Annotated in this window: 55 protein-coding genes and 1 pseudogene; 31 read left to right on the forward strand and 25 right to left on the reverse strand. The window is 72.5% G+C overall.

The window, feature by feature from the left end; translation table 11 throughout:
- Positions 1-898 (forward strand): metallophosphoesterase (locus ACFWUQ_RS08360; RefSeq protein WP_384534617.1); only part of this gene is annotated, 898 nt, incomplete at its 5' end.
- 48 nt (positions 899-946) lie between these two features.
- Here the strand turns inward: ACFWUQ_RS08360 and ACFWUQ_RS08365 are convergent.
- The 8 genes from ACFWUQ_RS08365 to ACFWUQ_RS08400 all read right to left on the reverse strand — a co-directional run bounded on the left by ACFWUQ_RS08365 (position 947) and on the right by ACFWUQ_RS08400 (position 6,862).
- Positions 947-1,669, reverse strand: a complete 723-nt coding sequence (locus tag ACFWUQ_RS08365) for a TetR family transcriptional regulator (protein WP_384534619.1) — start codon at positions 1,667-1,669, stop codon at positions 947-949.
- Between the two features lie 11 nt (positions 1,670-1,680).
- Positions 1,681-2,100 carry a thiol-disulfide oxidoreductase DCC family protein gene (locus ACFWUQ_RS08370; protein ID WP_384534622.1) on the reverse strand — a complete coding sequence of 140 codons (420 nt, stop codon included), beginning with the start codon at positions 2,098-2,100 and terminating at the stop codon, positions 1,681-1,683.
- Between the two features lie 3 nt (positions 2,101-2,103).
- Complete coding sequence (locus tag ACFWUQ_RS08375; RefSeq protein ID WP_384534625.1) at positions 2,104-2,508, reverse strand: hypothetical protein; 405 nt, start codon at positions 2,506-2,508, stop codon at positions 2,104-2,106.
- A 191-nt stretch (positions 2,509-2,699) separates the two neighbouring features.
- On the reverse strand, positions 2,700-3,458 hold the full coding sequence (locus ACFWUQ_RS08380; RefSeq protein WP_384534627.1) for a succinate dehydrogenase iron-sulfur subunit: 759 nt from the start codon (positions 3,456-3,458) through the stop codon (positions 2,700-2,702).
- Positions 3,458-5,212 (reverse strand): succinate dehydrogenase flavoprotein subunit, encoded by a 1,755-nt coding sequence (gene sdhA, locus ACFWUQ_RS08385; protein ID WP_384534630.1) that lies wholly within the window; start codon positions 5,210-5,212, stop codon positions 3,458-3,460. The genes ACFWUQ_RS08380 and sdhA overlap by 1 nt, the downstream gene beginning before the upstream one ends.
- A gap of 23 nt (positions 5,213-5,235) precedes the next feature.
- Positions 5,236-5,718 (reverse strand): succinate dehydrogenase hydrophobic membrane anchor subunit, encoded by a 483-nt coding sequence (locus ACFWUQ_RS08390; protein WP_384534633.1) that lies wholly within the window; start codon positions 5,716-5,718, stop codon positions 5,236-5,238.
- Positions 5,719-5,723: 5 nt separating this feature from the next.
- Complete coding sequence (sdhC, locus tag ACFWUQ_RS08395) at positions 5,724-6,104, reverse strand: succinate dehydrogenase, cytochrome b556 subunit (RefSeq protein WP_384534635.1); 381 nt, start codon at positions 6,102-6,104, stop codon at positions 5,724-5,726.
- Between the two features lie 152 nt (positions 6,105-6,256).
- Complete coding sequence (locus ACFWUQ_RS08400; RefSeq protein WP_384534638.1) at positions 6,257-6,862, reverse strand: 2-oxo-4-hydroxy-4-carboxy-5-ureidoimidazoline decarboxylase; 606 nt, start codon at positions 6,860-6,862, stop codon at positions 6,257-6,259.
- A gap of 487 nt (positions 6,863-7,349) precedes the next feature.
- Between ACFWUQ_RS08400 and ACFWUQ_RS08405 the strand changes: the two genes are divergently transcribed.
- Both ACFWUQ_RS08405 and ACFWUQ_RS08410 read left to right on the forward strand, forming a co-directional pair.
- Positions 7,350-8,102 carry an RNA polymerase sigma factor gene (locus tag ACFWUQ_RS08405; protein ID WP_384534819.1) on the forward strand — a complete coding sequence of 251 codons (753 nt, stop codon included), beginning with the start codon at positions 7,350-7,352 and terminating at the stop codon, positions 8,100-8,102.
- Positions 8,102-9,121 carry a hypothetical protein gene (locus ACFWUQ_RS08410; RefSeq protein ID WP_384534640.1) on the forward strand — a complete coding sequence of 340 codons (1,020 nt, stop codon included), beginning with the start codon at positions 8,102-8,104 and terminating at the stop codon, positions 9,119-9,121. Before ACFWUQ_RS08405 ends, ACFWUQ_RS08410 begins: the two co-directional genes overlap by 1 nt.
- A 238-nt stretch (positions 9,122-9,359) precedes the next feature.
- Here the strand turns inward: ACFWUQ_RS08410 and ACFWUQ_RS08415 are convergent, their stop codons facing one another.
- Positions 9,360-10,244, reverse strand: a complete 885-nt coding sequence (locus tag ACFWUQ_RS08415; protein ID WP_384534642.1) for a peptidoglycan-binding protein — start codon at positions 10,242-10,244, stop codon at positions 9,360-9,362.
- 177 nt (positions 10,245-10,421) lie between these two features.
- Here ACFWUQ_RS08415 and ACFWUQ_RS08420 point away from each other — a divergent pair, with 177 nt between their 5' ends.
- Both ACFWUQ_RS08420 and leuE read left to right on the forward strand, forming a co-directional pair.
- Positions 10,422-12,002 carry a methylmalonyl-CoA mutase gene (locus ACFWUQ_RS08420; protein ID WP_384534644.1) on the forward strand — a complete coding sequence of 527 codons (1,581 nt, stop codon included), beginning with the start codon at positions 10,422-10,424 and terminating at the stop codon, positions 12,000-12,002.
- Between the two features lie 45 nt (positions 12,003-12,047).
- The gene (leuE, locus tag ACFWUQ_RS08425; protein WP_384534647.1) at positions 12,048-12,701 is read left to right on the forward strand and encodes a leucine efflux protein LeuE; all 654 of its coding nucleotides are present in this window, start codon (positions 12,048-12,050) and stop codon (positions 12,699-12,701) included.
- Here leuE and ACFWUQ_RS08430 read toward each other — a convergent pair.
- Positions 12,694-14,115, reverse strand: coding sequence for a polysialyltransferase family glycosyltransferase (locus ACFWUQ_RS08430; RefSeq protein WP_384534650.1), 1,422 nt, complete (start codon positions 14,113-14,115; stop codon positions 12,694-12,696). The two genes, leuE and ACFWUQ_RS08430, sit on opposite strands and share 8 nt — an antisense overlap.
- Complete coding sequence (locus ACFWUQ_RS08435; RefSeq protein WP_384534653.1) at positions 14,115-15,125, reverse strand: glycosyltransferase family 2 protein; 1,011 nt, start codon at positions 15,123-15,125, stop codon at positions 14,115-14,117. The genes ACFWUQ_RS08430 and ACFWUQ_RS08435 overlap by 1 nt, the downstream gene beginning before the upstream one ends.
- 176 nt (positions 15,126-15,301) lie before the next feature.
- On the opposite strand from ACFWUQ_RS08435, the gene ACFWUQ_RS08440 reads away from it, so the two are divergent.
- From ACFWUQ_RS08440 to ACFWUQ_RS08495, 12 genes and pseudogenes are all read left to right on the forward strand, one after another.
- A complete protein-coding gene (locus tag ACFWUQ_RS08440) occupies positions 15,302-16,669 on the forward strand; it encodes a DUF6716 putative glycosyltransferase (protein ID WP_384534656.1) in 1,368 nt (455 codons plus the stop codon).
- A 2-nt stretch (positions 16,670-16,671) separates the two neighbouring features.
- Positions 16,672-17,385: pseudogene (locus ACFWUQ_RS08445) on the forward strand (cytidylyltransferase domain-containing protein); the annotation flags it as partial.
- A gap of 161 nt (positions 17,386-17,546) precedes the next feature.
- Positions 17,547-18,461: an N-acetylneuraminate synthase family protein gene (locus ACFWUQ_RS08450; protein ID WP_384534659.1), complete on the forward strand. Its 915-nt coding sequence runs from the start codon at positions 17,547-17,549 to the stop codon at positions 18,459-18,461.
- A 49-nt stretch (positions 18,462-18,510) separates the two neighbouring features.
- The gene (locus tag ACFWUQ_RS08455) at positions 18,511-19,683 is read left to right on the forward strand and encodes a hypothetical protein (RefSeq protein WP_384534661.1); all 1,173 of its coding nucleotides are present in this window, start codon (positions 18,511-18,513) and stop codon (positions 19,681-19,683) included.
- Positions 19,684-19,820: 137 nt separating this feature from the next.
- Positions 19,821-21,065 carry an amidohydrolase gene (locus tag ACFWUQ_RS08460; RefSeq protein WP_384534822.1) on the forward strand — a complete coding sequence of 415 codons (1,245 nt, stop codon included), beginning with the start codon at positions 19,821-19,823 and terminating at the stop codon, positions 21,063-21,065.
- Between the two features lie 229 nt (positions 21,066-21,294).
- The gene (locus ACFWUQ_RS08465; protein ID WP_384534663.1) at positions 21,295-22,341 is read left to right on the forward strand and encodes a BMP family protein; all 1,047 of its coding nucleotides are present in this window, start codon (positions 21,295-21,297) and stop codon (positions 22,339-22,341) included.
- 283 nt (positions 22,342-22,624) lie between these two features.
- Entirely contained in the window at positions 22,625-24,193 is a 1,569-nt protein-coding gene (locus ACFWUQ_RS08470; RefSeq protein ID WP_384534824.1) for an ABC transporter ATP-binding protein, read from the forward strand.
- Positions 24,190-25,305 carry an ABC transporter permease gene (locus ACFWUQ_RS08475; protein WP_384534666.1) on the forward strand — a complete coding sequence of 372 codons (1,116 nt, stop codon included), beginning with the start codon at positions 24,190-24,192 and terminating at the stop codon, positions 25,303-25,305. Before ACFWUQ_RS08470 ends, ACFWUQ_RS08475 begins: the two co-directional genes overlap by 4 nt.
- Positions 25,302-26,567 (forward strand): ABC transporter permease, encoded by a 1,266-nt coding sequence (locus tag ACFWUQ_RS08480; RefSeq protein ID WP_384534667.1) that lies wholly within the window; start codon positions 25,302-25,304, stop codon positions 26,565-26,567. The genes ACFWUQ_RS08475 and ACFWUQ_RS08480 overlap by 4 nt, the downstream gene beginning before the upstream one ends.
- Entirely contained in the window at positions 26,564-26,971 is a 408-nt protein-coding gene (locus ACFWUQ_RS08485; protein ID WP_384534670.1) for a cytidine deaminase, read from the forward strand. Before ACFWUQ_RS08480 ends, ACFWUQ_RS08485 begins: the two co-directional genes overlap by 4 nt.
- A gap of 119 nt (positions 26,972-27,090) precedes the next feature.
- Complete coding sequence (locus ACFWUQ_RS08490; protein ID WP_384534673.1) at positions 27,091-28,368, forward strand: thymidine phosphorylase; 1,278 nt, start codon at positions 27,091-27,093, stop codon at positions 28,366-28,368.
- 166 nt (positions 28,369-28,534) lie between these two features.
- Positions 28,535-28,873, forward strand: coding sequence for an STAS domain-containing protein (locus tag ACFWUQ_RS08495; RefSeq protein WP_384534676.1), 339 nt, complete (start codon positions 28,535-28,537; stop codon positions 28,871-28,873).
- Here the strand turns inward: ACFWUQ_RS08495 and ACFWUQ_RS08500 are convergent.
- The 3 genes from ACFWUQ_RS08500 to ACFWUQ_RS08510 all read right to left on the reverse strand — a co-directional run bounded on the left by ACFWUQ_RS08500 (position 28,787) and on the right by ACFWUQ_RS08510 (position 31,928).
- Complete coding sequence (locus ACFWUQ_RS08500; RefSeq protein ID WP_384534678.1) at positions 28,787-29,767, reverse strand: sigma-70 family RNA polymerase sigma factor; 981 nt, start codon at positions 29,765-29,767, stop codon at positions 28,787-28,789. The genes ACFWUQ_RS08495 and ACFWUQ_RS08500 overlap by 87 nt on opposite strands.
- Positions 29,768-29,841: 74 nt before the next feature.
- Positions 29,842-30,492, reverse strand: coding sequence for a L,D-transpeptidase family protein (locus ACFWUQ_RS08505; RefSeq protein WP_384534826.1), 651 nt, complete (start codon positions 30,490-30,492; stop codon positions 29,842-29,844).
- Between the two features lie 143 nt (positions 30,493-30,635).
- Positions 30,636-31,928 (reverse strand): MFS transporter, encoded by a 1,293-nt coding sequence (locus ACFWUQ_RS08510; protein WP_384534681.1) that lies wholly within the window; start codon positions 31,926-31,928, stop codon positions 30,636-30,638.
- Positions 31,929-32,026: 98 nt separating this feature from the next.
- On the opposite strand from ACFWUQ_RS08510, the gene ACFWUQ_RS08515 reads away from it, so the two are divergent.
- Positions 32,027-32,965 (forward strand): LysR family transcriptional regulator, encoded by a 939-nt coding sequence (locus ACFWUQ_RS08515; RefSeq protein WP_384534683.1) that lies wholly within the window; start codon positions 32,027-32,029, stop codon positions 32,963-32,965.
- A gap of 25 nt (positions 32,966-32,990) precedes the next feature.
- On the opposite strand, the gene ACFWUQ_RS08520 is transcribed toward ACFWUQ_RS08515, so the two are convergent.
- Positions 32,991-34,076 (reverse strand): LuxR C-terminal-related transcriptional regulator, encoded by a 1,086-nt coding sequence (locus ACFWUQ_RS08520; RefSeq protein ID WP_384534685.1) that lies wholly within the window; start codon positions 34,074-34,076, stop codon positions 32,991-32,993.
- Positions 34,077-34,213: 137 nt separating this feature from the next.
- Here ACFWUQ_RS08520 and ACFWUQ_RS08525 point away from each other — a divergent pair, with 137 nt between their 5' ends.
- Positions 34,214-35,464, forward strand: a complete 1,251-nt coding sequence (locus tag ACFWUQ_RS08525; protein ID WP_384534688.1) for an ATP-grasp domain-containing protein — start codon at positions 34,214-34,216, stop codon at positions 35,462-35,464.
- Here ACFWUQ_RS08525 and ACFWUQ_RS08530 read toward each other — a convergent pair.
- Both ACFWUQ_RS08530 and ACFWUQ_RS08535 read right to left on the reverse strand, forming a co-directional pair.
- Positions 35,440-35,811, reverse strand: a complete 372-nt coding sequence (locus ACFWUQ_RS08530) for a cupin domain-containing protein (protein WP_384534829.1) — start codon at positions 35,809-35,811, stop codon at positions 35,440-35,442. The two genes, ACFWUQ_RS08525 and ACFWUQ_RS08530, sit on opposite strands and share 25 nt — an antisense overlap.
- Positions 35,812-35,892: 81 nt before the next feature.
- Complete coding sequence (locus ACFWUQ_RS08535; RefSeq protein WP_384534691.1) at positions 35,893-36,615, reverse strand: alpha/beta hydrolase; 723 nt, start codon at positions 36,613-36,615, stop codon at positions 35,893-35,895.
- A 114-nt stretch (positions 36,616-36,729) separates the two neighbouring features.
- Here ACFWUQ_RS08535 and ACFWUQ_RS08540 point away from each other — a divergent pair, with 114 nt between their 5' ends.
- The 3 genes from ACFWUQ_RS08540 to ACFWUQ_RS08550 all read left to right on the forward strand — a co-directional run bounded on the left by ACFWUQ_RS08540 (position 36,730) and on the right by ACFWUQ_RS08550 (position 39,169).
- Positions 36,730-37,878, forward strand: coding sequence for an adenosine deaminase (locus ACFWUQ_RS08540; protein WP_384534694.1), 1,149 nt, complete (start codon positions 36,730-36,732; stop codon positions 37,876-37,878).
- 139 nt (positions 37,879-38,017) lie between these two features.
- A complete protein-coding gene (locus ACFWUQ_RS08545) occupies positions 38,018-38,269 on the forward strand; it encodes a hypothetical protein (protein ID WP_384534696.1) in 252 nt (83 codons plus the stop codon).
- 132 nt (positions 38,270-38,401) lie between these two features.
- The gene (locus ACFWUQ_RS08550; RefSeq protein ID WP_384534699.1) at positions 38,402-39,169 is read left to right on the forward strand and encodes a hypothetical protein; all 768 of its coding nucleotides are present in this window, start codon (positions 38,402-38,404) and stop codon (positions 39,167-39,169) included.
- A gap of 1 nt (position 39,170) precedes the next feature.
- On the opposite strand, the gene ACFWUQ_RS08555 is transcribed toward ACFWUQ_RS08550, so the two are convergent.
- The 3 genes from ACFWUQ_RS08555 to ACFWUQ_RS08565 form a co-directional block, all read right to left on the reverse strand.
- Positions 39,171-39,371 carry a PspC domain-containing protein gene (locus ACFWUQ_RS08555; RefSeq protein WP_384534702.1) on the reverse strand — a complete coding sequence of 67 codons (201 nt, stop codon included), beginning with the start codon at positions 39,369-39,371 and terminating at the stop codon, positions 39,171-39,173.
- A 38-nt stretch (positions 39,372-39,409) separates the two neighbouring features.
- A complete protein-coding gene (locus tag ACFWUQ_RS08560; RefSeq protein ID WP_384534704.1) occupies positions 39,410-39,982 on the reverse strand; it encodes a VanZ family protein in 573 nt (190 codons plus the stop codon).
- 78 nt (positions 39,983-40,060) lie between these two features.
- Positions 40,061-40,702, reverse strand: a complete 642-nt coding sequence (locus ACFWUQ_RS08565; RefSeq protein ID WP_384534707.1) for a PH domain-containing protein — start codon at positions 40,700-40,702, stop codon at positions 40,061-40,063.
- 115 nt (positions 40,703-40,817) lie between these two features.
- Here ACFWUQ_RS08565 and deoC point away from each other — a divergent pair, with 115 nt between their 5' ends.
- Genes deoC through ACFWUQ_RS08580 form a run of 3 tightly spaced genes read left to right on the forward strand, consistent with a single transcriptional unit; the run spans position 40,818 to position 44,137 of the window.
- Positions 40,818-41,780, forward strand: a complete 963-nt coding sequence (gene deoC, locus ACFWUQ_RS08570) for a deoxyribose-phosphate aldolase (RefSeq protein ID WP_384534831.1) — start codon at positions 40,818-40,820, stop codon at positions 41,778-41,780.
- Positions 41,781-41,787: 7 nt separating this feature from the next.
- Positions 41,788-43,239 (forward strand): aldehyde dehydrogenase family protein, encoded by a 1,452-nt coding sequence (locus tag ACFWUQ_RS08575; protein ID WP_384534710.1) that lies wholly within the window; start codon positions 41,788-41,790, stop codon positions 43,237-43,239.
- A complete protein-coding gene (locus tag ACFWUQ_RS08580) occupies positions 43,232-44,137 on the forward strand; it encodes an aldehyde dehydrogenase family protein (protein WP_384534713.1) in 906 nt (301 codons plus the stop codon). Before ACFWUQ_RS08575 ends, ACFWUQ_RS08580 begins: the two co-directional genes overlap by 8 nt.
- 60 nt (positions 44,138-44,197) lie before the next feature.
- Here the strand turns inward: ACFWUQ_RS08580 and ACFWUQ_RS08585 are convergent, their stop codons facing one another.
- On the reverse strand, positions 44,198-44,548 hold the full coding sequence (locus ACFWUQ_RS08585) for a hypothetical protein (protein WP_384534715.1): 351 nt from the start codon (positions 44,546-44,548) through the stop codon (positions 44,198-44,200).
- A gap of 51 nt (positions 44,549-44,599) precedes the next feature.
- On the opposite strand from ACFWUQ_RS08585, the gene ACFWUQ_RS08590 reads away from it, so the two are divergent.
- Positions 44,600-45,310 carry a uridine kinase gene (locus ACFWUQ_RS08590; protein WP_384534717.1) on the forward strand — a complete coding sequence of 237 codons (711 nt, stop codon included), beginning with the start codon at positions 44,600-44,602 and terminating at the stop codon, positions 45,308-45,310.
- A gap of 379 nt (positions 45,311-45,689) precedes the next feature.
- On the opposite strand, the gene ACFWUQ_RS08595 is transcribed toward ACFWUQ_RS08590, so the two are convergent.
- A complete protein-coding gene (locus ACFWUQ_RS08595; RefSeq protein ID WP_384534720.1) occupies positions 45,690-46,394 on the reverse strand; it encodes a SigE family RNA polymerase sigma factor in 705 nt (234 codons plus the stop codon).
- 178 nt (positions 46,395-46,572) lie between these two features.
- On the opposite strand from ACFWUQ_RS08595, the gene afsQ1 reads away from it, so the two are divergent.
- From afsQ1 to ACFWUQ_RS08610, 3 genes are read left to right on the forward strand one after another with little or no spacing between them, the layout of a single operon-like run.
- A complete protein-coding gene (gene afsQ1 / locus ACFWUQ_RS08600) occupies positions 46,573-47,250 on the forward strand; it encodes a two-component system response regulator AfsQ1 (RefSeq protein ID WP_384534722.1) in 678 nt (225 codons plus the stop codon).
- Complete coding sequence (locus ACFWUQ_RS08605) at positions 47,247-48,734, forward strand: ATP-binding protein (protein WP_384534725.1); 1,488 nt, start codon at positions 47,247-47,249, stop codon at positions 48,732-48,734. Before afsQ1 ends, ACFWUQ_RS08605 begins: the two co-directional genes overlap by 4 nt.
- Positions 48,727-49,368 (forward strand): hypothetical protein, encoded by a 642-nt coding sequence (locus ACFWUQ_RS08610; RefSeq protein WP_384534833.1) that lies wholly within the window; start codon positions 48,727-48,729, stop codon positions 49,366-49,368. The genes ACFWUQ_RS08605 and ACFWUQ_RS08610 overlap by 8 nt, the downstream gene beginning before the upstream one ends.
- A gap of 126 nt (positions 49,369-49,494) precedes the next feature.
- On the opposite strand, the gene ACFWUQ_RS08615 is transcribed toward ACFWUQ_RS08610, so the two are convergent.
- From ACFWUQ_RS08615 to ACFWUQ_RS08625, 3 genes are all read right to left on the reverse strand, one after another.
- The gene (locus tag ACFWUQ_RS08615) at positions 49,495-51,165 is read right to left on the reverse strand and encodes a phospho-sugar mutase (RefSeq protein WP_384534727.1); all 1,671 of its coding nucleotides are present in this window, start codon (positions 51,163-51,165) and stop codon (positions 49,495-49,497) included.
- A gap of 29 nt (positions 51,166-51,194) precedes the next feature.
- Complete coding sequence (locus ACFWUQ_RS08620) at positions 51,195-52,001, reverse strand: purine-nucleoside phosphorylase (protein WP_384534730.1); 807 nt, start codon at positions 51,999-52,001, stop codon at positions 51,195-51,197.
- Between the two features lie 102 nt (positions 52,002-52,103).
- On the reverse strand, positions 52,104-52,541 hold the full coding sequence (locus tag ACFWUQ_RS08625) for a gamma-glutamylcyclotransferase (protein ID WP_384534733.1): 438 nt from the start codon (positions 52,539-52,541) through the stop codon (positions 52,104-52,106).
- 197 nt (positions 52,542-52,738) lie between these two features.
- Between ACFWUQ_RS08625 and ACFWUQ_RS08630 the strand changes: the two genes are divergently transcribed.
- On the forward strand, positions 52,739-54,178 hold the full coding sequence (locus ACFWUQ_RS08630) for an NAD(P)H-quinone dehydrogenase (RefSeq protein ID WP_384534735.1): 1,440 nt from the start codon (positions 52,739-52,741) through the stop codon (positions 54,176-54,178).
- 175 nt (positions 54,179-54,353) lie between these two features.
- Positions 54,354-55,301 (forward strand): DeoR/GlpR family DNA-binding transcription regulator, encoded by a 948-nt coding sequence (locus ACFWUQ_RS08635; protein WP_384534737.1) that lies wholly within the window; start codon positions 54,354-54,356, stop codon positions 55,299-55,301.
- Positions 55,302-55,498 lie beyond the last annotated feature (197 nt).

Consider the following 55,498-nt stretch of genomic DNA (forward strand, 5'->3'; position numbering starts at 1 on the left):
GGTGTCCACGGCCTCCCCCGCGGGCCCCGCCCCCGAGGAGCCGGCGGTGTCCGCGGGCGCCGGCGCGGGCGAGCTGACCCGCCGCCGGTTCGTGGCGCGCACGGTCGGCGGGGCCGCGGCCGCCGTGGCTATCGCCACCGTCGGGAACGGCGCCCACACGGTGCTGCGCGGCCCGAGCGTACGGCGGGTGCGGGTCCCCCTGGCCAAGCTGCCGCGCGCGGCGCACGGCTTCCGGATCGCCGTCGTCAGCGACGTCCACCTCGGACCGGTCCTGGGCCGCGCCCACGCGCAGCGCATCGTCGAGACCGTCAACCGCACCCAGCCCGACCTCATCGCCATCGTGGGTGACCTCGTGGACGGCGACGTCCACGACCTCGGCCCCGCCGCCGAACCGCTGCGCCACCTCAGCGCCCGCCACGGCACGTACTTCGTCACGGGGAACCACGAGTACTTCTCCGGCGCCGAGCAATGGGTCGACCACGTCCGCGAACTCGGCCTGAACCCGCTGGAGAACGCCCGCCGCGCGCTCCCGCACTTCGACCTGGCGGGCGTGAACGACATCGCGGGCGAGGCCGAGGGCAGCGGCCCGGACTTCGGCGCGGCCCTCGGCGACCGGGACCGCTCCCGCGCCGCCGTGCTCCTCGCGCACCAGCCGGTCGTCATCCACGACGCGGTCCGGCACGGGGTGGACCTCCAGCTCTCCGGCCACACCCACGGCGGTCAGCTCTGGCCCGGCAACTACCTGGCCGAGCTGGCCAACCCCACCGTGGCCGGGCTGGAGCGCTACGGCGACACCCAGCTGTACGTGTCCCGTGGGGCAGGTGCCTGGGGACCCCCGGTCCGGGTCGGCGCGCCCTCGGACATCACCGTCGTCGAGCTCGCCTCGTACCAGGCCTGACCGAACCCGACCGGGCCCGGCCGGCGGTCGCGGCCCGGGGCGGCTCCGTCAGACGGGGTCCGGGGCCGACGCCTTCTTGCGGGAGGCCGTCGCCTGGGCCATGCCGGGCAGGAAGTCCGCGAACAGCTCGTGGACTTCCCGCACCAGCGGCCGCAGCACCCGGAACCGGGCCAGGACGATGCCGCGCGTCGTGAGCTGCGCGCCGCGCTCGGCGAGCCGCCGCGTCTTCTCGCTGTTCGGGGACCGGTCGAAGACCCAGTACAGGACCAGGCCCATCTGCGAGAGCCACATCAGCTCCGGCAGTACGTCGGCGAGTTCGGCCGGCACTTTGGTCTTCGCGCCGGCCAGCACCTCGCGGTGGATGGCGATGGCGGCCTGGCGCGCGGGTTCCGACTCGGGGGAGAACGGGCTGAGCGGGCTCTCCGGGTCCGCCGCGTTCTTGAAGAACTGAGAGGCGAACTCGTGGTACGGGGCGGCGATGTCCATCCAGCTCGTGAGCACGCCCGCGAGCCGCTTCTGCAGGTCGCTCTCCTGGTCGAGGATGGGCCTGACCGCCGCCTGGTGGGCGGCGCCGATCCGGTCGTAGAACCCCTGGACCAGGTGTTCCTTCGACTCGAAGTAGTAGTAGGCGTTGCCGACCGAGACGCCGGCCTCCTTCGCGATACCCCGCATCGTCGTCTTGTCGAAACCGCGCTCCTGGAAGAGGCGGAGCGCGGTTTCGAGGATGAGCGTGCGGGTCTGCTCGCTCTTGGGAGCCTTCTGATCAGTCACGGTGCACGAGCCTATCCGGGCACGGAGCACTGGTCGTCACAGGCCGGTGCCCGGGGGTCCTGCGGGAGTTCCCCGCCCCGGACCGCCTGCCGCCACCTCGCGGCGGTGTGCATGGCGGCCCGGGCGAAGGGCCGTCCGGCGGGCGTGGCGAGCCAGTCGGCCTTCTGCCGGTGCTCGGCCAGGGCCCACAGGCACACGACGAGGGCGTCGGTACCGGTCCACACCTGCCCGGAGTCCCCGATGACGGTGATCTCCTTGAGCGTCGAGGCGTGGTCGAGCCGGGGGTACCGCCACCGCGCGTCGTGGGACGCGGCGGGGACCAGGGTGAGCGGGACCAACTGGGGCTGTGCGATCAGCCAGTGGCGGATGTGCACACACAGCGGGCAGTGGGCGTCGTAGAGGACGGTCAGTCCCTTGACCGCGGCCGTCACCGCTCAGGCTCCGGCCGGGGCGGTCCACCCCTGGGGGGCGACGGGCGGGGTCTGCCGGCGCTCCATGATCCCCCGGCGGCGCATCCTGTTCAGCACCCAGACGTTGCCGAGGTGCATGACCCCGAGGACCAGCAGGACGACGCCGAGCTTGACCGACAGGGCGTCGAAGAGGTCGCGGGCGTTGACGATGTCCTCGCCCGAGCGGAGGTAGAGCGTCACGAAGCCGATGTTCACGAGGTAGAAGCCCACCACCAGGAGCTGGTTGACGGCGTCGGCGAGCTTCTCGTTCCCCTGGAGGACGTCGCCGATGAAGACCCGGCCGTTGCGGCTGAGGGTGCGGGCCACCCAGACGGTGAGGCCGATGCTGATGAGCAGGTAGATGACGTACGCGACCACGGTGAGGTCCATAGTCCCCAGCCCCCTTTGAACGTGTTCAACTGCTGACGTCGTTGACTCTAGGGCCTTTTTTGAACAAGTTCAAGCGAACGGCGCGAGGCGCTCGGGACGCGGGCCGGGGCCCGGTCGCCCGGGTGCGGGAACGCCGAAGGCCCCGCCCCCGGAGTGGTCTCCGGGGGCGGGGCCTTCGGTGTGCGCAGGGATCAGAAGCGGCGCGTGATGAGGGCGCGCTTGACTTCCTGGATCGCCTTCGTGACCTCGATGCCGCGCGGGCACGCGTCGGTGCAGTTGAAGGTCGTGCGGCAGCGCCACACGCCGTCCTTGTCGTTCAGGATCTCCAGCCGCTGCTCGCCGGCCTCGTCGCGCGAGTCGAAGATGAAGCGGTGCGCGTTGACGATCGCCGCCGGGCCGAAGTACTGGCCGTCGTTCCAGAACACCGGGCACGAGGACGTGCACGCGGCGCACAGGATGCACTTGGTGGTGTCGTCGAAGCGCTCGCGGTCCTCGGCGGACTGCAGGCGCTCACGCGTCGGCTCGTTGCCCTTGGTGACCAGGAACGGCATGACGTCCCGGTACGCCTGGAAGAAGGGCTCCATGTCGACGATGAGGTCCTTCATCACCGTGAGGCCCTTGATGGCCTCGACCGTGATGGGCTTCTCCGGGTTGATGTCCTTGATCAGCGTCTTGCAGGCGAGCCTGTTCTTGCCGTTGATCCGCATCGCGTCGGAGCCGCAGATGCCGTGTGCGCAGGAACGCCGGAAGGTCAGCGTGCCGTCGAGGTCCCACTTGATCTTGTGGAGACCGTCGAGCACGCGCTCCTTCGGGTCGATCTCGATCTGGAAGTCCTGCCACTGGGACTCGTCGGAGACCTCGGGGTTGAAGCGGCGGATCCGGAAGGTGACCGTGATGTACGGCGAGGCCGCGGCCGCCGCTTCCATCTTGTCCAGGGTCGGGGTAGCCATCAGTACTTACGCTCCATCGGCTGGTAGCGGGTCGTGACGACCGGCTTGTAGTCGAGCCGGATCGAGTCCGAGCCGTCGGCTCCGACCTCGCGGTACGCCATGGTGTGGCGCATGAAGTTGACGTCGTCGCGGTTCGGGTAGTCCTCGCGGTAGTGACCGCCGCGGGACTCCTTGCGCGCGAGCGCGGAGACGGCCATGACCTCGGCCAGGTCGAGCAGGTTGCCCAGCTCGATGGCTTCCAGCAGGTCCGTGTTGAAGCGCTTGCCCTTGTCCTGGACGGACACGTTCTTGTAGCGCTCGCGCAGCTCCGCGATCTTCTCGACCGCGGTCTTGATGGTCTGCTCCGTACGGAACACCATCACGCACGCGTCCATCGTCTCCTGGAGCTCCAGACGCAGGTCGGCGACCCGCTCGTTGCCCGTGGAGTTGCGCAGCCGCTCGACCTGCTCCTCGACGAGGGAGGCCGGGTTCTCGGGGAGCTCGACGTAGTCGTTCTCCTGCGAGTACCTGGCCGCCGCGATGCCCGAGCGCTTGCCGAAGACGTTGATGTCCAGCAGCGAGTTGGTGCCCAGGCGGTTCGCGCCGTGCACCGACACGCACGCGACCTCGCCGGCCGCGTACAGGCCCGGGACGACGGTGGTGTTGTCGCGCAGGACCTCACCCTCGACGTTGGTCGGGATGCCGCCCATGGCGTAGTGCGCGGTGGGCTGGATCGGGATCGGGTCCGTGTACGGCTCGATGCCCAGGTACGTGCGCGCGAACTCGGTGATGTCCGGGAGCTTGGCGTCGAGCTGCTCCGGCGGCAGGTGCGTCAGGTCCAGGTACACGTGGTCGCCGGCCGGACCGCAGCCGCGGCCCTCACGGATCTCGGTGTAGATGGAGCGCGAGACGACGTCACGGGACGCGAGGTCCTTCATGACCGGCGCGTACTTCTCCATGAAGCGCTCGCCGTCCTTGTTGCGGAGGATGCCGCCCTCACCGCGGGCGCCCTCCGTCAGCAGGATGCCCATGCGCCAGATGCCCGTCGGGTGGAACTGGAAGAACTCCATGTCCTCCAGCGGCAGGCCGCGGCGGTAGCAGGCCGCCTGGCCGTCACCCGTGAGGGTGTGCGCGTTGGAGGTCACCTTGAAGAACTTGCCGGTGCCGCCGGAGGCGTAGATGACGGCCTTGGCCTGGAACACGTGGATCTCGCCGGTGGCGAGCTCGTACGCGACCACGCCGGCCGACTTCTTGACGCCGTCGACCTCGACGATGAGCTGGTCCAGGACGTAGAACTCGTTGAAGAACTCCACGCCCTCCTTGACGCAGTTCTGGTACAGCGTCTGGAGGATCATGTGACCGGTGCGGTCCGCGGCGTAGCAGGACCGGCGGACCGGCGCCTCGCCGTGGTTGCGCGAGTGGCCGCCGAAGCGGCGCTGGTCGATGGTGCCGTCCGGGGTGCGGTTGAACGGCAGGCCCATCTTCTCCAGGTCGAGGACGGCGTCGATGGCCTCCTTCGCCAGGATCTCGGCGGCGTCCTGGTCGACCAGGTAGTCACCGCCCTTGACCGTGTCGAAGGTGTGCCACTCCCAGTTGTCCTCTTCCACGTTGGCCAGCGCGGCGGCCATGCCGCCCTGCGCGGCGCCCGTGTGGGAGCGGGTGGGGTAGAGCTTGGTCAGCACGGCGGTGCGGCTGCGCTTCGTCGCCTCGATGGCGGCGCGCATGCCCGCGCCGCCCGCGCCGACGATGACGGTGTCGTACTTGTGGATCTTCATTGGTTTCGCCTCAGCCCCGTTGCCTAGCGGATGTTCGGGTCGAAGGTGAAGATCACCAGCGTGCCCAGAAGAATGGTGAACACCGTGGCGGTGTAGAGCAGGCCCTTCAGCCACAGCCGCGTGTTGGCGCGCTCCGCGTAGTCGTTGATGACGGTGCGCAGGCCGTTGGCGCCGTGCAGCATCGCCAGCCACAGCATCAGCAGGTCCCAGATCTGCCAGAACGGGGACGCCCAGCGGCCGGCCACGAAGGCGAAGCCGATCTTGGAGACGCCGCCGTCGAGGACCAGCTGGATCAGCAGGTGGCCGATGACGAGGACGACGAGCACGATGCCCGACAGGCGCATGAAGAGCCACGCGGCCATCTCGAAGTTGCCGCGGGTCGAGCGCGGGGTCTTCGACGTCCGCTTGCGCGGGGCCTCGATGTACGGCGCCGGGTTGTCGGTGTCGTAGAGGCTCGCGCCTTCCACGTCGCCGATGGCCTGGGCGGAAGAAGTGTCAGAAGACATACGTGTCACTTCCCGAACAGTTCGAGGTAGGCGTGGCCCAGGACGGGGTAGAGCGCCCCGACCATCAGCACGATCCAGATGCTCACGACAGTCCAGAGCATCTGCTTCTGGTAGCGCGGGCCCTTGGACCAGAAGTCCACAGCGATGACACGGAGACCGTTGAGCGCGTGGAACAGGATTGCGGCGACGAGGCCGTACTCCAGCAGCGCGACGATCGGAGTCTTGTAGGTAGCCACGACATCGTCGTACGCCTCGGGAGAGACGCGGACGAGTGCGGTGTCGAGGACGTGTACGAACAGGAAGAAGAAAATGAGGACGCCGGTGACTCGATGAGCCACCCAGGACCACATTCCTTCCCGGCCGCGGTACAACGTTCCAGCCGGCACGGAAAACCCTCCGGAAGCGGGGCGGGGGCCAGCCGGCTTCGTTGTCGGTCGGGCCCGGCCGGGTACGGTCCTCCGGCCCCGGACATCGTAGCGACGCTTTGTCGGTTCCTTCGCGCGGGGGCCGTCGGTGTGATCAAACAGGCACGGACGGACTATCCCACAGGGGCGAATAGTCCGATTTCCGCCGCGGACAGTCCATCTGCCGAGGTCAGCCAGCGTGTCACATCGGCCAGTCTGGCCTGCGCGACGCGGCGGAGCTCATCGGCGGAGATCGCGCGCTCCTCGTCCACCTCGTGTCCCATGCGGCGCCGGATGGCGCCCAGGAGCTGGTCCGCCCGCTCCTCCGGCGGATGCCCGTCCAGGCAGATCACGAAGGCGTGGCCGAACTTCCGTTCGTACGCGGCGTGCGCGGCGTCGAGGGCCAGCAGGGCCGCGTACGGGGCCCCGTGGCCCAGTTCCTCCGAGGACTCGCCGGCCAGCGCCTCCGTCAGATCGGCCTGGGAGAGGTCGTACGAGGCCTCGTCGGCGGCGGCGAGCAGCGCGCCGGTGTCGGGGTAGGGGCGGTGGGCGGCCAGCCGGTGCGCCCAGCGGCGGCTTCCGCAGCAGTGCAGCAGGACGGCCTGGGCGGTCTCGGGGGAGAGGGCGTTGAACCGCGCGAGTCCGGGGCCGTGTGCGGGGTCGGAGCCGCCGCGGGCCTGGGCCGGAAGGGGGCTGGACAGCAGGGGGCTCCTCGGGGCGCGGCGCGGGTGTACCGCCACGCTATCGACGAGGGGTGGGGAGTGTCGTACCCATACGGATATTTCACCCGGAAGTGAGCCGAAAGGATGACGCGGCGGCCGCCGACGCCGTGTTGCGGGGGCCCAGAACGGGAACGTACAGCGGGGACACGGCGAAGGGCACGGCGTCGGGACGCGGCGGAGGGCGGGCGGCAGGCGGGGCGGGAGGCGGGGCGGGAGGCGGGGGCGGCGGCCCCGGGCCGGTGCCGGAGGATGGAGGTGCGAGGGTGTGCGGAGAGGGGAGGACGACCGAGGCCGCCACCCCCCACAGGAGAGGCCCCGGTCGCCATCCGTCACGGGCTCGTGCGACAAGCCCGTACCCCTGTCAGCGCCCCGAGTGCGTTTTGTGTCACACCCCGCTCCGCGCAGGATTGGTTGCTGGTTGTACAACTCGTGGACGAGAGGTACTTGAAAGCCGTAACGTGCTGATTTGCGCCACACGTACAGGACAGTGAACGGGTTGGGGACTTTGCTGGGGGACGACGCGGAGCTGACCGCCGCGGTGCTCGCGGCACAGGACGGCGACGAGGACGCGTTCCGGACTGTGTACCGCGCCGTGCACCCACGCCTGCTCGGATACGTACGCACGCTCGTCGGGGACGGCGACGCCGAGGACGTGACCTCCGAGTCCTGGCTGCAGATCGCCCGCGACCTCGACTCCTTCACCGGCGACGCCGACCGCTTCCGGGGCTGGGCCGCGCGCATCGCCCGCAACCGCGCCCTCGACCACATCCGCATGCGCGGCCGCCGGCCCGCCATCGGCGGCGACGAGACCGAGCTGACCGGCCGGGCCGCCGACTGCGACACCGCCGGCGAGGCCATGGAGGCCCTCTCCACCGGTATGACCATGGCGCTGATCGCCCAGCTCCCGCAGGACCAGGCCGAGGCCGTCGTGCTGCGGGTCGTGGTCGGACTGGACGCCAAGAGCGCGGCCGAGACCCTGGGCAAGCGCCCCGGCGCCGTACGGACCGCCGCGCACCGGGGCCTGAAGAGGCTGGCCGAGCTGCTCGGGGCGCAGGACGCGCAGGGCGACTTCGGGCCGGGTGCTGAGACGGACTCGGAAGGTGGAGCTCCGGTCGGCCATAATGCCGGTGGCCGGACTCGGGACGGCGGGGGCGGGAGGGATCTCGACGCCGTACCCGCGCAGCGTGGCCACGGCGGGGGCCTCGTAGAACAAACCGGTGTGACGCATTCACGTTGGCGGACGCAGAAGGACATGTGATGGCCGACGAGCGCGACAGGTGGCTGGACAGGGCCGCGGCGGACAGACTGCTGCGCGGCGAGCCGGTCGAACCTGTGGGCCCGGCCGCCGCTCCCCGCGCCCGGACCGAGGCCGCCCGGCTCCGCGCCGCGCTCGACGCCCTGGCCGGACCGCCTCCGCCCCCCGGGGAACTGCCCGGGGAAGCGGCGGCTCTGGCCGCCTACCGCGCCGCCCGGCCCGCCGCGGCGCCCGCGTCGGCGGGCCGGCCCGGGACAGCCGCGCCCCCTGGGCAGCTGGTCGAGATCGGCCTCCTCATCCCCGCGCCCCGGCGCCGGCGCGCCGTGCGCTTCGGACTGGCGGCCGCTCTGGCGAGCGTCGCGGTCGGCGGGCTGGCCGCGGCCGCGGGAGCCGGACTGCTCGACGTGCCGCGCCACGACACCGCGGGGCCCGGACCGGCGCTGTCGGTCAGCGCCGACGGCGCCCCGGTCCCGGCCGGCAGCGAGGACCCGGCCCTCGTCCCGCCGCCGGGGCCCACTCCGTCGCCTCCGGGGGCCGACGCCTCCGCCCCGGGGCTCTTCGGCGACGGCCGGACCCCGGAGGCGACGGAGCGTACGTACACGGACCGGGAACCCGCCGCGGGGGCCTCCCAGGACCCGGCGGCGACGAGCGGGGCGGGCAAGGGCGTCCAGGGCGGCAAGGGCGGCAAGGACGAGCGCGACGGCGCCCGCAACGGCCTGACGGACGGCACCGTGCGGGAACGCGAGCGGGACCGGGAGAGCCGGCTGCGCGCGCGCATCCTGTGCGAGGACTACCGGGCGGGCCACCTCAACGACGACCGGCGCAAGCGCCTCTCGGACCTGGCCGGCAGCCGGGGCGAGATCGCGCACTTCTGCGAGTCGGTCCTGGACGGCGTGTCCCACACCCGCGGCGACGCTCCTGGTACGTCCGCGGGCCCGGGCGGGGAGACCGGGGTCCTGCTGGCGCCGACGCCCTCCCCGGGCCGGCTGCAGGATTCCGGGGCGGTGCGCGACCGCCGCTGACGCGGCCGGGGAGCGGCCGGCACGTACGGGGGAACGCGTGCTGACGCATCCGCTGACACGCCTGTAACACTTTTCGAACCGGTGGCGCAGTACGTAGCGAGCCGACTGGTCATCGGCCGCGCATGAGCCGGGGTTCCCCCCGTACCCCTGGGCTCTGCGCAACTGGCGCGGGCGGGGCACGTTCCCCCGGTCCCGCCCGCGCCCCTTACGTCCGACCCGCAGCCGGGTCGGCCCGGCCTCACCAGTAGACGACGACCTTGTCGCCGACCTTAACCTGGTCGAAGAGCGCCGACAGCTTCCCCTTGTCCCGGACGTTCACGCAGCCGTGCGAGGCGCCGTTGTATCCGCGGGCGGCGAAGTCCGCCGAGTAGTGCACCGCCTGGCCGCCGCTGAAGAACATCGCGTACGGCATCGGCGTGTGGTAGATCGTCGACGTCCAGTCCTTGGCCTTCCAGCCCACGTTGAACACGCCCTCACGGGTCGGGGTGTTCTCCGAGCCGAAGCGCACGTCCATCGTGGAGACGACCTTGCCGTCGATCATCCAGGCGAGGGTGCGGCTCTCCTTGCTGATGCACATGACCCGGCCCTCCATACAGCGGGGGTCAGGGGCGTCGGCCTCGTTGACCACCGGCGGGCGCAGCTCGTCGGCGGTGGGCTTCTTGGTGGCGGCCTGGATCTTCTTCCAGGTGGGCTCGTCGACCGAACCGGTGGCGGTCAGGCCGTTCTTCGACTGGAAGGCCTTCACGGCGGCCGTGGTCTTCGAGCCGTAGAAGCCGGTCGGCGCGACCGTCATCAGCTTGAGCTGCTTCAGGCGGGCCTGGAGCTCGCGGACCTGCTCGCTGTCGTCGCCGTTGGCCATGACCTGCTTCACCGTCGGCGAGGGCTTGACCGAAGCGGACGGCGAGGTGGAGGCCGAAGCGGATGGCGAGGCCGACGGCGAGGCGTCACCGGGCTTGGCGTCGGTGGACGGGGAGGCGGAAGGTGAGGCGTCCGCCGTGGGCGCGGACGGAGCCGAGGAGGAGGAGCCCGCGGACTCCGCCTTCTGCGGACCGCAGGCGGTCGCGGCGAGCGCGACGGCGGTGGCCAACCCGAGCGTGCGGATTATGACTCTTTGGCGGTGCATTGGCAGTCCCCCGATTTCAACGTCGTGTATGTAGGTGATGCCTGGCGCGCGTGGAGAGTTGCACGGGGTCCCGGGATGTTGCGCCATTGTGACCAGGGGGCGTTCGCACTCTTACGCAGCGGTGGCTGGCAGAGGTTGTATCAGCCCCGGGCACCGCTTGCTCCACGGAGGTCACGCATGGCACGTACCGAAAGCGGAATCCCGATCGAACCTGTTTACGGATCCGAGGACCTGACGGGGTGGGACCCGATGGAGGAACTGGGCGAACCGGGAGGATTCCCCTACACCCGGGGCATCTACCCGAACATGTACACCGGTCGGCCGTGGACCATGCGGCAGTACGCCGGTTTCGGCACCGCCACCGAGTCCAACGAGCGGTACCGGCGGCTCATCGCGGGCGGCGGCACCGGACTGTCCGTCGCCTTCGACCTGCCGACCCAGATGGGCTACGACTCCGACGCCCCGCTCGCACACGGCGAGGTGGGCCGGGTCGGGGTCGCGATCGACTCGCTCGACGACATGCGGACCCTCTTCGACGGGATCCCGCTCGACCGCGTCTCCACCTCGATGACCATCAACGCGCCCGCCGCGCCGCTCCTGCTGCTCTACCAGCTGGTGGCCGAGGAGCGGGGCGTCACGGGCGGTCAGCTCACCGGGACCGTCCAGAACGACGTGCTCAAGGAGTACATCGCGCGCGGGACGTACATCTTCCCGCCCGCGCCCTCCCTGCGGCTGACGGCCGACACCTTCCGCTACTGCCGGGTCGAGACGCCCCGGTGGAACACCATCTCCATCTCCGGCTACCACATGGCCGAGGCGGGGGCCTCGCCCGTGCAGGAGGTGGCCTTCACCCTCGCGGACGGCATCGCGTACGTCCGCACCGCGCTGGCCGCCGGTATGGCCGTCGACGAGTTCGCCCCCCGGCTCTCCTTCTTCTTCGTCGCCCGCACCACCCTCCTGGAGGAGGTCGCGAAGTTCCGCGCGGCCCGGCGGATCTGGGCCCGCGTCATGCGCGAGGAGTTCGGGGCCCGGGACCCGAAGTCGCTGATGCTGCGCTTCCACACCCAGACCGCGGGCGTCCAGCTGACCGCCCAGCAGCCGGAACTCAACCTCGTACGGGTGGCCGTGCAGGCCCTGGCCGCCGTCCTGGGCGGCACGCAGTCGTTGCACACCAACTCCTTCGACGAGGCGATCGCCCTGCCGACCGAGAAGTCGGCCCGGCTCGCGCTGCGCACCCAGCAGGTCCTGGCGCACGAGACGGACGTGCCGCACACGGCGGATCCGTTCGCGGGGTCCTACGCGGTCGAGCGGATGACCGACGACCTGGAGGCGGCCGCCCTGGCGCTGATGCGGCGCGTCGAGGACCTGGGAGGCGCGGTCGCGGCCATCGAGGCCGGCTTCCAGAAGGCCGAGATCGAGCGCAACGCCTACCGCATCGCGCGGGAGACGGAGAGCGGGCAGCGGGTGGTGGTCGGGGTGAACCGCTTCGCGCTGGACCGGGAGGAGCCCTACGAGCCGCTGCGGGTGGACCCGGCGATCGAGTCCCGCCAGTGCGAGGCGCTGGCGCGGCTGCGGGCGGAGCGGGACGGGGCCGCGGCGGCCCGGGCGCTGGACGCGCTGCGCGGGGCGGCGGCCGGGACGGACAACGTGCTGTACCCGATGAAGGAGGCGCTGCGGGCGCGGGCCACGGTCGGGGAGGTGTGCGACGCGCTGCGGGAGGTCTGGGGGACGTACGAGCCCGCCGGTCCCGCATGGTGAACATCACTCCCACGACAGGTGTGTCCCCATGGGACACTCCTGCCCATGCTGGGTGTGACCGATCTTCCGACGTATCTCGCCGGCCTGGTGCTGATCATTCTTCTGCCGGGCCCGAACTCCCTCTACGTGCTGTCCGTCGCCGCCCGCCGCGGGGTGAAGGAGGGCTACAAGGCCGCCTCCGGAGTCTTCACGGGGGACGCGGTCCTGATGGTGCTGACCGCCCTGGGCGCCGGCGCGCTGCTCCAGGCGAGCCCGCTGCTGTTCACCGTGGTGAAATTCCTCGGCGCCGGGTACCTGGCCTGGCTGGCCGTGGGGATGATCCGGGCCGCGTGGGCGATGTGGCGCGACCGCACGGCACGGCGCGAGGAACTGCTGGCCGGTGAGGAGCCGGCCGGCGGCGGCCCCGAGCGGCCCTACCGGCGGGCGCTGGTGGTGAGCCTGTGCAACCCGAAGGCGATCCTGTTCCTGCTGTCCTTCTTCGTGCAGTTCGTCGACCCGGGATACGCGTACCCGGCGCTGTCCTTCCTGCTGCTGGGGGCGCTCACCCAGCTGGCCAGCTTCCTCTACCTGTCGACGCTGATCTTCACCGGCACCCGGCTGTCCGCCGCCTTCCGCCGCCGCAAGCGGCTGTCCGCCGGGGCCACCTCGGCGGCGGGCGTGCTCTTCCTGGGCTTCGCGGCCAAGCTCGCCGTCAGCTGAGGACCCGGCGCACCCGCCGCGCCACCCGGCGCACCGCGCGGTTGCGGGGCAGGAACGCCAGCGTGGCCGGTACGCCACCCGGCAGGCCCAGCGCGGTCAGCCGGCGGCGGGTGAAGTACCGCCGGGTGCGCGGGCCGAGACGACGCGCCAGGTAGGCCTCGGCCTCCGCCCGGCGCGCCGCCAGGATCCGCGGCTGCATGGTGAACCCGACCGCCGTGAGCAGCTCGGCCGTCTCCGCGCGGACGGTCGCGGGCGCGGGCGCCGTCCAGGAGCGGACGGCGTCGGCGTCCGCCAGGTCGGGGAGCAGCGCGTCCACCAGCGCCAGCGGCACCCGGTTGCTGTTCGGGTACGGGGTCAGGGCGGCCAGGACCGCGTCCGTGCCGGTCCGGGCCACCGGGAGCCCGTACAGGGTGGCGGCGGTCAGCAGGCCCGTGGAGAAGCAGCCGACGACCAGCGCCGGACGCAACCGCTGGTAGAGGGTCTCGGCCAGCACCGGGGCGGCCGCCACCGTCAGCCGGGCCCCGAGCCGCGCGGCCTCCTCCAGCGCCGGGCGCCAGTACGCGGCCGGGGCGCTGGGGTGCGGCTTGAAGACCAGCTCCCGGTGACCGAGGGCGTAGGCGCCCCGGACCATGGCCACGTGCAGCTCCTCCTCCTGGGCCGGGGTCATCAGGTCCAGCGCGGACAGGTACTGGCCGAGGAGGAGCGCGGGCGGCCCCTGCGCCGGGAGCGCCGGGGCGGGCAGCTCCTGCGCCGCGGCCGCCCCCGGGAGCGACGGCGTCCCGAGGACCTCCGCCGGGGCCGCGTCCGTGAGTTCGGCGAGGACCTTGAGGAAGGACTCCGCCGGCACCGGCTGCGCCCGCACCCCGAACTCCGTCAGCAGCAGCGGCTCCAGGCCCGGCACCAGGTCGAGGTGGAGCACCCGCCGCAGCCGCATGCCGAGCTGCGGGTCGAGGCGGAAGCGGGTGGGCCCGTAGCTCATCAGCCCGTCGGCGTAGACGTCGACGGCCGCGCCCGGGAAGATCCGGCACAGGGACTGCGCGGGCGGGACCTGGAGGGACTCCACGACCAGCTCGACCCGCTCCTCGCCCAGGCCCCACAGGGCGCGCAGCTGCCGCTCCCACAGCGGGACGTCCTCCGCGCGCGGGGCCCAGGTGCTCGGGTGCTGCGGCTCGACGACCCGGTTCCAGTCGAGCACCTCGTCGAAGCGGCCGCGCAGCACGTCGAAGCCCGGCAGCTCCGCGAGGCCCGGGGTGACCTCGGCGGTGACGGCGTGGTTGCTGGTGAGCAGGATCCGCCGGCCGGCGGGCGGGAAGCTGCCCGCGTCGATGCCGGCGGCCAGCGTGGCGGCGCCGTAGAGGGTGGAGGCCAGGAAGATCTGGGTCGGCGCGGCGGGCGGGGCGGGCTGGGACGGCATCACGCGTTCGCCCCCGACGGGGTGCGCCGGAAGGGTACGGGGGCCGAGGCGGCGCGGCGGCCGCCGCGCAGCCTGCGCAGCACCGCGGAGCGTTCGGCGTCCATCGAGTCCAGGACCTGGTCGAGCACGGTCCGGGGCATGCGCCCGAGCGCGGCCGCGCTCATCGAACGGAGTTTCTTCGCCACGGCCGGTTCGAACCTCTCGATGGAGCCGAAATGGTGCGCGATAATCGCGCAATATGTTCGAACCGCTTTCGGGATCAGGAGATCGTATTCCCGGTCGGCGGTCAGGTCCGACAGGACCTGGTCGAAGGCACGGATGAAATCGAGCTGCCGTTCGTCCCCGATCTGCGTCAGCGAGGTGGGGACGCCCCGCCGGTAGAAGACCCCGGGCGACCCGACCGCGGCGAACGACCGCGCCTCGCGGTGCAGCCGCCAGATCCAGGGCCGGTCCTCCGCCGTCCTGAGCCCGTCGGTGAAGTGCAGCACCCCCCGGTCCAGCAGCCGCCGGTGGTACATGCCGGCCCACGCGTACGGGTAGTCCACGGAGCTGGTCCGGTCGACGGGCAGGATCGCCCCGCGCGGGTCGGCCACGACCGACTCGGGGCCGTACGGCACGCGCCGCACACTGCGCGAGCGCCCGGTGCAGCGGACATGGTCGGTCCGGACGAAATCGCAGCCCAGGGCCTCGATGGCGGCCAGCGTCCGGGCCAGGTGGCCGGGGGCCAGCCAGTCGTCGCCGTCCAGGAAGGCCAGGTACTCGCCCCGGGCCGCGTCCAGGCCGGTGTTCCGCGCCGAGGCCAGCCCGCCGTTGCGCCCGCGTCCGAGGTGCACCGCGCCGGGGATCTCCCGGGCCGCGCGCTCCAGCAGGTCGGGCGTCCCGTCCGTCGAGCAGTCGTCGACGAGCAGGAACTCGAAATCGTCCCGGGCGTTGAGTTCGAGACTTCGCAGGGCATCCGGTGCGTATGTCTGCACGTTGTAGAACGGCACGACAACAGAGAGCTTGGGCACCCGCGAGACGATAGGCCGCCGTTCGGCATTCACTGTGGCCCGGACGCGGATTCCATGTGAACGGCGCGGGGCGGGCCAGTTAACCGGCACGGTTTCGCGCGCAGTCGACAGGTTGTTAACCCGCTGTTGCGCAGTCGTTGGGCCGAGCACCGGAATTGCGGAATAGCTTCTGCCGCGTGTCAGAACGCAAACGCGTCGCCGTACTCGCCGATTCCGATACGCGATGGAAATGGGGCGCGCTCACCGCCCGCCGTCTCGTGCCCGACCACCGGCTCACCGGCCACCTGCTGCGCGGCAGGGCCACGCCCACCGCGCGCCAGCTCGGTGAGGTGGGCGTCCGGGCCGACCGGCTGACCGAGGTGACCTGCGCGCAGTTCCTCGCCGAGATCGAACGCGAGCGCTTCGACGTCGTGGTCCTCGCCCTCGTCGGCGGAGCCGTGCAGGCCGTCCTGCACGGCGCCCGCGCCCTGTGGCCCGACCCGGCGCGGCGCCCCGTGTTCGTCACCGGCTACGTCGGCGTCGTCTACGAGAAGCTCGCCGACGGACTGCTGCTGCGGCACGGGGCCGACCTCGTCCTCGCCAACTCGCGCCACGACGCGCAGCGCTTCCGCGCCGTGTACGAGGGCGTCGGCGCGGACGCCTCGGCCGTCACCGAGACCGCGCTGCCCTTCCTGGGCGGGGCCCGGTACGACGAGGAGGCGGCCGAGGGCCGGGCGCGCACGGTGGTCTTCGCCGTGCAGCCCTCGGTCCCCGAGAGCCGCGCGGACCGCGTGTACCTCCTCGAACGGGCCGCCGGCCACGCCCGCAGGCACCCCGACCGGGAGGTACTGATCAAGCTGCGCAGCCGCCCCGGGGAGCACACCACGCACCTGGAGGAGCAGCCGTACCAGCGGCTCGCGCAGCGCCTACCCGGCGGCCTGCCGACCAACTGCCGCCTGGTCTACGGGAACATGGGGGAGGTGCTGGACGGCACGGACCTGCTGGTCACCGTCTCCTCCACCGCCGCCCTGGAATCCCTGCACCGGGGCATCCCCACGGCCGTCCTCACCGACCTCGGCATCCGCGAGGCCCTCGGCAACCACCACTTCCTCGGCTCCGGCTGCCTCACCTCCTGGGACCGCCTCGACGCCGGGGAGCTGCCCCGGGGCGACCCCGAGTGGCTGGCGGCGCAGGGCGTGCTGCCGCTCCCGGCCGAGCCCGGGGCGGCCGCCGCGGAGGACTCCCGCGCCGGCGCGGCCCCGGCGGGCGACGACGCCTACGCCGCCGCCCGCGCACGGCTCGCCGGACTCATGGCGGCCGCCCGGCTGCCCCCGCCCGCGCCGTACTACACGCCGGCCACCGCCCCCGGCTACCTCCCCGGCATCCTGGCCCGCCACCACCTGGCACCCGACGGCACCCCGCTGCCCGGCGCCGCCCGCACGACGCAGGGCACGTCCCGGCTGCGGCGCCGGCTGCGCGCCCACCTGCGCGACGCGGCCCGGGGCGCCTACCGGCACGGCGTGCAGCGCGTCGCACCGGTGATCCGCCGGATGGGGGAGCTGTGAGGGTGCTCGCGGTGATCCCGGCGCGCGGCGGCTCCAAGGGCGTCCCGGGCAAGAACCTCGCCGAGGTCGCGGGCGTCCCGCTGGTGGCCCGCGCCGTACGGGCCGCGCTGGCCGCCCCGACCGTCACCGACGTGGTCGTCTCCACCGACTCCGCGGCCGTCGCCGCCGCCGCGCGCGCCGCGGGGGCCGACGTCATCGCCCGCCCCGCCGCGATCTCCGGCGACACGGCGAGCAGCGAGGCGGCCCTGCTGCACGCGCTGGGGGCCTTCGAGGAACTGCACTCCCTCACCGTGGACGTGGTCCTCCTCATCCAGTGCACCAGCCCCTTCGTCACCGCCTCGGACGTGGAGTCCGTGGCCGTCGCGGTCGCCTCCGGCGCGGCCGACTCCGCGCTGACCGCCGCCCCGTTCCACGGCTTCCTCTGGCGGGAGGGGCCCGACGGGGAGGGGACCGGGGTCAACCACGAGACGACGTACCGGCCCCGCAGGCAGGACCGCCCGCGGGACCTGCTGGAGACCGGCGCCGCCTACGCCATGGACGCCGCGGGCTTCCGCGCCGCCCGGCACCGGTTCTTCGGCCGCGTCCTGCCCGTCCCCACCGACCCCGCCCGGGTCCTGGAGGTCGACGACCCGCACGACCTGGCCCGCGCCCGGCTGCTGGCGCCCCTCCTCGACCCCGTCCCCACCGCCCCCGCCGACCGGCCCGGGCCCGTACCCCCCGTACCCGCGAGCCGACCCGAGCCCGCGCACCCCGCCGTACCCGCGCACACCGCGCACGCCGCGGCACCCCCGCACCCCGCCGGACGCGCGCACCCCTTCGCCACGAGCGCTCCGCGCCCCCCGCACGACCCGACCCGAACCGAAGGACGCCACCAGCCATGACCACCACCCCCCACGCCGCGAACCGCCTCCGCGCCTTCGGGACGCGCGCCGCCGGCCCCGGCCGTCCCGTCTACGTCGTCGGCGAGATCGGCATCAACCACAACGGCGACCTCGGCACCGCCCTCGCCCTGGTCGACGCCGCCGCCGAGGCCGGCTGCGACGCCGTGAAGTTCCAGAAGCGGACCCCCGAGATCTGCACCCCGCGCGACCAGTGGGACATCGAGCGCGACACCCCCTGGGGGCGGATGACCTACATCGACTACCGCCACCGGGTGGAGTTCGGCGAGGAGGAGTACCGCGCCATCGACGCGCACTGCGCCAAGCGCGGCATCGACTGGTTCGCCTCCCCGTGGGACACCGAGGCCGTCGCCTTCCTGGAGAAGTTCGACGTGCCCGCCCACAAGGTGGCCTCCGCCTCCCTGACCGACGACGAGCTGCTGCGCGCCCTGCGCGCCACCGGCCGCACCGTCGTCCTGTCGACCGGCATGTCCACCCCGCGCCAGATCCGGCACGCCGTCGAGGTCCTGGGCAGCGACAACATCCTGCTCTGCCACGCCACCTCGACGTACCCGGCCAAGGCCGAGGAGCTCAACCTGCGGGTCATCGGCACCCTCCAGGAGGAGTACCCCAACGTCCCGATCGGCTACTCCGGCCACGAGACGGGCCTGCAGACCACCCTCGCGGCCGTCGCCCTCGGCGCCGCCTTCGTCGAGCGGCACATCACCCTCGACCGCGCGATGTGGGGTTCCGACCAGGCCGCCTCGGTCGAGCCCGGCGGCCTCGCCCGGCTGGTCCGCGACATCCGCACCATCGAGACCGCTCTCGGCGACGGCGTCAAGCGCGTCTACGACTCCGAGCTGGGCCCCATGAGGAAGCTCCGCCGCTTCCAGGGCGACCTGGCAGCCGTCTGACCTCCGGTCCGGCCGCGTACGAGTTCCGCTTCCAGACGAGGAGTACGTCGTGACCCGTCCCGTCCCCGCCCTGGCGTTCGTCGAGAGTCCGGTCCAGCTCCTGAACGTCCTGGAGTGGGCCCACGGCCACGCCGGTCCCGCGGCCGCCCGGCCGCCGCTCCTCGACGGCATCCCGGGCCAGGGCGGCCGCTGCGCCGCCCACGCGCACGCAGCGGGGGCCGAGCCCGAGGCGCCGGGCCTGCGGATCGTGGTGCTGCCCCCGACCGACCCGATGTCCCGGGGCCAGCTGCGCCGGATGGCGGGGCTGGCCCGGGACGAGGGGCACCAGGTCCAGTGGCAGGAGGCGCGGGGCGGCGGGCTCGCCCCGCTGAAGGCGCTCGCCGCGCTGGCCCGCGATGTGCGGGCGGCGCGCACGGTCGTCGTCGGTGACCCCTTCTCGCGCTATGTCCAGCTCCTGCTCACCCTGGTCCGGGCCGAGGAGCTCGTCGTGGTCGACGACGGGACGGCCACGATGGAGTTCATCACCCAGACCGCCCGCGGCGAGCGCCTCGTACGGTGGCACCGGGTCGGCGGCGGCGGACTGCCCGGCCGGGTCCGCGAACTGGCCTACGCACCCGTGTCCGCCGCGGCGCGGCGCCGGTTCCGGCCCGCGGGGGCCACCGGGCGCGGGGCCCGGCGGGTGGAGGTGTTCACCTCGATGCCCGTCACGGCCCACAGCGGTATGACCCTGCGGGTCAACGACTTCTCCTGGACCCGCGCCCGGTTCGGCCCGCCGCGCCTGACGCGCGGCGCCGACCTGGTCGGCACCTCGCTCGTCGAGACCGGGGTGGTGGAGCCGGACCGCTACCTGGAGGCGGTGCGCGCCCTCGCCGAGGAGCACGGCGCCACCCGCTACTTCGCGCACCGGCGGGAGTCCCCGGAGAAGCTGCGCGCGCTGAGCGAGGCCACCGGGCTGGAGATCGTCCGACCGGACCTCCCGCTCGAACTGATCGCCCGGCGTGGACCGGTCGGTCGTACGATCATCAGCTTTCCGTCCACGGTCGTCCACACGCTGCCGTACGCGCTGAGCGGTACCGGCGTCACCGTGGCCGTATGCGATGTGGACCCCGGATGGCTCACCGGCTCGGCCTCCCCGCGCGCCCGGGGCTTCCTCGCCGGGGTCACCGAGACGGCCCGTGATGTGCGCAGACTCCCCGCCCGGGCGGCCTCCTCGGCCGGATGAGCGCGCGAGTTTACCCCCGGCCCCGACCGCTCATGCGTCCAGAGGTCGGGTTTCTTTCCCCTAACGGCATGAACTTTTGGTGATCTCCAGCCACTTGGCCGGTGGGTACGCCTACCCTTCAACGGGTGAACCAGTTGATGTCCCGCGAGTCCCAGACCGCCCAGCCCGCCGCGTCCGACCGGTCCGAGCTGCCCGGCAAGCTTCCGGACCACCTGCGTGCCGAACTGATCGCCTTCCGCCGGGACCTGCACATGCACCCCGAGCTCGGGAACCAGGAATTCCGCACCACGGCGGCGATCAAGGCCCGCCTGGAGACGGCCGGCCTGCGACCACGGGTGCTGAAGTCCGGAACGGGCCTGGTCTGCGACGTGGGCACCTGGGACGGCGTGCGGCCGATGCTGGCCCTGCGCGCGGACATCGACGCCCTGCCCATCCCGGACGCCAAGACGCACGTCGCCTACCGCTCCACCTTCCCCGACCGCGCCCACGCCTGCGGCCACGACGTGCACACCGCCGTCGTGCTCGGCGCCGGCCTGGTCCTCGCGGACCTGGACCGCCAGGGGCTTTTGCCCCAGCCCGTCCGCCTGCTGTTCCAGCCCGCCGAGGAGGTGCTGCCCGGCGGCGCCACCGAGGCCGTCGAGTCCGGCGTGCTGGACGGTGTGGGAAAAATCATCGCCGTGCACTGCGACCCCCGCGTCGACGTCGGCCGGGTCGGACTGCGGGCCGGCCCGATCACCTCGGCCTGCGACCGCCTGGAAGTCAGCCTCTCCGGCCCCGGCGGGCACACCGCCCGGCCGCACCTGACCACCGACCTGGTCACGGCCGCCGCCCGGGTGGCCATCGACGTGCCGGCCGTCCTCGCCCGCCGGATGGACGCCCGCTCGGGCATGGTCATCACCTGGGGCCGGATCGAGACCGGGCACGCCTGCAACGTCATCCCGATGCACGCCGAACTGTCCGGAACCGTGCGCTGCCTGGACCTGAACGCCTGGCACGAGGCCCCGGACATGATCCACGCGGCCATCGACGAGATCGCGACGGTGCACGGGGCCAAGTTCGAGATCAACCACGTGCGCGGGGTGCCGCCGGTCGTCAACGACCCGGTCGTCACCGAGCTGCTGCGCGAGGCGATGGGCGTCCGCTGCGGGACCGACTCGGTGGAGGACACCGAGCAGAGCCTGGGCGGGGAGGACTTCTCCTGGTACCTGGAGCACGTCCCGGGCGCCATGGCCCGCCTGGGGGTCCGTACCCCCGGCGACACCGCCAAGCGCGACCTGCACCGCGGCGACTTCGACGTGGACGAGAGCGCGATCGGCGTCGGCGTCGAGTTCTTCACGGCCGCCGCACTCCTCGACGGACGGCGCGCCAGGCCCGCGCGGTAACGCGCGGCGGGAATCCGCCGCGATGCCGGAGCGGCTCCGGGCGAAGGTGTCCAGCCCTTGATACACAAGGGCTGGAGACCTGAGGAGTTACCGATCGGTCACTGTCCGGTTCGCGACGATCCGATAACGACTCCTGAACGGGCTCTTAACTGACATCTACGCGCGTTACGATCGCCGCGAAACCAGCGCCGGTCGTGGCGCTTCGGTCAGGTTTTGAAGGAGCCTCCCCTTGCGCCGGATCACCAGGATCGCCACCGTGGGCCTCGCGTCCGCGGCGCTGGCCCTCTCGGCCACCGCCTGTGGCGGAAAGCAGTCGTCGGACACTTCCGATTCCAAGGAAGCCACCGCCGCCATCGCGTACGACATCGGTGGCCGCGGCGACCAGTCGTTCAACGATGCCGCCTACGCCGGCCTGAGCAAGGCCGAGACGGAGCTCAAGGTCAAGGGCGCCGAGGCGGAGCCCACCGACGGCGAGGGCGAGGCCGACAAGGTCCAGCGCCTCACCGAGCTCGCCCGCAAGGGCAACAACCCGGTCATCGGCGTCGGCTTCGCCTACGCCCCGGCCATCGCCAAGGTCGCGCCGAAGTTCCCGAACACCACGTTCGGCCTCATCGACGACCTCTCGGTGACCGACAAGAACGTCGCGAACCTGGTGTTCAACGAGGAGCAGGTCTCCTACCTGGCCGGCGTCGCCGCCGCCAAGGCCACCAAGTCCGGCACGGTCGGCTTCATCGGCGGCGTCGAGACCCCGCTGATCAAGAAGTTCGAGGCGGGCTTCGCCCAGGGTGTCCAGGACACCAACCCGAGCGCCAAGGTACTCACCCAGTACCTGACCCAGCCGCCGGACTACACCGGTTTCGCCAAGGTCGACCTCGGCAAGGCCGCCGCCCAGGGCCAGCTGGCCAAGGGCGCGGACGTGGTCTACGCCGCCGCCGGCGGTGCCGGTGCCGGCGCCATCGAGGCTGCCGCGACCGCGGGCAAGTGGGCCATCGGTGTCGACTCCGACCAGTACAACCAGGCCGGTCTCGCCAAGTTCAAGGACAAGATCCTGACCTCGGCCACCAAGGACGTCGCCGACTCGGTCTTCAACCTGATTAAGTCGGTCCAGGACGGCAAGCCGCAGACCGGTGAGGTCCGCTACGGCCTGGACACCGACGGCGTCGAGCTGGTCGACACCAACCCGGCGTACAAGAACATGCCGGAGGTCGTCGCGGCGGTGGAGAAGGCCAAGGCCGACATCATCGCCAAGAAGATCACCGTCAAGACCGCCCCGTAGGGCAGTGCCTGACGCGTAGTCGTGGTTTCCGGGGTTCGGGAAGCGGTCTCCGCCGCTCCCGGGCCCCGAGCCACGTTGTACGACCGCCCAGTTCTGACCCGTCGGCCTGTATGGCCGCAAGTTTTCACTTCCGACAGTGCTACGCGCGTAGAGGCATCGTGGACGCGATACCGTCCTCCTCCCGCCCACCCGCCCGGCCGATCACTGTTCCTCCTGCCTTCCGCTCCTTCCGCGCCAAGGAGAGTGCGTCATCAACGCGTCCAGCCCGCCCCTCGCCGTAGAACTGCACGGCATCACCAAGCGCTTCCCCGGCGTCGTCGCCAACAAGGACATCGCGATCAGTGTCCGCAAGGGCACCGTCCATGCCTTGATCGGCGAGAACGGCGCCGGCAAGTCGACCCTGATGAAGATCCTCTACGGCATGCAGAAGCCGGACGAGGGCACCATCGCCATCGACGGGGAGCAGGTCTCCTTCCACAGCCCCGGCGACGCCATTGCCCGCGGCATCGGCATGGTGCACCAGCACTTCATGCTCGCCGACAACCTCACCGTCCTGGAGAACGTCGTTCTCGGCGGCGAGAAGATCCACGGCATCGGCGCCAAGGCCCGCAAGAAGATCCAGGAGATCTCGGACGCGTACGGCCTCGGCGTGCGTCCCGACGCCCTCGTGGAGGACCTCGGAGTCGCCGACCGGCAGCGCGTGGAGATCCTCAAGGTCCTCTACCGGGGCGCGAAGATCCTCATCCTCGACGAGCCGACCGCCGTGCTCGTGCCGCAGGAGGTGGACGCGCTCTTCGACAACCTGCGCGAGCTCAAGGCCGAGGGCCTGACCGTCATCTTCATCTCGCACAAGCTGGGCGAGGTGCTGAAGGTCGCGGACGACATCACCGTCATCCGCCGGGGCACGACGGTCGGCACCGCCGACCCGAAAAGCGCCACGACCAAGCAGCTCGCCGAGCTGATGGTCGGCTCCGAACTCCCGTCGCCCGAGACCCGCGAGTCCACGGTGACCACCACCCCGATGCTCAAGGTCTCCGACCTGCGCCTGGCCGCCACCGACCCGGACGGCGTCGTCCGCGAGGTGCTGGCCGGCATCGACTTCACCATCCACAAGGGTGAGGTGCTCGGCATCGCCGGCGTCGAGGGCAACGGCCAGACCGAGCTCATCGAAGCCCTCATGGGCATGAGCATCCCGGACGGCGGCACCATCACGCTGGACGGCACGGACATCTCCACCGCGCCCACGCGCAAGCGCCGGGAGGGGGGCATCGGGTACATCCCCGAGGACCGCCACCGCCACGGCCTGCTGCTGGAGTCCCCGCTGTGGGAGAACCGCATCCTCGGCCACGTCACCGAGGCCCCCAACTCCAAGCGCGGCATCCTCGACCCGAGGGCCGCCCGCAAGGACACCGAGCGGATCGTGCGCGAGTACGACGTCCGCACGCCCGGCATCGAGGTCACCGCGGCCTCGCTCTCCGGCGGCAACCAGCAGAAGCTGATCGTCGGCCGCGAGATGAGCCACAACCCCAAGTTCCTCATCGCCGCCCACCCCACCCGCGGTGTGGACGTCGGCGCGCAGTCGCAGATCTGGGACGCGATCCGCGACGCCCGCCGCGAGGGCCTGGCCGTGCTCCTGATCTCGGCCGACCTCGACGAGCTGATCGGCCTGTCCGACACCCTGCGCGTCATCTACCGCGGCCGCCTGGTGGCGGACGCCGACCCCGCGACCGTCACCCCCGAGGACCTCGGCACCGCCATGACGGGCGCCGCCTCCGGGCACCTGGAAGCATCCGACAACCACTCCGCCGGGACCGACGCGGTCACCGATTCGCCGGAGGACGAGGCCCGATGAAGACATTCGACAAGGACCGGCTGCTGCTCGGCATCGCCGGCCCCGTGCTCGCGCTGGTCAGCGCGTTCGCACTCACCATGGTCGTGCTCGCGGCCACGGGTGTGAACCCGATCGAGCCGATGCGCATCATGGTGGAGAACGCCGGCTACGAGGACGTCCAGGTCCTCATCGTGAACCAGACCGGCACGTACTACCTGGCAGCCCTGGCCGTGGCCATCGGCTTCCGGATGAACCTCTTCAACATCGGTGTCGACGGCCAGTACCGCCTCGCGGCGATGCTCTCCGCGGTGGTCGGCGCGGCCGTCACGCTCCCGGGCCCGCTGCACATCCTGCTGATCGTGTTCGTCGCGATGCTGGTCGGTGCGTTCTGGGCCGGTATCGCCGGTGTGCTGAAGGCCAAGCGCGGCGTCAGCGAGGTCGTCTCCACGATCATGCTGAACGCGATCGCGACCAGCCTGATCGCCTGGATGATCCTGCCGAAGAACCTCGGCGTCCAGCCGGCCGGCTCCAACACCCTGACCACCGGCGACATCGCCGATTCCGGCTGGTTCCCCGCGCTGGCGCTGGGTGACGGCCTGGAGGTCTACGGCTTCACCTTCGTCTCGCTGGCGCTCGGCGTCGTCTACTGGTTCGTCCTCAACCGCACCCGCTTCGGCTTCGACCTGCGCGCCACCGGTGCCAGCGAGTCCGCCGCGCAGGCCTCCGGTGTGGACGCCAAGAAGATGATCATCACCTCGATGCTCATCTCCGGCGCGGTCGCCGGCCTCGCGGGCATGCCCGTCCTGCTGGGCGAGAGCCACACGTACAGCCTGTCCTTCCCGGTCGGCGTCGGCTTCACCGGCATCACCATCGCGCTGCTCGGCCGCAACAGCCCGGTCGGCATCCTCCTCGCCGCGTTCCTGATGGCCTTCATCGACAAGGCCTCCGCCTCGCTCGACACCGAGGGGTACGCGAAGGAGATCGGCACGATCATGAAGGGCCTGATCGTGATCGCGGTCGTCGTCTCGTACGAACTCGTCCGCCGCTACGGGATCCGCCGCCAGCAGCAGAAGGTCGGCGAGGAACTCGCCGCCGGCGGCGCCATCAAGACCGACAAGGAGGTCGCGGCGTGAGCACCAGCACCGTTTCCGCGACGGCCGCCGCACCGAAGAAGTCCGGTGGCCGCAAGAAGCTCACCCTGCCCTGGATCATGCTGATCATCGCGGGCGGCCTCGCGCTGGTCTCGCTGGTCCGCGTGATCAGCGGGGCCGACGACCTGACCTCGGTCGGCCAGGTCTCCGGTGCCCTCTCGCTCGCCGTGCCGATCGGCCTCGCCGGTCTCGGCGGTCTGTGGTCGGAGCGCGCCGGCGTCGTCAACATCGGCCTCGAAGGCATGATGATCCTCGGCACCTGGTTCGGTGCCTGGGCGGGCTACCAGTGGGGTCCGTGGACCGGCGTCCTCGTCGGCATCGCCGGCGCCGCAGTCGGCGGCCTGCTGCACGCGATCATCACGATCACCTTCAACGTCAACCACATCGTCTCCGGTGTGGCCATCAACATCCTGGCCCTGGGCTTCACCCAGTACCTGTCGAACTTCACGTTCGCCGAGGCGCCGGGCGGCTCCTCCAAGCAGTCCCCGCAGGTCGAGCCGATCTACAAGATCACCGTCCCGGGCCTGTCGGACTGGATGACCGACCTCCAGGGCAAGCACTGGTTCTTCGTCTCCGACCTCGCCGGAGTCATCGGCGGCCTGGTCACCGAGCTGTCCCTGCTGACCGTCGTGGCCCTGCTGCTGATCCCGGGCACCTGGTGGGTCCTGTGGCGCACGACCTTCGGTCTGCGGCTGCGCTCCTGCGGCGAGAACCCGGTCGCCGCCGAGTCCCTCGGCGTCAACGTCTACAAGTACAAGTACATCGCCGTGATCGTCTCGGGCGCCCTCGCCGGCCTCGGCGGCGTGTTCCTGTCGATCGTCGCCAGCCCGATCTACCAGGAGGGCCAGACCGGCGGCCGCGGCTACATCGGCCTCGCCGCGATGATCTTCGGCAACTGGATGCCCGGCGGCATGGCGCTCGGCGCGGGCCTGTTCGGCTTCATCGACAGCCTCAAGCTGCGCGGCGGCGCCGAGAACGTCCACGCGATGCTGCTGCTGATCGCCATCCTGCTGGTGCTCGCCGCCGGCTGGCAGATCTACAAGAAGAAGTACGTCCAGGCGGGCATCGCCGGCCTCCTCGCCGCCCTGCTGTTCGTCTGGTACGCCATGACCGACCAGGTACCGAGCCAGTTCGTCGACGCGGCCCCGTACGTGACGACGCTGCTGGTGCTCGCGCTGTCGGCGCAGCGCCTGCGGATGCCCAAGGCGGACGGCCTGCCGTACCGCAAGGGGCAGGGCAAGTGACGAGCCCGGCTCCGGCTCCGGCCGTCGACTGGGAGGCCCTGCGGGTGGCGGCCCGGGACGCGATGTCCCGCGCGTACGCGCCGTACTCGGGCTTCCCGGTCGGGGTCGCCGCCCTCGTGGACGACGGCCGCGTCGTGACCGGCTGCAACGTCGAGAACGCGAGCTACGGGCTGGGCCTGTGCGCCGAGTGCGGGCTGGTCTCCGCGCTGCAGGCCACCGGCGGCGGCCGCCTCACCCACTTCACGTGCGTGGACGGCAAGGGCGAGAGCCTGGTCCCGTGCGGCCGCTGCCGCCAGCTGCTGTACGAGTTCGGCGGCCCGGAGCTGCTGGTGGAGACGCCGGAGGGCATCCTCCCGCTGAGCGCGATGCTGCCGCAGGCCTTCGGGCCCGGCCACCTGAGATAGCCGTGCCGACGGCCCTCCGCCCCCCGTCCGGGGCGGAGGGCCGTCGTCCTTCCCCTGCTCCCTGTGACACCCCCCTCCCCAACCCCCCTCTCTCTATGCGCGTAGAAGGAAGTCACCTCATGGACGTCATCTCCGTCATCCGGACCAAGCGGGACCGCGGTGAGCTGAGCCCCGAGCAGATCGACTGGGTCATCGACGCGTACACGCGCGGTGTCGTCGCCGACGAGCAGATGTCGGCGCTGGCGATGGCCATCCTGCTGAACGGGATGAACCGGACCGAGATCGCCCGCTGGACCGCCGCGATGATCGCCTCGGGCGAGCGCATGAACTTCGACTCCCTCTCCCGGCCGACCGCCGACAAGCACTCCACCGGCGGCGTCGGCGACAAGATCACCCTCCCGCTGGCCCCGCTCGTCGCCGCCTGCGGCGCGGCCGTGCCGCAGCTCTCCGGCCGCGGGCTCGGCCACACCGGCGGCACCCTGGACAAGCTGGAGTCCATCCCCGGCTGGCGCGCGCTGCTCTCCAACGAGGAGATGCTGCACGTCCTGGACACCACCGGCGCGGTCATCTGCGCGGCGGGCGACGGCCTGGCCCCCGCGGACAAGAAGCTCTACGCCCTGCGCGATGTGACCGGCACCGTCGAGGCCATCCCGCTGATCGCCTCCTCGATCATGTCGAAGAAGATCGCCGAGGGTACGGGCTCCCTCGTGCTGGACGTGAAGGTCGGCAGCGGCGCCTTCATGAAGAACATCGAGGACGCCCGCGAGCTCGCGCGCACGATGGTGGGCCTCGGCACCGACTCGGGCGTCAAGACCGTCGCCCTGCTGACGGACATGTCCACGCCGCTGGGCCTGACGGCCGGAAACGCGCTGGAGGTCCGCGAGTCGGTCGAGGTCCTCGCGGGCGGCGGCCCCGCCGACGTGGTCGAGCTGACGATCGCCCTGGCCAGGGAGATGCTGGACGCGGCGGGCATCAAGGACGCCGACCCCGCCAAGGCGCTGGCCGACGGCTCCGCGATGGACCACTGGCGGCGGATGATCGCCGCCCAGGGCGGCGACCCGGACGCGGCGCTCCCCGTGGCCCGCGAGCAGCACGTGGTGACGGCCCCGGCCTCGGGCGTCCTGACCCGCCTCGACGCGTACGCGGTGGGCGTCGGCGCCTGGCGCCTGGGCGCCGGCCGCGCCCGCAAGGAGGACCCGGTGCAGGCCGGCGCGGGCATCGAACTGCACGCCAAGCCGGGCGACACGGTGACCGCGGGCCAGCCGCTGCTGACCCTGCACACCGACACCCCGGAGAAGTTCGCCTACGCGCTGGCCTCGCTGGAGGGCTCGTACGACATCTCCCCGGCCGGCACCCCGTTCACCGCCGCGCCGATCGTGCTCGACCGCATCGCCTGACCTGCACCCACTCGTGCGACTGAACGGGACCGGTGGACGCCCACCGGTCCCGTTCGCCATGCTGGGACCGGTGGCCTCCGGCTGCCCCCGCCCGTAGCGGAGGGCATCCCACCGATGAGTTCGGGCCCGCACCGCGGTCCACCCCCGCATGACGGTCACACAGGAGATGACTCTGCCGGGACCCGCGCTGCGGGCGGAAGACGTGCCCGCCCTCTGCCAGGCGCTCGCGGACCGCTATCGGCGCGGAGCGGACGAGGTCGTGTGCGACCTCGGCATGCTGACCCGGCCCGGACTGTCCACCGTCGACGCCCTCGCGCGCATGGCGCTGACCTCCCGCCGCCACGGCGGCCGACTCCGGCTGACCCGGACCCCGCCGACCTTGGCGGCGCTGCTGGAGCAGACGGGCCTCGGCGCTGTCCTACGGGAGCTCCTCGGGCAGTCCGAAGAGGGGGAACCACCGGGCGGTGTCCAGGAAGGCGTTGAGCCCGACGATCCGGCCCTCTGAGATCTCCAGCACCTGGAGCGCCCACGGGGTGTGGCCGGGCCGGCCGTCCTCCCGAGGCCGGTACTGGCCGAAGGCCGGCAGGCCGTTCGCCGTCGTCGGGACCAGCCGGGAGCCCTTGCAGCCGATGCCCTGGTTCAGGTGCCAGGCCGCGATGTCCTCGTGCCCCCGCAGCCACAGGTCGTACGGCGGCATCGACAGCACCGCGTCCTCGTGCAGCAGCGTGGTGAGCCGGGTGATGTCGTAGGCCTCGAAGGCGGAGAGGTACTGCTCCAGCAGCCGGGCCTGGTCCGCGTCCAGCGGGTCCGCCGGGTCGCTCTCGCGCAGCCCCTGGCCGGCCATCGTGGCCCGCGCCCGCTGGAGCGCGCTGTTGACCGAGGCCACCGTCGTGTCCAGGAGCCGTGCGACCTCGTCGGCCTTCCACGCCAGCACCTCGCGCAGGATCAGCACGGCCCGCTGCTTCGCGGGCAGGTGCTGGAGGGCCGCGACGAAGGCCAGCCGGACGGACTCCCTGGCCAGCGCCATCTCCGCCGGGTCGGCGGTCTGCGGCAGCACCCGGGCGTCCGGGACCGGCTCCAGCCAGGTCACCTCCGGCCGCTCGCTGAGCACGGCGGAGCCCTGGTGCTGCGGCGCCGTGAGGTCCATCGGGCGGGCCCGGCGCTTCCCCGCCTTCAACAGGTCCAGGCAGACGTTGGTCGCGATCCTGTACAGCCACGAGCGCAGCGAGGAACGGCCCTCGAACCTGTCGTAGCTGCGCCAGGCCCGGATGTACGTGTCCTGCACCGCGTCCTCGGCGTCGAAGGACGAGCCGAGCATGCGGTAGCAGTAGCCGGTCAGTTCGACGCGGTACCGGTCCATCGCCGCGTCGAGTTCGGCGCCGGTCGCGAGGTCTGTCATGTCCGCCGATCCCCCTGGTAGAACCCGATGTCCCGGACGCTACCGGAGGGCACCGACAGCCGCAGCCGCAAGCGTCACGTACCGGGTTTGCGCCCGTACACGTACACGTCCTCGCCCGTGCCCAGCAGCTTCCAGTAGGCCTTGGCGTCCGCGGGCCGCATGTTCACGCAGCCGCCCGAACCGGGCGGGTTCCACATGCTCCGGCCGGTGGCGTGGAAGGCGATCCCGCCGTCGAAGAACTGCGCGTGGGGCATCCGCACGCCGTACAGCGTCGACCAGTGGTCGACGCTGCGGTGGTAGATCTTCTTCCCGCCGGTCCGCGTCCGCGTGCCGGCCTTCCCGGTGCGCACCGGGACCGGGCCGAACACCAGGACGGCGCCGTCCTGGATCCAGCTGAGCTGGCGGGTCAGGTCGACGCAGGCGATCCGGCCCCGGTCCACCGGGCAGTGCCCGGCCCGGTCGGGCCGGCTGCCGGCGGCCCGCTGCGCCAGCATCGTGCTCATCGTCCGCCAGGTCAGCGGCCCGGCGTACCCCTGCGCCGGAGTGATCCCGTGGGCGGCCTGGAAGGACCGCGTGGCCCGGCAGTCGGCAGCCGACTGCCTCCCGTCCACGGGCCGCCCCAGGAAAAGCTCCACCTGCCGCTGGTGGGGCCCCGCCGTGAGATTGCAGGAGGCGGCCCGCGCCGTCCCGCCCCCCGCCACCACCACCGGTACGGCCAGAGCCATCGCCCCGGCCCACACCACCGCTGCCCGCCATCCGGCGCGCACGCGTGTCGCCCCCATCCGTTCCTCCCCTGCTCGCACTGTGCTCCTGGGGATCAATGCCCGGAAAACACCCGCGACTTGCACGAGGGGAAGCGTAGATTCCGTCAGCGCGCGGCAGCCGCCGGAGCCATCGTCCGCCGCTCCGCGCGGGCCGCGTGCGACCCGTAGAGGGTGATCGACACGACGCCGAGCACGGCCAGCAGCGCGATGCCCACCGTCGCCGCCCAGCCGGCGCTGTGGTAGGCCAGTGCACCCAAAGTGCCGCCGGCGCTGGAGCCCAGGTAGTACGCGGACTGGTAGAGCGCCGACGCCTGAGCCCGGCCGGTGCGCGCCGTCCGGCTCACCGCGGCCGAGGCCACCGCGTGCCCCGCGAAGAAGCCCGCCGTGATCAGGACCAGCCCCGCCACGATCGCCGCCGGCGACTGCGACAGCGACAGCAGCAGCCCCAGCGCGGTGGTGGTGACGGCCAGGTACAGCGCGCCGCGCCGCCCCGCGCGCTCCACCAGCCGGCCGGCGGCCGCCGAGGAGGCCGTGCCGACCAGGTACACCAGGAACACCGAGCCCACCACGCCCTGGCCGAGGGAGAACTCGTCCACCAGCCGGTAGCCGATGACGGTGTACACCGCTCCGAAGACCGTCATGAACAGCGCGCCGATCCCGTACAGCCGCACCAGCAGCGGATCGCGCAGGTGGCCGGCGACGGTACGGCCCACCGCGCGCGGGTCCAGCGAAGCGGGCCGGAAGAAGCGGGCCCGGGGCAGCAGCACGAGGAAGGCCGCCGCGCAGGCCAGGGCCAGCACCGCGACCGAGGCCAGACCGACCCGCCAGCCGCCCAGCTGAGCCGCCCAGCCGCCGACGACACGGCCGCTCATGCCGCCGATGGAGTTGCCCGCCACGAACAGGCCGATCGCGCCGACCAGGGCTTTGGGCCGGACCTCCTCGGCGAGGTACGCCATCGCCGAGGCCGGGATCCCGGCGATCGCCGCGCCCTGGACGGCGCGCAGCGCGATCAGCCACTCCACGTTCGGCGCGAACGGCGCCAGCAGGCCCACGCCCACGGCCAGCACCATCGACCAGGTCATCATCCGGGTCCGCCCGAACCGCTCGGACAGGGCGCTCAGCGGCAGGACGCACAGCGCGAGCGCGCCCGTCGCCGCGGACACCGTCCAACTGGCCTGACCCGCCGTCACGCCCAGGCCCTCGGAGATCGCGGGCAGCAGCGCCTGGGTCGAGTAGAGGAGGGCGAAGGTCGCCAGTCCGGCGGCGAAGAGCGCGAGGCTCATCCGGCGGTAGCCGGGCCGGCCCGGGGAGAGGGGCTCGGCGGCGGATCGCGGCGGCGGGGACGACGGGGTGGAGGCACCCGTGACGACGGGTGCCCCGGTATGAGCGGGAGGCATACGGAAACCCTAGGACCGGGTTTTTGATGCGTCCAATGCACAGAATCGCGATAATCGATCCACTCACGCATCAGCACAGCTCAGAACGGTGTATGTCGATGAACCGTTACGAAGAAGACATGGCGGTGACACGTCTGCTGGCTCCGCGCCTCGCCTACTTCGCGGCCGTGGCCCGGCACGAGCACGTCACACGCGCCGCCCACGAGCTGGGCGTTCCGCAGTCCACCCTGTCCCGGGCCATGGTGCGCCTCGAACAGGACCTCGGTGTCACGCTGTTCGCGCGCAAGGGCCGCACCGTCGCCCTCACCACGGCCGGCCGCACCTTCCTGGCCTCCGCCGAACAGGCCCTCGACGGGATCGCCCGCGCCGCCGAATCCGTCCAGCAGGACGCCGACCCGGCCTTCGGCAAGGTCGCCTTCGGCTTCCTGCACACCCTCGGCCCCGAGACCGTGCCCGGCCTCATCCGCGCCTTCCGCGCCGACCACCCCCGGGTGCGCTTCTCCCTCGTCCAGAACTACGGCGAGGCCATGCTGGAGCGGCTGCGCACCGGCGAGCTCGACCTCTGCCTCACCTCGCCGCTCCCCGACGCCCCCGACCTCGTCGCCCGCCGCCTCGACGAACAGCGGCTGCGCCTGGTCGTCCCCGACGACCACCGCCTGGCCGCCCGCAAGCGCGTCCGCCTCGCCGAGGCCGCCGAGGAGGTCTTCGTCACCCTCGAACCCGGCTACGGCCTGCGCCGCATCACCGACGACCTGTGCGCGGAGGCCGGCTTCACCCCCCGGGTCGCCTTCGAGGGCGAGGAGGCCGAGACCCTGCGCGGCCTGGTCGCCGCCGGTCTCGGGGTGGCCCTCCTGCCGCCCCCGGCCGTTCCGCGCCCCGGTGTCGTGGAGCTGACGGTCACCGCCCCGCGCGCGGTGCGCGAGATCGGCCTGGCCTGGCTGGACGGCCACCCCGACACCCCGCCCGTGGCGGAGTTCAAGCGCTTCCTGCTCTCCCGCCGGGGGCGCCTGATCCCGCCCAGCCCCGCCGACGCCTGAGGTGCCGCTCCGGCGGCGGCCGGGCTCAGCCCGTACGGTCCTGGCCGGGCTCCCGCCCCTGCCCCTGCTCCTGCCCCTGCCCTTGCTCCTGACCCGGTCCCGGCCGCGGCTCGGGTCGAGCCGGTAACGCCGCGGGCCGCAGCAAGTACCCCGCCTGGAAGCGGGACTTGGCACCGACCGCCCGCATGATCTCCGCGATGTGCCGCTGGCAGGTCCGCTCCGACATCCCGAGCCGCCGCGCGATCACCTTGTCCTCCAGCCCCTCCGACAGCAGTCGGACGATCGTCTGCCGCAGCTCGTCCGAGATCGAGCGGGCCGCGTCCGGGCTCACCGTCGCCGGGAACGGCTCCGCCCCCAGCCAGGACCGCTCGAACGCCGCCGTCATGAAGTGCACGACGTTCGGCTCGCGGACCACGAGCGCCGCGCCGCTGCGGCCGGGCACCGCCATCAGCCCGGTGTGGTCGTCGAAGACCAGCATCCGCATCAGCCCGTCGCCCAGCGTCCGGACCTGCGCGCCCCTCGCCGTCACCCGCTCGACGTACGCCGCCGTCGGCCGGGAGTAGCGCGCCGTGTGCTGGTAGATCGTCCGCATCCGGACCCCGCGCTCCAGCAGCGACTCGTCCCGCCCGATGGACTCCTCCAGCGTCTCCAGCGGCCGGCCCCCGCCCGGCTGCGAGGTCAGCAGCTCCCGCTCGCAGGCCGCGACCAGCTCGGCGATCAGCCCCCGTACCGCACCGAGGTCCGTGACCAGCTCCAGGTGTCCCGCGTCGCCCGGGTCCCGGCGGGCGGTCCCGGCCTCGTACGCCGGGACCAGCGCCTCCAACCGCCCCCGCAGCCGGTCCATCTCGTCGTGCGTCTCCCGTACGAGCAGCGCCAGCGGCGCCAGCGCCCGGGCCGCCGCGGCCCTGGGCGCGACGGCGCTCCACCGGTCCGGCCCACCGCCGGGGGCGCGCTGGAGCAGGTGGGCGGCGGCCAGCTCGGTGATCGCGGCGGCCGCGCGCACGCCCAGGGCCGCGGTGGCCTCCGCCGCGTCGAAGGAGTGCCGCTCGACCGCGTACGCGTACAGGCGCCGGCCCGCAGGACTCAGCTCTCCGGCCTCTTCAGCTGGCATATGCATATTCGTCCCGGCTTGTATCCGTTTGTAAACCCCTCGGGTTCCCGCAAGGCGACAAGACGATGCCTGTCCCGAGGCTTTCGGCATATGCCGACGCGGCACAGTGACAGCACGGCGTGAGGGGGGAGCGCGGGATGCGGCAGTGGACATCCACCGCGGGGCGGGGGGCCGTGGCCGTCCTGCTGAGCCCGCGCCCCGCCGTGGTGGCGGCGGCCCGCCGTGCGGGCGCGCACACCGTGGTGGTCGCGCCACAGCCGTCCGTGCCATCCGACCGTGAGGGGGCGGAGCGGCGGGTACGGGCGGACTGGCGCGACCATCAGCAGCTCCTGCGGACGGTCGGCCGGCTGGCCGCCGTCCGCCACGGCCGCGCCGCCGTCTTCGGCTTCGACGCCGCCGGCGCCCTGGCCGCCGCCCGCGCCAACGAGGCCCTGGGACTGCCCGGGACCCCCACCGCCGCCGTCACCGCCCTCATGGACAAGGCCGCCCTGCGCGCCCGCTCCAACACCCTGCACCCGCGCCGGCCCGTCTCCTTCGCCCGCTGCGGCCGCGCCGACACGCTCCCCTTCGTCGCCACCCTCATCGGCTACCCGTGCGTGGTCAAGCCCCGCGCGGGCGCCGACGGCGAGGGCGTCCGCCTCGTCCACGGCGAGGCGGCGGCGCGGGCCGCCGCCCGCGGCTACCCCGCCGTCACCGACCTGCTCGTCGAGGAGTACCTCGAAGGCCCCGAACTCGCCGTCGAGACCCTCTCCCGGGCCGGCCGCCACCAGGTCCTCGGCTGGGCCCGCCGGCTGACCGGACCGGGCGGAGGCCTCACCGCCACCGGCCACGACCTGCCCGTGCCCCTCGATCCCGCGACCGCGGAGGCCGTACGGGTCCTCGTACGCGGCGTCCTCGACCTGGCCGGCCACCGCGACGGCCCGTCCCACACCGAGGTCATCCTCACCGCGCACGGCCCCCGCCTGGTCGAGGCCCACGCCCGCCCCGGCGGCGAGGAGATCACCCGGCTGCTGCGGCTCGCCCACGGCACGGATGTGCTGGGCCTCGCCCTCGCCGCCGGGCTGGGCCTGCCCGAGCCGCCCCCCAGCCCGCGCGCCACCCACGCGGGGCTGCGCTACGTCGACTTCCCGCCCGGGCTGAGCCCCGACGCGGTCCGCCCGGGGCTCTCCGCCGCGCGAGCCGTACCGGGAGTGGTCCGGGTCCAGCTGGAGATCCCGCCCGACGCCACGGTCCGGCGCCCGCCGGCGGGCGCGCGCCACCACGCGTACGTACTCGCCACCGCGCCGACGCCCGGCTCCCTGACCCGCGTCCTGGACCGGGCCGCCGCCCTGCTCGGGCAGCGTGTGCCGCAGCCGCGGCCGCGTCAGCCGGAGACCGGCTTCGCGTAGTCGCCGTAGCCGGTCCAGTCCAGGACGACGCAGGGCTCGTCACTGAGCACCCAGGCGTCGTGCCCGGGCGCCACCTGGATGAAGTCGCCGGGCCCGACGTCCAGGGACTCCCCGTCGTCCATGGCGATCCGCATCCGGCCGCTCACCACGTACCCGGTGTGGCCGGAGAGGCAGCTGTCCGTCCCGGCCAGCGGCTTGACGTGCTGCGACCACTTCCAGCCCGGTTCGAAGACGGCGCGGCCCACTTGGCCGCCGTCCGTCTCCACCAGGTCGAGCCTGCCCATGCCGTCCGTGAACGGCCGGGTCTCGTCCGCCGCGTCGAAGTTCCTGGACACCAGGCCGGCCATGGTCATCGCCTCCAGCGAAGAAGCACCCGAGTCCCTCATCTCACTGTACGCCGAGGCGCCGTGACGGCCCGGGGAAGTCCCTCACCTGCGCAGCGACCGCCCGAAGCCGGACGCCAGCGGCATCCGCAGGCCCAGCGGCGGCGGGGCGGCGAGGGCGTCCGCCACCGGGCGCGAGTACCGCCCCGAGCACACCGCCCCCAGGACGAAATCCACCGCGAGCGCCACCACTTCCGCCTGGTGCTCCGCCAGGGAGTGCCCGTCGGAATGGACCTCGAAGCGGCACGTGGAGCGATTCGCCTTCTTCGCCCGGGCCGCCAGCAGGAACGAGTCCTCCGGGTCGCTGCGGGCGTCGTTGGTGCCGTGCACGATCAGCACCTGCCGCCCCGCCAGCTGCTTCACCGGTTCGGGGGACCCGGCGCCGTCCGCCCTCCCGAGGCAAGGGGCCAGCGCCAGGACCGAGTTGACGGCCTCGTGCCCCGCCGCCCGCAGCGCGGCCAGCCCGCCCGCGTCGTAGCCCGCCAGGCAGACCGGCACGTCGCCGTAGCGGCGCACGGCCTCGTCCGCGGCCCACCGCGCCTGCTCCTCCCGCACGGCCCCGGCGCCGTGCGGCAGGGTGTGCGCGACCAGCCCCTCCGCCCCGCCGGCCCGACCCAGTGCCCGCGCGAGCGCACGCACCGGACCGGGGGTGAATCTCGACGTCCCGGGAAGCAGGAGCACCACACCACTGACCGTAGATCCCGAACCGCTCGCGCCGACGGCCCGCCCCAGGCGGGCACCGCGCGCCGGGGGCGCATGCTGTGCCATGGCGGAACAGTCTCAGACGCGAAGGTGTACGCCATCCGTCCGCGCGGTCACTGTTACATATCGAGTGCCCCCGTCAGCGCGGCGCTCTACGCGCGTAGGAGTTAGAGTGCGCAGATGACGAGCGAGACCCCCAACCTGCCGACCCCGGATCAGATCCGCCGCTCCCCCAAGGTGCTCCTGCACGATCACCTCGACGGTGGACTGCGCCCCGGGACCATCATCGAGCTGGCCCGCGAGGCCGGCTACGAGAACCTCCCCGAGACCGACGCCGACAAGCTCGGCGTCTGGTTCCGCGAAGCCGCCGACTCCGGTTCCCTCCCGCGGTACCTGGAGACCTTCGCGCACACCTGCGCGGTCATGCAGACGAAGGCGGCCCTGTTCCGGGTCGCCGCCGAGTGCGCCGAGGACCTGGCCGAGGACGGCGTCGTGTACGCCGAGATCCGCTACGCCCCCGAGCAGCACCTGGAAGCCGGCCTGAGCCTCGAAGAGGTCGTCGAGGCGGTGAACGACGGCTTCCGCGAGGGCGAGCGCCGCGCCCGGGCCAACGGCCACCGCATCCGCGTCGGCGCCCTGCTCACCGCGATGCGTCACGCCGCGCGCGCCCTGGAGATCGCGGAGCTGGCCAACCGCTACCGCGACAACGGCGTCGTCGGCTTCGACATCGCCGGCGCCGAGGCGGGCTTCCCCCCCACCCGCCACCTCGACGCCTTCGAGTACCTCAAGCGCGAGAACAACCACTTCACCATCCACGCGGGCGAGGCCTTCGGCCTGCCGTCGATCTGGCAGGCCCTGCAGTGGTGCGGCGCGGACCGCCTCGGCCACGGTGTGAAGATCATCGACGACATCGAGGTCGCCGCCGACGGCTCCGTGACGCTGGGGCGCCTGGCCTCGTACGTCCGGGACAAGCGCATCCCCCTGGAGATGTGCCCCACCTCGAACCTGCAGACGGGCGCGGCCGTCTCCTACGCCGAGCACCCCATCGGCCTGCTGCGGAAGCTGCACTTCAGGCTGACGGTCAACACCGACAACCGGCTGATGAGCGGCACCAGCATGAGCCGCGAGTTCGAGCACCTGGTCGACACCTTCGGCTACTCGCTGGACGACATGCAGTGGTTCACCGTCAATGCGATGAAGTCCGCGTTCATTCCTTTCGATGAACGACTGGCGATGATCAACGAGGTCATCAAGCCCGGTTACGCGGAGCTGAAGTCCGAGTGGCTGTTCCGGCAGACTGCTTCGACCAGCGGTTCTGTCTCGGCCTAGGCCAGAGCTTGACGTACTGAAAGCGCCCGGGAGGAGCAATTCCCGGGCGCTTTCTCATATTTAAGGATGTTTGCGGGTGGCGGTTTGAAGTGACTAGTTTGCGGAGCCGCTCAATTCCCCGTCGCAAGGACGATTCCTCATGAAGCAGTCAGCTGCCAAGACCCTCGGTGTCGCAGTGATCGGCGCCGCCCTCGCCGCGGGCGCTGCCGGTACCGCCTCCGCCTCGGCACTCCCGGCCGCCAGCCTGACGGACGCCCTCGGTTCCGTCACCAGCGCCACCAGCTCCCTCACGAACCAGACGGAGACCGCCCAGGAGGGTGCGTCCGACCCCGCCGCCCCGGTCACCGGCCTGCTCGGCGGCCTGCCTCCGCTCCCGGCGCTCGGCGGCTGACACCGCCTCGACGCGTACACGCGTTCGGTGGGCGCACGCCTCTTCCAGGAGGTGTGCGCCCCGCCGCCGCGTGTGCCACGATCACCACCAACTGCCCGCCGACGCACGGGGTATGAGGTCTCGGTCATGCGCATGAAGGCACGAGCGACGCTGGTCGCACTGGTCCCCGCCCTGCTCCTCGCGGCGGTGGGATGCAGCAGTACGGACAGCCCGGACTCCGCCCCGCCCGGCAGGGGGCCGGACCCCAAGGGCTCCGCCGGCCGGACCGCGGACGCACCCGGATCCCCGGCGGCACCCGCCCCCGGCGCACCGGCCGCGTCGAAGAGCGGCGGCAGCAGGCTGGAGCGCTCCGCCCTGGAGCAGGGCGACCTCGCCGACTACCAGGTCTCGGCCCAGGGCAAGAACCCGAACGCCCCGAACGGCCAGCCGCAGGCCGACAAGAAGGCCTGCCAGCCGCTGGCCGACATCATGGGCGACAAGCCGGACCCGGCCGCCCGGCAGACGGTCAACCGCGGCGTCGGCTCGCAGAAGCAGATCGGCCTCGCCGTCTCCGCCTCGGTCAGCTCCTACGCCGAGAGCGACGCCAAGGCGCTGATCGCCCGGCTCAAGGCGGCCGTGGCCGCGTGCGCCACGGGCTTCTCCGCCACCGTCGAGAAGCAGACCGCCGGCTACCGCGAGGTGCGGGCCGCGCAGTACCGCACCTCCGGTGACGAGAGCGTGAGCTGGACCCTGACCGCCGCCGGCCAGGGCGTCTCGGCCCAGGTCCACCTCGTCGTCGCACGCGAGGGCGACACCGTCGTACGGCTGATGGCCCTCGACGTGGCCTCCGCCGAGCGGCAGGTCCAGGTGCCGCAGGAAGTGGCCGACAAGCAGCTGGAGAAGGTCGAGCGGGCGCGCTGACCTACCAGGCCGTGGAGGCCGGCTTCTCGTTCGGCAGCAGCAGCCACAGCGCCAGGTAGATCAGGAACTGCGGGCCGGGCAGCACGCACGAGACGACGAATATGGTCCGCCACGCCGCGGCGGACATTCCGAAACGCCGCGACAGTCCGGCGCAGACGCCGCCGATCCATCGACCGTCACGGGGGCGGACAAGGGCGCTCATGGGATTCTCCTTCTTCGGGATCGCTTTTCCGCGATGCCTCAATAATCCCGTTGAACCGCCGACAGCACCTCGGTCCAGGGGCCGAGTCCGACCCTGGAAATCCTCGGGGTAGTCCCCTGATAAGCGGCCTGTGAGCGCCGCAGCCGCGCGCGCAGCGCCGGTACGACGGCCACGTGCGCGAGCAGGACCCCGGCGGTGCTCAGCAGGACCGAGTCCACATCGACCACTCGGCCCGGGACGGACGTCTGGAGCATCTCGATGCTGAGCGAGACCAGCGCGCCCGCGGCGGCGGTCCGGGCCAGCGAGGACCAGGCCGACAACGGTGACGGCGCGAGCCGCCCGCTCACCAGCGGCAGCAGCACCCCGAGCGGGGCCAGCAGCGCCAGCCCCTCCCCGATCCGCCGGGCGGCCTCAAGCGGCCCCAGGGCGAGGTCGGCCTGGATGCCCTCCAGCGGGACCAGATTGGCGGAGGCCGCCCAGGGCACGTCCAGCGGCATCAGCGTGAGCCAGCCGACGACCAGGAGATGAGCGGCCAGCAGGGCTCCGGCCAGGAGCCGGAGACGGAGCTGGATGGCGGTGTCGGCACTGCGGCCGGCCTCAAGACGCTGCACACCTGCGAGGACGCCCACCCGGTAGCCCCGGTTCCGCCTGCTCGCGGGTGTGGCCGGGAGCACGTCCGGCACGACCGGTCAGCCCGCGGCGAGGAGCACGACGAGCAGCACCGTGCCGACGACCGCGGGGACGATGACCTCGTACGCCCAGCGCACCCGGACACCGCCCTGGGCGCCCGCCCGCGAGGCGCCGCGCTCGGCCAGCTCCCGCAGCTCGTCCACGACCCGGTCGGCGGCGGCCCGCGGCGGGCCGGCCGGCTCACCGGGCTTCGCCCCGGGGGCGGTGAGGCCCTTGCCGCTGAGCCCGCCGCGGCGGCTGAGCCCCTGGCGGGTCGCCTTCTTGCGCTCCCGCAGGGAGACGGGGACCGACCAGAGCTGGTACGTCGACCCCTCGGCCAGGACCTCGGCCGAGTATCCGGCGCGCACCGCGTCCACCGCCGCCCAGGGCAGCTCGACGATCCGGAACGGGTTGCGCACGCGCATCCGGTCCGCGTTGGCGAACACCGCCGGGCGGATCGTGAACGCGACGGTGAGCGGTACGGCGCCCAGTGCGACGGCGAGGGCGATCCACGGGGTGGTGCCCGAGCCGCGGACCACGGCGTCACCGCAGAGCCACGCGATCAGAGCGAGCAGCAGGACTCCGGTGACGACGGCCGTGGACGAACGGTAGACCCGGTCGTGGTGGACCGGCTCGTCGGCTGCTGGCTGCTGGCTGCTCATGCGGTCGATTCTGCCCCACGGGTCCTCGGCCCACGAGATCGGTGTCGATTCCGCAGCGGAATCGGGGGAGGGGGTGACAGGTCGCTACGCGCGTAGATATGCTCATGTGGTGACCATGCCCACCACCCTCACCGCATTCGCTGACGTGACGACGTCCGACAGTGCGCTGCGCCGCTTCCTGCACGGGCTGCCCGGCGTCGACGCTGTCGGCCTGGAGGCCCGCGCGGCCTCCCTCGGCACCCGTTCGATCAAGACGACGGCCAAGGCGTACGCCATCGACCTGGCCATCTCGATGATCGACCTGACGACGCTGGAAGGCGCGGACACCCCGGGCAAGGTCCGGGCGCTCTCCGCCAAGGCCGTCCACCCCGATCCGACCGACCGCACGACCCCGACGACGGCCGCCGTCTGCGTCTACCCCGACATGGTGGCCACCGCGAAGGCGGCCCTGAACGGAGCCGACGTCAAGGTCGCCTCCGTCGCCACCGCCTTCCCGGCCGGCCGCGCGGCCCTGCCCGTCAAGCTCGCGGACACGGCCGACGCCGTCGCCGCCGGCGCCGACGAGATCGACATGGTCATCGACCGTGGCGCCTTCCTCGCCGGCCGTTACCTGGACACGTACGAGCTGATCAAGGCCGTCAAGGAGGCCTGCGTCCGCCCCGACGGCACTGCCGCCCGCCTCAAGGTCATCTTCGAGACCGGCGAGCTGTCGACGTACGACAACATCCGCCGCGCCTCCTGGATCGGCATGCTCGCGGGCGCCGACTTCATCAAGACGTCGACCGGCAAGGTGGGGGTCAACGCCACCCCGGCCAACACGCTGCTCATGCTCGAAGCCGTACGCGACTTCCGCGCCCAGACCGGGATCCAGATCGGCGTCAAGCCGGCCGGCGGCATCCGGACCACCAAGGACGCGATCAAGTTCCTGGTCCTGGTCAACGAGACCGCGGGCGAGGACTGGCTGAGCAACCACTGGTTCCGCTTCGGCGCGTCCAGCCTGCTCAACGACCTGCTGATGCAGCGCCAGAAGCTGAGTACCGGCCGCTACTCCGGTCCCGACTACGTGACGGTGGACTGAGACCCCCATGAACATGGACAACACGACTTCCCTCTTCGCGTACGCGCCGGCCCCCGAGTCCCGCTCGGTCGTCGACATCGCCCCCTCCTACGGCCTCTTCATCGACGGCGAGTTCACCGACGCCGCCGACGGCAAGGTCTTCAAGACCGTCTCGCCGAGCAGCGAGGAGGTCCTGTCCGAGGTGGCCCGGGCCGGCGCCGCCGATGTGGACCGCGCCGTGCGGGCCGCCCGCAAGGCCTTCGAGAAGTGGTCCGCGCTGCCCGGCTCCGAGCGCGCCAAGTACCTCTTCCGCATCGCCCGGATCATCCAGGAGCGCAGCCGCGAGCTGGCCGTCCTGGAGACCCTGGACAACGGCAAGCCGATCAAGGAGACCCGCGACGCGGACCTCCCGCTGGTCGCCGCGCACTTCTTCTACTACGCGGGCTGGGCCGACAAGCTCGACCACGCGGGCTACGGCCCGAACCCGCGCCCCCTCGGTGTGGCCGGCCAGGTCATCCCGTGGAACTTCCCGCTCCTGATGCTCGCGTGGAAGATCGCCCCGGCGCTCGCCACGGGCAACACGGTCGTCCTGAAGCCCGCCGAGACCACGCCGCTCTCGGCGCTGTTCTTCGCGGACATCTGCCGCCAGGCCGGCCTGCCCAGGGGAGTCGTCAACATCCTCCCGGGCTACGGTGACGCGGGCGCGGCCCTCGTCGAGCACCCGGACGTCGACAAGGTCGCCTTCACCGGCTCGACCGCCGTGGGCAAGAAGATCGCCCGCCACGTCGCCGGCACCGACAAGAAGGTCACCCTGGAGCTGGGCGGCAAGGGCGCGAACATCGTCTTCGACGACGCGCCCCTCGACCAGGCCGTCGAGGGCATCGTCAACGGCATCTTCTTCAACCAGGGCCAGGTCTGCTGCGCGGGCTCGCGCCTGCTGGTCCAGGAGTCGATCCACGACGAGCTGCTGGACTCCCTCAAGCGCCGCCTCTCCACGCTGCGCCTGGGCGACCCGCTCGACAAGAACACGGACATCGGCGCGATCAACTCCGCCGAGCAACTGGCCCGGATCACCGCGCTCGCGGAGACCGGCGAGGCCGAGGGCGCCGAGCGCTGGTCCCCGGCCTGCGAGCTGCCGTCCGCCGGCTACTGGTTCGCCCCGACGCTCTTCACGAACGTCACCCAGGCGCACACCGTCGCCCGCGACGAGATCTTCGGCCCGGTGCTGTCCGTGCTGACCTTCCGCACGCCCGACGAGGCCGTGGCGAAGGCCAACAACAGCCAGTACGGACTCTCCGCCGGCATCTGGACGGAGAAGGGCTCGCGGATCCTCGCGGTCGCCGGCCGCCTCCGCGCGGGTGTGGTGTGGGCCAACACGTTCAACAAGTTCGACCCGACCTCGCCCTTCGGCGGCTACAAGGAGTCGGGCTTCGGCCGCGAGGGCGGCCGCCACGGCCTGGAGGGCTACCTCGATGTCTGATCTGTCGGCGGCGCCGGGGCGCCTGAACGTCTTCAAGACCTACAAGCTGTACGTCGGGGGCAAGTTCCCCCGCTCCGAGAGCGGCCGGGTGTACGAGGTGAGCGACTCCAAGGGCAACTGGCTGGCCAACGCCCCCCTGTCCTCCCGCAAGGACGCGCGTGACGCGGTCGTCGCGGCCCGCAAGGCCTTCGGCGGCTGGTCGGGCGCGACCGCCTACAACCGCGGGCAGGTCCTCTACCGCGTCGCCGAGATGCTGGAGGGCCGTCGGGACCAGTTCGTCCGCGAGGTCGCCGAGGCCGAGGGGCTGTCGAAGTCCAAGGCCGGCGCGGTCGTCGACGCGGCGGTCGACCGGTGGGTCTGGTACGCGGGCTGGACCGACAAGATCGGCCAGATCACGGGCGGGGCCAACCCGGTCGCGGGCCCGTTCCTCAACATCTCCACCCCGGAACCGACCGGTGTGGTCACGGTCGTCGCCCCGCAGGCCTCGTCCTTCCTGGGCCTGGTCTCGGTGGTCGCCCCGGTGATCGCGACGGGCAACACGGCCGTCGTCATCGCCAGCGAGAGGTCCCCGCTCCCCGCCCTCTCCCTGGGCGAGGTGCTGGCCACCTCCGACCTGCCCGGCGGCGTGGTCAACATCCTGTCCGGCAAGGCCGCCGAGATGGGCCCGCACCTGGCGTCCCACCAGGACGTCAACGCCATCGACCTGGCCGGCGCCGACGCGGCGCTCGCCAAGGAGCTGGAGATCGCCGCGGCCGACAACCTCAAGCGCGTCCTGCGTCCACAGCCTGTGGACGACTGGAGCGCCGACCCAGGCACGTCGCGTATGACGGCGTTCCTGGAGACCAAGACCGTCTGGCACCCGACGGGGTCGCTGGGCTCGGGCGGATCGTCCTACTAGGACACCCCCGCGAGACCGGCCCCGGCAGCGTCCCCCGCGCTGCCGGGGCCTTTCGCGTGCCTACGCGCGGGGGAGCGCCGGCCCCAGCAGGGAGGAGACGGCGGCGGTGGGCAGTTCGCCGACCGACGGCCCCTGCGTCAGGACGCCGGTGACCATGCCCGTGCCGACGGACGGGAAGTCCGCGATCTTGGTGGCGACCCCGTTGTCCAGCGGGTCCACCCCCGTGTGCGCGAGCGGGTTCACCTTGAGGTTCGCGATCGGGTCGGCCACCCCGGACAGGGCCGCCGGTACGGAGAGCTCGCCGGCCTGGGCACCGCCCGCGGCCATCGCCAGGGCCGCGCCGGCCATGGAGACGGTCAGGCCTGCGGTGCGGAGCCGGTTCGGCCCGGAGGGGGCTGCGTGACGTGCCATGGGGTTCCCGCCTGTGGTCGTAGTCGCGTGCGCACGCAGCGTAGTTGAGGTGTGTTCCTCGACACCAACCGGGCACCGGGAGGATCCCCTACCCGGGGGAATGGTTCAGACTGGTGTCCCGTGAGCTCCTCCTCTCCCGCGCCGACCCGTGTCGTCCTTCTGACCGGTCCGTCGGGCTCCGGAAAATCGTCGCTGGCCGCCCGGTCCGGGCTGCCCGTGCTGCGCCTCGACGACTTCTACAAGGAGGGCGACGACCCCACTCTCCCGCTGGTCGCCGGCAGCGCCGACATCGACTGGGACTCGCCGGCGTCCTGGGACGCGGACGCGGCGGTCGCCGCGATAGCCGAGCTGTGCGCGGGCGGGCGGACACGGGTGCCGGTGTACGACCTCGCCACGTCCTCGCGGACCGGCACCGAGGCCCTGGACATCGCGCGGTCGCCGCGGACCGCGCTGTTCATCGCGGAGGGCATCTTCGCCGCCGACATCGCGGCGCGGTGCCAGGAGCTGGGGCTGCTGGCCGACGCGATCTGCCTGCGGGGCCGGCCCTCGACCACGTTCCGCCGCCGACTGGCCCGCGACCTGCGCGAGGGCCGCAAGTCCGTGCCGTTCCTGCTGCGCAGGGGCTGGCGGCTGATGCGGGCCGAACGGGGCATCGTCTCCCGGCACGTCGCGCTGGGCGCGCACGCCTGCGCCCGCGACGAGGCCCTGGGCCGCCTGGCCGCCGCCGCGGCCGGCCGCCACCGCGCCCCCGCCACCACGTAGGCGTTCCCTGCGGGCGGTGCGGGCCCGCGGTCACCGGGGCCCGCGATCACCGGGGCCCGCGGACGCGAAAAGGCGGGATCACGCGGACCCCCGGCCGCGGGTTCCCGGCTCGTACCCCCCTCGTGGCCCGCGCCCCACCCCCCGTAGACGGAGCCCCCCGCCCCATGGTACGTGGGCCCCCCCCCCCCGGGGGGGGGGGGGGGGGGGCCCGGGGCCCCCGGGGCCCCCCCACCCGGGGGGCCGGCCCACCAAACTGGGGGGCACCCCGCCCCCCCCCGGCCGGCCCCCCCCGCCTCTTCCCCCCCTCGTGGCCGCCGCCCCACCCCCGTAGGACGGACCCCCCGGCCCGATGGTCCGTGCGCCGCGCGGCGATACCGCCTTACGCGACGAGCTCCTCGAAGGACTCCGCCTCGTCGTGGCCGAAGCTCAGCGCCTGGTCCTCCCGCATGCGCCGGAGCGAACGCCAGATGCTCGACTTCACCGTGCCGACGCTGATGCCGAGGATGTCCGCGATCTCCGGGTCCGTGCGGCCCTCGTAGTAGCGCAGCACCAGCATCGTGCGCTGCGGCTCCGGGATGCGGGACAGCGCCTGCCACAGCACCGCGCGCAGCTCCGTACCGCGCATCGCGTCCGTGTCCGAGGCCGTCTCCGGCAGTTCCTCGGTCGGGTACTCGTTCAGCTTCCGCCGCCGCCACGCGCTGATGTGCAGGTTCGTCATGGTGCGCCGCAGGTAGCCGCCGACGGCCGCCTTGTCGCTGATCCGGTCCCAGGCCCGGTACGTGGAGAACAGCGCGCTCTGCAGCAGGTCCTCGGCCTCGTGGCGGTCGCCGGTGAGGTGGAAGGCCGTCGCGTACAGGGACGCCCGGCGCTCCTGGACGTACGCCGTGAACTCGGCCTCCGCGGCACTGGAGGGGGCGGGGCGCTGCGCCGGTACGGCGGTGGCGCGGTAGGTGTTCGCGTCGATGGCCACCACGTGTGCCGGCCGGGGGCGGGCGACCGCCGACGTGCGGACACCCGCCCGGCGGTTCACATCGTGCAGCCGCGTGACGACCGCGCTGGTCGTGGTGCTGTGCAGCGTGTTCATCTCGCGCCCCCCGTCGTGGAGTCTGCTCTGGGTCCGTACCTCGTTCGTTGGTAGAAGCCTGCCCGGCCGACATAACCGGGGTGTCCGTCGACTGTCACAGGCCTGTCACAGCGCCCGGCGCGGGATCCCCCGCGTCGGACGGTCGAACTCCCGTGGCCCGATGGGACAGAATGAGCGCGTGCCTTTCCTGTTGCTGATCGAGGACGACGACGCCATCCGCACGGCCCTCGAACTCTCCCTGTCACGCCAGGGCCACCGAGTGGCCACCGCGGCGACGGGCGAGGACGGCCTGAAGCTGCTGCGCGAGCAGCGGCCCGACCTGATCGTGCTCGACGTCATGCTGCCCGGCATCGACGGCTTCGAGGTGTGCCGGCGGATCCGCCGCACCGACCAGCTGCCGATCATCCTGCTCACCGCGCGCAACGACGACATCGATGTCGTCGTCGGACTGGAGTCGGGCGCCGACGACTACGTGGTCAAGCCCGTCCAGGGCCGGGTCCTCGACGCGCGGATCCGGGCCGTACTGCGCCGCGGTGAGCGCGAGTCCAGCGATTCCGCGAGCTTCGGCTCCCTCGTCATCGACCGGTCCGCCATGACCGTGACGAAGAACGGCGAGGACCTCCAGCTCACCCCGACCGAGCTGCGGCTGCTGCTCGAACTCAGCCGCCGTCCCGGGCAGGCCCTCTCCCGCCAGCAGCTCCTGCGGCTGGTGTGGGAGCACGACTACCTGGGCGACTCGCGGCTCGTCGACGCCTGCGTGCAGCGGCTGCGGGCCAAGGTCGAGGACATCCCGTCCTCGCCCACCCTGATCCGTACCGTCCGCGGCGTCGGGTACCGCCTGGACTCCCCGCAGTGATCCGGGCGCTGCTCGCGGGCCGGCGCTGGACCAGCCTGCGGCTGCGGCTCCTCGTGGTGTTCGCGCTCGTCGCGCTCACGGCGGCGGTCTCCGCCTCCGGGATCGCGTACTGGCTCAACCGGGAAGCGGTCCTGACCCGGGTGCAGGAGGCCGCCCTCGGCGACTTCCGGCAGGAGATGCGGGACCGGGCCGCGGCGCTGCCCGCCGACCCGACGCCGGAGGAGCTGCAGCGCACCGCCGAGCTGATGGCGGGCAGCAGCCCCGGCTACAGCGTGCTGCTGGTGCACCAGGACAAGAACGACCGTCAGGTGTTCGGCTCGGCCGGGCCCGACTCCTTCGGGCTGCGCGACGTACCCGAAGCGCTCCAGGAGGCGGTGAACGACCGGCAGAAGACGACCGCGGCCAACGACTCCGAGTACCACATGTACTGGCAGCGGACGAAGCCGGACGGCAACCCGTACCTGGTCGGGGGCACGCGGATCGTGGGCGGCGGACCGACCGGCTACATGTACAAGTCGCTGGCGCAGGAACGGGACGACCTCAACGCGCTCGCCTGGTCGCTGACGATCGCGACGGGTCTCGCGCTCCTCGGCTCCGCCCTGCTCGCGCAGGCGGCGGCCCGGACCGTGCTCAAGCCCGTGCAGCGGCTGGGCGAGGCGGCCCGGCGGCTCGGCGAGGGCGAACTGGACCACCGGTTGGACGTGTCGGGGACGGACGAACTCGCCGATCTGTCGCACACCTTCAACAAGACGGCGGAGGCGCTGGAGAAGAAGGTCGCCGACATGAGCGCGCGGGAGGAGTCGAGCCGGCGGTTCGTCGCGGACATGTCCCACGAGCTGCGCACTCCGCTGACGGCGCTGACGGCGGTGGCCGAGGTGCTGGAGGAGGAGGTCGACGACCTCGATCCGATGATCGCACCGGCGGTCGCGCTCGTCGTGAGCGAGACGCGGCGCCTCAACGACCTGGTGGAGAACCTGATGGAGGTCACCCGCTTCGACGCGGGAACGGCCCGCCTGGTCCTGGACGACGTGGACGTCGCCGACCAGGTCACGGCCTGCATCGACGCGCGGGCCTGGCTCGACGCCGTGGAACTCGACGCGGAGCGGGGCATCGTGGCGCGGCTCGACCCGCGCCGCCTGGACGTCATCCTGGCCAATCTGATCGGGAACGCCCTCAAGCACGGCGGCTCGCCGGTGCGGGTCTCGGTGGTCGTCGAGGGCGAGTGGCTGGTGATCGCGGTCCAGGACAACGGCCCGGGCATCCCCGAGGCGGTACTGCCGCACGTCTTCGACCGGTTCTACAAGGCCAGCGCGTCGCGGCCGAAGTCGGACGGCAGCGGCCTGGGCCTGTCGATCGCGGTGGAGAACGCGCACATCCACGGCGGGGACATCACGGCCGCCAACGCGGCGGAGGGCGGTGCGCTGTTCACGCTGCGGCTGCCGGTGGACGTGGGGAAGGTGATCGCGGGTGGTGAGGATGCGTAGGGTCCTGCCGGCCGTGCTGGCGCTGCCGGTGCTGCTCGTCCTGCCGGGCTGCGGGATCCGGGCGACGACCGTGCCGGTCGACGTGGGCGCGGCGCCCTCGCGGGTCTCGTGCGACACGCCGGTGCAGCCGGGCGGGGTGCAGGGCTTCCGGGCGACGGTGGAACTGGTCTGCGGATCGGAGCTGGTCGGCGTGGAGCGCGTGATCCCGGTACCGGAGAAGAAGCCGGTACGCGATCCCATGACGCTGGTGGTGCAGGCGCTGCTGGAGGCGCTGGAGCGGACGCCGTCCGCGGAGGAGCGGGACGCCGGCTTCACGACCGGGGTCCCGGCGGGGCTGACGGCCGGTCCGCCGAGGGAGGGCGATCCGGCCGGCACGGTGCGGCTGAGCCGCAAGCCGGAGGACCTGCCGCCGGTGGCGCTGTCGCAGCTGGTGTGCACGCTGGCGGGCAGCGAGGCGGTGTCGGCGGGACCGGGACCGGTGATCCTCGGCGGGCCGGACACCGATCCGCCGAGGGCGTGGGAGTGCACGGAGGCGGTCCGTACCCGCCCGGAGTCGGTACCGACGCTCGGCGAGATCGTCCGCCCCACCGCGGTGCCGAGCGAGGGCGCGAGCCCGAGCCCGAAGCGGCCCTGACCCGGGCGCGGAAGGGTTGGACGCGGCGCGGCGCGCAAGGGCGCGGATGGGCGCTGCGCAGATGCGCGTGGCGCGGACGCCGACGGGCCCCGGACCGGTGGTCCGGGGCCCGTCGCGCCGGGTCGACTACGGGGTCCGCAGCCCCATCGCCGCCGCGAGGTCCAGCTTGAGCGCGTCCAGGACCTCCTGGCCGCGGACGCGGGCGTCCGCGAGGTCGGAGGCCCCGGCCACCGGGACCACGACCTCCAGGTAGCACTTCAGCTTCGGCTCCGTGCCCGACGGGCGGGTGATCACCCGGGCCTGGTACGCGCCGTCCAGGTAGTAGCGCAGGCCGTCCGTGGGCGGGAGGGTCCCCGTGCCCTCGGCCAGGTCCTCGGCCGAGGCCACCCGCAGGCCGGCCAGCGTGACCGGCGGGCGCGCACGCAGGGCGGCCATCGCGTCGGCGATGACCGACAGGTCCGAGACCCGGACCGACAGCTGGTCGGTGGCGTGCAGGCCGTGGGTCAGCGCCAGGTCGTCCAGCAGGTCGGTCAGGGTGCGGCCCTGCTCCTTGAGCACCGAGGCCAGCTCGGCGACCAGCAGGGCCGCGGTGACCCCGTCCTTGTCGCGCACGCCCTCGGGGTCGACGCAGTAGCCGAGCGCCTCCTCGTACCCGTACCGCAGGCCCTCGACGCGGGCGATCCACTTGAAGCCCGTCAGGGTCTCTTCGTAGCCCACGCCCGCCGCCTCGGCGATCCGGCCCAGCAGCGAGGACGAGACGATCGACTCGGCGAAGACACAGTCCTTCGCGTCGCCCGAGACCCCGTTGCTGACCAGGTGGGCCGCGAGCAGCGCGCCGACCTCGTCGCCGCGCAGCATCCGCCAGCCGTCCGCGGTGGGCACGGCCACGGCGCAGCGGTCCGCGTCGGGGTCGTTGGCGATCACGATGTCGGGCCGGACCTCGGCGGCCTTCGCGAAGGCCAGGTCCATCGCGCCCGGCTCCTCCGGGTTGGGGAAGGCGACCGTCGGGAAGGCCGGGTCCGGCTCGGCCTGCTCGGCGACCAGGACCGGTGCCGGGAAGCCGTGCCGGGCGAAGGCCGCCATGACGACGTCCTTGCCGACACCGTGCATCGCCGTGTAGACGGTCCGCACCGACCGCGGGGACCCGGGGGTCAGGACCGCGTCCGTACGGGCCAGGTAGGCCTCAAGGACCTCGTCGCCGAGCTCCTCCCAGCCCGAGTCGGGGCGCGGTACGGAGTCCAGCGTGGTGACACGCCCGATCTCCGCCGCGATCCCGGAGTCCGCCGGGGAGACGATCTGCGAGCCGTCGCCGAGGTAGACCTTGTAGCCGTTGTCCCGGGGAGGGTTGTGGCTCGCGGTCACCTCGACGCCGGCGACGGCGCCCAGGTGCCTTATGGCGTACGCGAGGACGGGCGTCGGCAGCGGGCGGGGCAGGACGGCCGCGCGCAGTCCGGCGCCGGTCATCACCGCGGCGGTGTCGCGGGCGAAGTCGGCCGACTTGTAGCGCGCGTCGTAGCCCACGACGACCAGGCCGCCGGCGTGCCCCTGGGCCACCAGGTAGGCCGCGAGGCCGGCCGCGGCCCGGATGACCACGGAGCGGTTCATCCGCATCGGGCCCGCTCCGAGCTCGCCGCGCAGTCCGGCGGTGCCGAACTGGAGGGTGCCGGAGAAGCGGTCCGCCAGCTCCGCCGTGTCGCCCGCCCGGATCAGCGCGGCGAGTTCCTCCGCGGTCTCCGGGTCCGGGTCCTCCGCCAGCCAGGCCTGGGCCCGGGTGATCAGGTCGTCCTGTTCCTGCACTACTTCCGCCTTACCTCTCGTACGGTCACTCAGATGCGGGCGAGGACCTGGGTCAGCAGCGTGCCCATGCGCGCGGCCGAGTCGCGGCCGGCCTGGAGCACCTCTTCGTGGTTCAGGGGCTCGCCGGAGATGCCCGCGGCCAGGTTGGTGACCAGGGAGATGCCGAGCACCTCGGCGCCGGCCTCGCGGGCGGCGATGGCCTCCAGCACGGTGGACATGCCGACCAGGTCGGCGCCCATGACGCGGATCATGTTGATCTCGGCCGGGGTCTCGTAGTGCGGGCCGGGGAACTGCACGTAGACGCCCTCTTCGAGGGTCTCGTCGATGTCCTTGCACATCGCGCGCAGGCGCGGCGAGTACAGGTCGGTGAGGTCCACGAAGTTCGCGCCGACGATCGGCGAGGTGGCGGTGAGGTTCAGGTGGTCGCTGATCAGCACCGGCTGGCCGGGCTTCATGCCCTCGCGGAGACCGCCGCAGCCGTTGGTGAGGACGATGGTCTTGCAGCCCGCGGCGACGGCGGTGCGGACACCGTGGGCGACGGCGGCGACGCCGCGGCCCTCGTAGTAGTGGGTCCGGCCGAGGAAGAGCAGCGCGCGCTTGTCGCCGATCTTGTACGAGCGGATCTTGCCGCCGTGGCCCTCGACGGCGGGCGGCGGGAACCCGGGCAGCTCGGTGACCGGGAACTCGGCCTCGGGGGCGCCGAGCGCCTCGGCGGCGGGGGCCCAGCCGGAGCCCATGACGAGGGCGACATCGTGGGTTTCCGCGCCGGTCAGCTCGCGCAGGCGGGCGGCTGCGGCGTCGGCGGCGGCGAAGGGGTCGGTAACAGATGCGTTCACGCGGACGAGCGTAGCCGCTCAATCCCTACGCGCGTAGATGGCACAGCTCACGGTGTTCGGATCGTTGCCTTGTCGTTTCCGACCAAATGTCCTCGGCGGGCCTCAGCAGGGGCGCTTGCGGAGCTCCATCACGTAGTCGTGCGGAGCGCCGGCCGACTCGGCCGCGTCGGCGAGCTCGCCCAGGTAGCGGGCGGAGGGCAGGCCGCCCTCGTAGCCGTTCAGTACGTACACCCAGGCGGCCTCCTCGCCCTCCAGGGTGTGCACGCGGACCCGCATGCGGCGGTAGATGTCGAGCCCCACGCCCTCCCAGCGGTCCATCGAGTCCTCGTCCAGCGGGGCGATGTCGTACAGCGCGACGAAGACCTGGTGGCGCGGGGCCTCCACGATCGTGGCGAGCGCGCCCTCCCAGCCCATCTGCTCGCCGCCGAAGGTGAGCCGCCAGTCGTTGATCCAGCCCGTGCCGCGCAGCGGCGAATGGGGAGCGCGGCGCGTCATCAGCCGCGGGTCGAGGTTGCCGGCGTACGCGGCGTAGAGCGACATGAGGTCGAGGGTACGGGAGGGGTGGCCGTGGCCGCGTGCCCGGCGGGCGTAACCCGGACGGAGTCCTGCGGAGGGACCGGGCGCGAAGCACCTTGATGCGTGCGGGACAATGGAGCACGGAATGCATCCCCCGGGGAGACCCCCCGGAACACCGGCCGGGGCGGCAGCCGACCGGGAAGACGTGAGGCGGACTTTTCGTGACCCGGATCGTGATCATCGGCGGCGGACCCGGCGGGTATGAGGCGGCCCTGGTGGGGGCCCAGCTCGGCGCGGAGGTGACCGTCGTGGACTGCGACGGTCTGGGCGGGGCCTCGGTCCTGACCGACTGCGTACCTTCCAAGACCCTCATCGCGACCGCCGAGGTGATGACGACCTTCGACTCCTCGTACGAGGAGCTCGGCATCGTCGTCGCGGACGACACCCCGCACATCGAGCAGGCCGCGCGTGTCGTGGGCGTGGACCTCGGCAAGGTGAACCGGCGTGTCAAGCGCCTCGCGCTCGCCCAGTCGCACGACATCACGGCCTCCGTCACCCGGGCCGGCGCCCGGGTGGTGCGCGGCCGCGGCAAGCTCGGCGGCCCGCAGGGCATCGACGGCACCCGTGACGTCATCGTCACGACGGCAGACGGCACCGAGACGATCCTGACGGCCGACGCCGTGCTGATCGCGACCGGCGGCCACCCCCGGGAGATCCCGGACGCCATGCCCGACGGCGAGCGCATCCTGAACTGGACCCAGGTCTACGACCTGGAGGAGCTCCCCGAGGAGCTGATCGTGGTCGGCTCCGGTGTGACCGGCGCCGAGTTCGCCGGCGCGTACCAGGCCCTCGGATCGCGGGTGACGCTGGTGTCCTCGCGGGACCGCGTGCTGCCGGGCGAGGACCCGGACGCCGCCGCCGTACTGGAGGACGTGTTCCGCCGGCGCGGCATGAACGTCGTCGGCCGCTCGCGCGCCGAGTCCGCCAAGCGCGTCGGCGACCGGGTCGAGGTGACGCTGTCCGACGGACGGGTGCTCTCCGGCACGCACTGCCTGATGGCGGTCGGTGCCGTGCCCAACACGAAGGGCATGAACCTGGAGGAGTCCGGGGTCCGGCTCAAGGAGTCCGGCCACATCTGGACCGACAAGGTCTCGCGCACCTCCTCGCCCGGCGTGTACGCCGCCGGCGACGTGACGGGCGTCTTCGCGCTGGCGTCCGTGGCGGCCATGCAGGGCCGCATCGCGATGTACCACTTCCTCGGCGACGCGGTGGCCCCGCTGAACCTGAAGACCGTCTCCTCCAACGTCTTCACCGACCCCGAGATCGCCACCGTCGGCTACACCCAGGCCGACGTGGACTCCGGCAAGATCGACGCCCGCGTGGTGAAGCTGCCGCTGCTGCGCAACCCGCGCGCCAAGATGCAGGGCATCCGGGACGGCTTCGTGAAGATGTTCTGCCGCCCGGGCACGGGCATCGTGGTCGGCGGCGTGGTGGTCGCGCCGCGCGCGAGCGAGCTCATCCACCCGATCTCGATCGCGGTCGACAACAACCTGACGGTCGAGCAGATCGCAAACGCGTTCACCGTGTACCCCTCCCTGTCGGGTTCGATCGCCGAGGTGGCCCGCCAGCTGCACACGCGCAAGGCCGGCGGCGAGGCCTGAGCGCCGCCAACCACCGCCCACCGCAAGGGGTTTGGGGCGGGGCGACGGTGCGCGGCGCGGAGTCCACGCAAGACTTCGACCGCGTATACCACTAGTCGTCCCGCCGTACGGACAACTTCGGTATTCCGGTGCAAGGAGCTGAAAGCAGACGGTCGTTGGGGTTACTGTCAGTTTCGTGTTCGCTGCAGAACGTCGCCAATTGATCCTCGAAATGGTGCGGGCCAACGGAGCGGTATCGCTCCGGGAGCTCGCCCGCGTCGTCCAGACCTCCGAAGTGACCGTACGGCGGGACGTGCGGGCACTGGAGGCAGAAGGACTCCTCGACCGCCGACACGGCGGTGCGGTCTTGCCGGGCGGTTTCACGCGGGAGTCCGGCTTTCCGCAAAAGTCCCATCTCGCGACGGCGGAGAAGACCGCCATCGCCGATGTCGCGGCCGGCCTCGTGGAAGAGGGCGAGGCCGTCGTCGTCGGCGCGGGCACCACGACCCAGGAGCTGGCCCGCCGGCTCGCCCGGGTGCCCGGACTGACCGTCGTCACCAACTCGCTGCTCGTCGCCCAGGCCCTGGCGCACGCCAACCGGGTGGAAGTGGTGATGACCGGCGGCACCCTGCGCGGGTCCAACTACGCCCTGGTGGGCAGCGGCGCCGAGCAGTCCCTCCAGGGGCTGCGGGTGTCCCGGGCCTTCCTGTCGGGCAGTGGTCTGACCGCCGAGCGCGGGCTGTCCACGTCCAACATGCTGTCCGCGAGCGTGGACCGGGCCCTGGTGCAGGCGGCCGCGGAGGTGGTGGTGCTGGCCGACCACACCAAGCTGGGCACCGACACGATGTTCCAGACCGTGCCGACCGACGTCATGACGCGGCTGGTGACGGACGAGCCGCCGCCGCACGACGACCGGGCCGCCACGGAGCTCCAGGCGCTGGCCGACCAGGGCGTGCAGATCACGGTGGCCGGCGGGGCCGCGTCCTCCGGCGGCGACGGCATGGCCGGCCGCCGGCCGCGCCGGGATTCCCCCCTCCCGGTCCAGCGCCGCGGCGGCCCGACGGCCCAGCTCCGCAGTGCCCCGGCGGGCCTGCTGGAACAGCAGGCGGAACGGGCCCGGGTGGCGGACATGCGCCGCCGCTGACACGCCCGCCCGCGCGTGCGGCCGACGCACAGAGAAACGGCGCCCTGCCCCGGACACGGTCCGAGGCGGGGCGCCGTTGTGTTGTTTCAGCTGCTGTGATGCCGTCGCCGGTGGCGTCGGCGGTGCCCAGGACCATGGGGAGGGCGGCGCGGCCCCAGCCGGTGGTGGCGTAGGTGAGGTCGGCGGCGCCCGGGGAG

The organism is Streptomyces sp. NPDC058662 (genome assembly GCF_042716255.1).
Lineage (GTDB): Bacteria > Actinomycetota > Actinomycetes > Streptomycetales > Streptomycetaceae > Streptomyces.

Excerpts from the sequence above, each read along its gene's own strand:
- ACFWUQ_RS08375 (WP_384534625.1), bottom strand. The coding sequence starts at position 2,508 with ATGGACCTCACCGTGGTCGCGTACGTCATCTACCTGCTCATCAGCATC.
- ACFWUQ_RS08380 (WP_384534627.1), bottom strand. The coding sequence starts at position 3,458 with ATGGCTACCCCGACCCTGGACAAGATGGAAGCGGCGGCCGCGGCCTCG.
- sdhA (WP_384534630.1), bottom strand. The coding sequence starts at position 5,212 with ATGAAGATCCACAAGTACGACACCGTCATCGTCGGCGCGGGCGGCGCG.
- ACFWUQ_RS08390 (WP_384534633.1), bottom strand. The coding sequence starts at position 5,718 with ATGTCTTCTGACACTTCTTCCGCCCAGGCCATCGGCGACGTGGAAGGC.
- ACFWUQ_RS08410 (WP_384534640.1), top strand. The coding sequence starts at position 8,102 with ATGGCCGACGAGCGCGACAGGTGGCTGGACAGGGCCGCGGCGGACAGA.
- ACFWUQ_RS08415 (WP_384534642.1), bottom strand. The coding sequence starts at position 10,244 with ATGCACCGCCAAAGAGTCATAATCCGCACGCTCGGGTTGGCCACCGCC.
- ACFWUQ_RS08420 (WP_384534644.1), top strand. The coding sequence starts at position 10,422 with ATGGCACGTACCGAAAGCGGAATCCCGATCGAACCTGTTTACGGATCC.
- leuE (WP_384534647.1), top strand. The coding sequence starts at position 12,048 with ATGCTGGGTGTGACCGATCTTCCGACGTATCTCGCCGGCCTGGTGCTG.
- ACFWUQ_RS08430 (WP_384534650.1), bottom strand. The coding sequence starts at position 14,115 with ATGCCGTCCCAGCCCGCCCCGCCCGCCGCGCCGACCCAGATCTTCCTG.
- ACFWUQ_RS08450 (WP_384534659.1), top strand. The coding sequence starts at position 17,547 with ATGACCACCACCCCCCACGCCGCGAACCGCCTCCGCGCCTTCGGGACG.
- ACFWUQ_RS08460 (WP_384534822.1), top strand. The coding sequence starts at position 19,821 with ATGTCCCGCGAGTCCCAGACCGCCCAGCCCGCCGCGTCCGACCGGTCC.
- ACFWUQ_RS08475 (WP_384534666.1), top strand. The coding sequence starts at position 24,190 with ATGAAGACATTCGACAAGGACCGGCTGCTGCTCGGCATCGCCGGCCCC.
- ACFWUQ_RS08490 (WP_384534673.1), top strand. The coding sequence starts at position 27,091 with ATGGACGTCATCTCCGTCATCCGGACCAAGCGGGACCGCGGTGAGCTG.
- ACFWUQ_RS08495 (WP_384534676.1), top strand. The coding sequence starts at position 28,535 with ATGACTCTGCCGGGACCCGCGCTGCGGGCGGAAGACGTGCCCGCCCTC.
- ACFWUQ_RS08500 (WP_384534678.1), bottom strand. The coding sequence starts at position 29,767 with ATGACAGACCTCGCGACCGGCGCCGAACTCGACGCGGCGATGGACCGG.
- ACFWUQ_RS08505 (WP_384534826.1), bottom strand. The coding sequence starts at position 30,492 with ATGGCTCTGGCCGTACCGGTGGTGGTGGCGGGGGGCGGGACGGCGCGG.
- ACFWUQ_RS08510 (WP_384534681.1), bottom strand. The coding sequence starts at position 31,928 with ATGCCTCCCGCTCATACCGGGGCACCCGTCGTCACGGGTGCCTCCACC.
- ACFWUQ_RS08515 (WP_384534683.1), top strand. The coding sequence starts at position 32,027 with ATGAACCGTTACGAAGAAGACATGGCGGTGACACGTCTGCTGGCTCCG.
- ACFWUQ_RS08520 (WP_384534685.1), bottom strand. The coding sequence starts at position 34,076 with ATGCCAGCTGAAGAGGCCGGAGAGCTGAGTCCTGCGGGCCGGCGCCTG.
- ACFWUQ_RS08525 (WP_384534688.1), top strand. The coding sequence starts at position 34,214 with ATGCGGCAGTGGACATCCACCGCGGGGCGGGGGGCCGTGGCCGTCCTG.
- ACFWUQ_RS08530 (WP_384534829.1), bottom strand. The coding sequence starts at position 35,811 with ATGGCCGGCCTGGTGTCCAGGAACTTCGACGCGGCGGACGAGACCCGG.
- ACFWUQ_RS08535 (WP_384534691.1), bottom strand. The coding sequence starts at position 36,615 with ATGGCACAGCATGCGCCCCCGGCGCGCGGTGCCCGCCTGGGGCGGGCC.
- ACFWUQ_RS08540 (WP_384534694.1), top strand. The coding sequence starts at position 36,730 with ATGACGAGCGAGACCCCCAACCTGCCGACCCCGGATCAGATCCGCCGC.
- ACFWUQ_RS08545 (WP_384534696.1), top strand. The coding sequence starts at position 38,018 with ATGAAGCAGTCAGCTGCCAAGACCCTCGGTGTCGCAGTGATCGGCGCC.
- ACFWUQ_RS08550 (WP_384534699.1), top strand. The coding sequence starts at position 38,402 with ATGAAGGCACGAGCGACGCTGGTCGCACTGGTCCCCGCCCTGCTCCTC.
- ACFWUQ_RS08555 (WP_384534702.1), bottom strand. The coding sequence starts at position 39,371 with ATGAGCGCCCTTGTCCGCCCCCGTGACGGTCGATGGATCGGCGGCGTC.
- ACFWUQ_RS08565 (WP_384534707.1), bottom strand. The coding sequence starts at position 40,702 with ATGAGCAGCCAGCAGCCAGCAGCCGACGAGCCGGTCCACCACGACCGG.
- deoC (WP_384534831.1), top strand. The coding sequence starts at position 40,818 with ATGCCCACCACCCTCACCGCATTCGCTGACGTGACGACGTCCGACAGT.
- ACFWUQ_RS08575 (WP_384534710.1), top strand. The coding sequence starts at position 41,788 with ATGAACATGGACAACACGACTTCCCTCTTCGCGTACGCGCCGGCCCCC.
- ACFWUQ_RS08580 (WP_384534713.1), top strand. The coding sequence starts at position 43,232 with ATGTCTGATCTGTCGGCGGCGCCGGGGCGCCTGAACGTCTTCAAGACC.
- ACFWUQ_RS08585 (WP_384534715.1), bottom strand. The coding sequence starts at position 44,548 with ATGGCACGTCACGCAGCCCCCTCCGGGCCGAACCGGCTCCGCACCGCA.
- ACFWUQ_RS08595 (WP_384534720.1), bottom strand. The coding sequence starts at position 46,394 with ATGAACACGCTGCACAGCACCACGACCAGCGCGGTCGTCACGCGGCTG.
- ACFWUQ_RS08610 (WP_384534833.1), top strand. The coding sequence starts at position 48,727 with ATGCGTAGGGTCCTGCCGGCCGTGCTGGCGCTGCCGGTGCTGCTCGTC.
- ACFWUQ_RS08625 (WP_384534733.1), bottom strand. The coding sequence starts at position 52,541 with ATGTCGCTCTACGCCGCGTACGCCGGCAACCTCGACCCGCGGCTGATG.